The organism is Massilia sp. ZL223, from assembly GCF_018119395.1.
Taxonomy (GTDB): domain Bacteria; phylum Pseudomonadota; class Gammaproteobacteria; order Burkholderiales; family Burkholderiaceae_D; genus Telluria.
This window is the reverse complement of record NZ_JAGPWD010000046.1, coordinates 1-43529: the sequence shown is the minus strand read 5'-3', so window position 1 is coordinate 43529 and position 43529 is coordinate 1. Positions and strand designations below refer to the sequence as shown.

General features: G+C 65.9%; 45 protein-coding genes and 1 pseudogene. 26 read left to right on the top strand and 20 right to left on the bottom strand.

The window, feature by feature from the left end; genetic code table 11:
- Positions 1-245: 245 nt before the first annotated feature.
- From KBW95_RS21910 to KBW95_RS21895, 4 genes are all read right to left on the bottom strand, one after another.
- Positions 246-584 (bottom strand): DUF1840 domain-containing protein, encoded by a 339-nt coding sequence (locus tag KBW95_RS21910; protein ID WP_211527047.1) that lies wholly within the window; start codon positions 582-584, stop codon positions 246-248.
- 69 nt (positions 585-653) lie between these two features.
- Positions 654-2216: a hypothetical protein gene (locus KBW95_RS21905; protein ID WP_211529336.1), complete on the bottom strand. Its 1563-nt coding sequence runs from the start codon at positions 2214-2216 to the stop codon at positions 654-656.
- Positions 2213-2950, bottom strand: a complete 738-nt coding sequence (locus KBW95_RS21900) for an ABC transporter ATP-binding protein (protein ID WP_229429940.1) — start codon at positions 2948-2950, stop codon at positions 2213-2215. Before KBW95_RS21900 ends, KBW95_RS21905 begins: the two co-directional genes overlap by 4 nt.
- Positions 2947-3459 (bottom strand): hypothetical protein, encoded by a 513-nt coding sequence (locus KBW95_RS21895; RefSeq protein WP_211529335.1) that lies wholly within the window; start codon positions 3457-3459, stop codon positions 2947-2949. The genes KBW95_RS21900 and KBW95_RS21895 overlap by 4 nt, the downstream gene beginning before the upstream one ends.
- 130 nt (positions 3460-3589) lie before the next feature.
- Here KBW95_RS21895 and KBW95_RS21890 point away from each other — a divergent pair, with 130 nt between their 5' ends.
- The 3 genes from KBW95_RS21890 to KBW95_RS21880 all read left to right on the top strand — a co-directional run bounded on the left by KBW95_RS21890 (position 3590) and on the right by KBW95_RS21880 (position 5450).
- Complete coding sequence (locus tag KBW95_RS21890) at positions 3590-4552, top strand: GlxA family transcriptional regulator (protein WP_211529334.1); 963 nt, start codon at positions 3590-3592, stop codon at positions 4550-4552.
- A gap of 15 nt (positions 4553-4567) precedes the next feature.
- Positions 4568-4936 carry a DUF4844 domain-containing protein gene (locus tag KBW95_RS21885; protein ID WP_211529333.1) on the top strand — a complete coding sequence of 123 codons (369 nt, stop codon included), beginning with the start codon at positions 4568-4570 and terminating at the stop codon, positions 4934-4936.
- A 106-nt stretch (positions 4937-5042) separates the two neighbouring features.
- The gene (locus KBW95_RS21880; protein ID WP_211529332.1) at positions 5043-5450 is read left to right on the top strand and encodes a GNAT family N-acetyltransferase; all 408 of its coding nucleotides are present in this window, start codon (positions 5043-5045) and stop codon (positions 5448-5450) included.
- Positions 5451-5466: 16 nt separating this feature from the next.
- On the opposite strand, the gene KBW95_RS21875 is transcribed toward KBW95_RS21880, so the two are convergent.
- Positions 5467-6984, bottom strand: a complete 1518-nt coding sequence (locus KBW95_RS21875; protein WP_211529331.1) for a YifB family Mg chelatase-like AAA ATPase — start codon at positions 6982-6984, stop codon at positions 5467-5469.
- A gap of 164 nt (positions 6985-7148) precedes the next feature.
- Between KBW95_RS21875 and KBW95_RS21870 the strand changes: the two genes are divergently transcribed.
- Positions 7149-7391, top strand: a complete 243-nt coding sequence (locus KBW95_RS21870; RefSeq protein WP_211527041.1) for a hypothetical protein — start codon at positions 7149-7151, stop codon at positions 7389-7391.
- An 85-nt stretch (positions 7392-7476) separates the two neighbouring features.
- Here the strand turns inward: KBW95_RS21870 and KBW95_RS21865 are convergent, their stop codons facing one another.
- Positions 7477-7989 carry an adenine phosphoribosyltransferase gene (locus tag KBW95_RS21865; RefSeq protein ID WP_211529330.1) on the bottom strand — a complete coding sequence of 171 codons (513 nt, stop codon included), beginning with the start codon at positions 7987-7989 and terminating at the stop codon, positions 7477-7479.
- Positions 7990-8101: 112 nt separating this feature from the next.
- Positions 8102-8518 carry a DUF1801 domain-containing protein gene (locus KBW95_RS21860; RefSeq protein WP_211529329.1) on the bottom strand — a complete coding sequence of 139 codons (417 nt, stop codon included), beginning with the start codon at positions 8516-8518 and terminating at the stop codon, positions 8102-8104.
- 221 nt (positions 8519-8739) lie between these two features.
- Between KBW95_RS21860 and KBW95_RS21855 the strand changes: the two genes are divergently transcribed.
- Positions 8740-9735: a lipopolysaccharide assembly protein LapB gene (locus tag KBW95_RS21855; protein ID WP_211529328.1), complete on the top strand. Its 996-nt coding sequence runs from the start codon at positions 8740-8742 to the stop codon at positions 9733-9735.
- Positions 9736-9767: 32 nt separating this feature from the next.
- Positions 9768-10913, top strand: a complete 1146-nt coding sequence (locus KBW95_RS21850; RefSeq protein WP_211529327.1) for an acyltransferase — start codon at positions 9768-9770, stop codon at positions 10911-10913.
- Here the strand turns inward: KBW95_RS21850 and KBW95_RS21845 are convergent.
- The 3 genes and pseudogenes from KBW95_RS21845 to KBW95_RS21835 all read right to left on the bottom strand — a co-directional run.
- The gene (locus tag KBW95_RS21845; RefSeq protein ID WP_211527036.1) at positions 10903-11283 is read right to left on the bottom strand and encodes a SirB2 family protein; all 381 of its coding nucleotides are present in this window, start codon (positions 11281-11283) and stop codon (positions 10903-10905) included. The genes KBW95_RS21850 and KBW95_RS21845 overlap by 11 nt on opposite strands.
- 31 nt (positions 11284-11314) lie before the next feature.
- Positions 11315-13789 (bottom strand): adenosylcobalamin-dependent ribonucleoside-diphosphate reductase, encoded by a 2475-nt coding sequence (locus KBW95_RS21840; protein ID WP_211529326.1) that lies wholly within the window; start codon positions 13787-13789, stop codon positions 11315-11317.
- 129 nt (positions 13790-13918) lie between these two features.
- Positions 13919-14140: pseudogene (locus tag KBW95_RS21835) on the bottom strand (accessory factor UbiK family protein); the annotation flags it as partial.
- Positions 14141-14415: 275 nt separating this feature from the next.
- Between KBW95_RS21835 and KBW95_RS21830 the strand changes: the two are divergent.
- From KBW95_RS21830 to gshA, 4 genes are all read left to right on the top strand, one after another.
- On the top strand, positions 14416-15156 hold the full coding sequence (locus KBW95_RS21830) for a TorF family putative porin (RefSeq protein WP_211526410.1): 741 nt from the start codon (positions 14416-14418) through the stop codon (positions 15154-15156).
- 19 nt (positions 15157-15175) lie between these two features.
- Positions 15176-15514: a P-II family nitrogen regulator gene (gene glnK, locus KBW95_RS21825; RefSeq protein ID WP_211526409.1), complete on the top strand. Its 339-nt coding sequence runs from the start codon at positions 15176-15178 to the stop codon at positions 15512-15514.
- Between the two features lie 12 nt (positions 15515-15526).
- A complete protein-coding gene (locus tag KBW95_RS21820; RefSeq protein ID WP_211526408.1) occupies positions 15527-16930 on the top strand; it encodes an ammonium transporter in 1404 nt (467 codons plus the stop codon).
- A gap of 138 nt (positions 16931-17068) precedes the next feature.
- Positions 17069-18370 (top strand): glutamate--cysteine ligase, encoded by a 1302-nt coding sequence (gshA, locus tag KBW95_RS21815; protein ID WP_211526407.1) that lies wholly within the window; start codon positions 17069-17071, stop codon positions 18368-18370.
- Here the strand turns inward: gshA and KBW95_RS21810 are convergent.
- Positions 18364-19212, bottom strand: coding sequence for an alpha/beta fold hydrolase (locus KBW95_RS21810; RefSeq protein WP_211529325.1), 849 nt, complete (start codon positions 19210-19212; stop codon positions 18364-18366). The two genes, gshA and KBW95_RS21810, sit on opposite strands and share 7 nt — an antisense overlap.
- Before the next feature lie 8 nt (positions 19213-19220).
- Positions 19221-19673, bottom strand: coding sequence for a redox-sensitive transcriptional activator SoxR (gene soxR / locus KBW95_RS21805; protein ID WP_211529324.1), 453 nt, complete (start codon positions 19671-19673; stop codon positions 19221-19223).
- Between the two features lie 76 nt (positions 19674-19749).
- Here soxR and KBW95_RS21800 point away from each other — a divergent pair, with 76 nt between their 5' ends.
- The 4 genes from KBW95_RS21800 to KBW95_RS21785 all read left to right on the top strand — a co-directional run bounded on the left by KBW95_RS21800 (position 19750) and on the right by KBW95_RS21785 (position 21870).
- Complete coding sequence (locus KBW95_RS21800) at positions 19750-20202, top strand: ester cyclase (RefSeq protein WP_211526404.1); 453 nt, start codon at positions 19750-19752, stop codon at positions 20200-20202.
- A 62-nt stretch (positions 20203-20264) separates the two neighbouring features.
- Entirely contained in the window at positions 20265-20951 is a 687-nt protein-coding gene (locus tag KBW95_RS21795; RefSeq protein WP_211526403.1) for an RNA polymerase sigma factor, read from the top strand.
- An 80-nt stretch (positions 20952-21031) separates the two neighbouring features.
- Entirely contained in the window at positions 21032-21550 is a 519-nt protein-coding gene (locus KBW95_RS21790; RefSeq protein ID WP_211526402.1) for a DUF4142 domain-containing protein, read from the top strand.
- Entirely contained in the window at positions 21547-21870 is a 324-nt protein-coding gene (locus tag KBW95_RS21785; protein ID WP_211526401.1) for a plastocyanin/azurin family copper-binding protein, read from the top strand. Before KBW95_RS21790 ends, KBW95_RS21785 begins: the two co-directional genes overlap by 4 nt.
- 1 nt (position 21871) lies before the next feature.
- Here KBW95_RS21785 and KBW95_RS21780 read toward each other — a convergent pair whose 3' ends face one another.
- Positions 21872-22255, bottom strand: a complete 384-nt coding sequence (locus KBW95_RS21780; RefSeq protein WP_211526400.1) for a VOC family protein — start codon at positions 22253-22255, stop codon at positions 21872-21874.
- A 140-nt stretch (positions 22256-22395) separates the two neighbouring features.
- Between KBW95_RS21780 and KBW95_RS24660 the strand changes: the two genes are divergently transcribed.
- On the top strand, positions 22396-23079 hold the full coding sequence (locus KBW95_RS24660; RefSeq protein WP_229429939.1) for a YcxB family protein: 684 nt from the start codon (positions 22396-22398) through the stop codon (positions 23077-23079).
- On the opposite strand, the gene KBW95_RS21770 is transcribed toward KBW95_RS24660, so the two are convergent.
- Entirely contained in the window at positions 23049-24971 is a 1923-nt protein-coding gene (locus KBW95_RS21770) for an ATP-binding protein (RefSeq protein WP_211529323.1), read from the bottom strand. The two genes, KBW95_RS24660 and KBW95_RS21770, sit on opposite strands and share 31 nt — an antisense overlap.
- Positions 24972-25056: 85 nt before the next feature.
- Complete coding sequence (locus tag KBW95_RS21765) at positions 25057-25704, bottom strand: DUF4272 domain-containing protein (RefSeq protein WP_211529322.1); 648 nt, start codon at positions 25702-25704, stop codon at positions 25057-25059.
- A 225-nt stretch (positions 25705-25929) separates the two neighbouring features.
- On the opposite strand from KBW95_RS21765, the gene gshB reads away from it, so the two are divergent.
- From gshB to KBW95_RS21725, 8 genes are all read left to right on the top strand, one after another.
- The gene (gshB, locus tag KBW95_RS21760) at positions 25930-26886 is read left to right on the top strand and encodes a glutathione synthase (protein ID WP_211526398.1); all 957 of its coding nucleotides are present in this window, start codon (positions 25930-25932) and stop codon (positions 26884-26886) included.
- Position 26887: 1 nt separating this feature from the next.
- Positions 26888-27295: a PTS sugar transporter subunit IIA gene (locus tag KBW95_RS21755; RefSeq protein WP_211521436.1), complete on the top strand. Its 408-nt coding sequence runs from the start codon at positions 26888-26890 to the stop codon at positions 27293-27295.
- 67 nt (positions 27296-27362) lie between these two features.
- Positions 27363-27632, top strand: a complete 270-nt coding sequence (locus KBW95_RS21750; protein WP_211521435.1) for an HPr family phosphocarrier protein — start codon at positions 27363-27365, stop codon at positions 27630-27632.
- A gap of 41 nt (positions 27633-27673) precedes the next feature.
- Entirely contained in the window at positions 27674-29443 is a 1770-nt protein-coding gene (ptsP, locus tag KBW95_RS21745; protein ID WP_211529337.1) for a phosphoenolpyruvate--protein phosphotransferase, read from the top strand.
- A gap of 40 nt (positions 29444-29483) precedes the next feature.
- Positions 29484-30635 carry a homoserine O-acetyltransferase gene (locus tag KBW95_RS21740; protein WP_211526397.1) on the top strand — a complete coding sequence of 384 codons (1152 nt, stop codon included), beginning with the start codon at positions 29484-29486 and terminating at the stop codon, positions 30633-30635.
- Positions 30632-31255, top strand: a complete 624-nt coding sequence (gene metW, locus KBW95_RS21735; protein WP_211526396.1) for a methionine biosynthesis protein MetW — start codon at positions 30632-30634, stop codon at positions 31253-31255. Before KBW95_RS21740 ends, metW begins: the two co-directional genes overlap by 4 nt.
- A gap of 142 nt (positions 31256-31397) precedes the next feature.
- The gene (locus tag KBW95_RS21730) at positions 31398-32306 is read left to right on the top strand and encodes a M48 family metallopeptidase (protein WP_211529321.1); all 909 of its coding nucleotides are present in this window, start codon (positions 31398-31400) and stop codon (positions 32304-32306) included.
- A gap of 13 nt (positions 32307-32319) precedes the next feature.
- A complete protein-coding gene (locus KBW95_RS21725; RefSeq protein ID WP_211526394.1) occupies positions 32320-33258 on the top strand; it encodes a pseudouridine synthase in 939 nt (312 codons plus the stop codon).
- A 6-nt stretch (positions 33259-33264) separates the two neighbouring features.
- Here the strand turns inward: KBW95_RS21725 and KBW95_RS21720 are convergent, their stop codons facing one another.
- Both KBW95_RS21720 and KBW95_RS21715 read right to left on the bottom strand, forming a co-directional pair.
- The gene (locus KBW95_RS21720; protein ID WP_211529320.1) at positions 33265-35547 is read right to left on the bottom strand and encodes an Ig-like domain-containing protein; all 2283 of its coding nucleotides are present in this window, start codon (positions 35545-35547) and stop codon (positions 33265-33267) included.
- Positions 35548-35731: 184 nt separating this feature from the next.
- Complete coding sequence (locus tag KBW95_RS21715; RefSeq protein ID WP_211526391.1) at positions 35732-36502, bottom strand: exodeoxyribonuclease III; 771 nt, start codon at positions 36500-36502, stop codon at positions 35732-35734.
- Positions 36503-36597: 95 nt separating this feature from the next.
- On the opposite strand from KBW95_RS21715, the gene pyrE reads away from it, so the two are divergent.
- The gene (pyrE, locus tag KBW95_RS21710) at positions 36598-37260 is read left to right on the top strand and encodes an orotate phosphoribosyltransferase (RefSeq protein ID WP_211526390.1); all 663 of its coding nucleotides are present in this window, start codon (positions 36598-36600) and stop codon (positions 37258-37260) included.
- A gap of 470 nt (positions 37261-37730) precedes the next feature.
- Here the strand turns inward: pyrE and gatB are convergent, their stop codons facing one another.
- The 3 genes from gatB to gatC are packed head-to-tail and all read right to left on the bottom strand — an operon-like array spanning position 37731 to position 41008.
- Positions 37731-39191: an Asp-tRNA(Asn)/Glu-tRNA(Gln) amidotransferase subunit GatB gene (gene gatB, locus KBW95_RS21705; RefSeq protein ID WP_211529319.1), complete on the bottom strand. Its 1461-nt coding sequence runs from the start codon at positions 39189-39191 to the stop codon at positions 37731-37733.
- 22 nt (positions 39192-39213) lie between these two features.
- Positions 39214-40683 (bottom strand): Asp-tRNA(Asn)/Glu-tRNA(Gln) amidotransferase subunit GatA, encoded by a 1470-nt coding sequence (gene gatA / locus KBW95_RS21700; protein ID WP_211529318.1) that lies wholly within the window; start codon positions 40681-40683, stop codon positions 39214-39216.
- Positions 40684-40708: 25 nt separating this feature from the next.
- On the bottom strand, positions 40709-41008 hold the full coding sequence (gatC, locus tag KBW95_RS21695; RefSeq protein ID WP_211526387.1) for an Asp-tRNA(Asn)/Glu-tRNA(Gln) amidotransferase subunit GatC: 300 nt from the start codon (positions 41006-41008) through the stop codon (positions 40709-40711).
- A 324-nt stretch (positions 41009-41332) separates the two neighbouring features.
- Between gatC and KBW95_RS21690 the strand changes: the two genes are divergently transcribed.
- Together KBW95_RS21690 and mreC are read left to right on the top strand one after the other, a co-directional pair.
- On the top strand, positions 41333-42376 hold the full coding sequence (locus KBW95_RS21690) for a rod shape-determining protein (RefSeq protein WP_159696538.1): 1044 nt from the start codon (positions 41333-41335) through the stop codon (positions 42374-42376).
- A 97-nt stretch (positions 42377-42473) separates the two neighbouring features.
- The coding region (gene mreC / locus KBW95_RS21685; protein ID WP_211529317.1) for a rod shape-determining protein MreC at positions 42474-43529 on the top strand (1056 nt) is incomplete at its 3' end.

The window sequence follows — 43529 nt, the reverse complement described above, 5'->3', positions numbered from 1 at the left end:
AGTGGCATTGTTCCGGCCTACGACTTCCGGGACTCGGCGTCCCCCTTGGCCGGAACCCAAGTTCACAGAGCGTGCAGACCGAATAGCTTCGTCGGCCACCACGACGCACACCGCCACCCCACAAAAACAAACAGCCCCGTGGCTAACGCCACGGGGCTGTCTGCTCTCGCACCCGGCACAAACAAAGCCCGTCCTTCACCCAAACGGGCTTTCTCTACGCCGCTGACGGAATCCTTCAGAGGTGTTCAAACACCCCACAGCACATCGGTTCGGTTATCCCTTGCCGAGCGCAGCATCTCCAGCAGTGGATAAATGCGCGTCGGGAAGCTGACCACCTCGATCGGCTCATGCTCCTTGTCCTCTTCTTCCCCATGGGCTAGGACGTCCTGGGCCACCTGGTCGGTGACCTGATGCTTGCGGCTTTCCTCGACTTCGCCCTCGATCAGCTGGACGGCGCGCGGCGCCTCCTCGGCGGTGATCACGCCGCGCTCGGGGTCTTTGTGCAGCAAATCGAGGATGCGCTTGGCATGTTCCTGGTACATCAGGACCTCTGGGTACGATTTGCATTTAAATTTGATCAACATGGCTATCCCGTGATTCAGTTAGTGCCTAAACGATAACACGTCTTCAAATCGGGGTCATCCCGCGCACGCTCATAGCGCACGCCGATGCCGGTCCTGCAGCAGCCAGGCCGCCAGCAGCACGATCAGACCGCCCAATAAGGCCGCGCCAGCGCCTGCCAGGATAGCGCCCGAGGCCAACCCAGCACCCAGCGCCGCCAGTAGTCCGCCCAGGCCGGCCCAGCATAAACTGCCTATCATCTCGAGAAAATTGCTCAGGAAGTTGGCTTTGCCTCGTCCCTTGAAGCTGCTCCGCACACCGGGGCGCCCGCACCACAGCACAACGAGGGCCGCGCTCCACACTGCAGCGACGACGGAGAAACAGGCAAACAACCCGGGCACGGGTGCGCGGTAAATTAGCCACAGCAAAGGCAGCGCCACGACTGCCAGCGGCGGCACGACGGCTGCCGACAGCTTGGCCAGCCGCACCGTCCGTAGCGCCGCCGGTGCGCTGCGCAGCAAGTCCGGCGCATCTTCGGCCGCGATAACGATCCAGGCCAGCGAACCCGCCAGCGAGCCGCACAGCAGGGTCAAGCCGGCGGCAATTGCAGGCAGCTGGATGGCCGACTTTGAAAAGATGACGAAGAACAGCGGCAGCAGGTAGAGCAACTGCAACAGCACTTGCGAAATTAGGTGAGGATCGCGCAGGATCAGCCGCCATTCCTTGATGACGATGGTGTCGAACAAGCTGCGCCGGAAACGATAAGACGTCCCCCGTGCCGGCGGTCGCTGCGTCTCCGGCTGGGACGCCGTCTGCTGCAGGCCACGCACGAAGAAGCGGTGCGTATAGCCTGCCGTGCCGGCAAAGGCCACGACGGCAATCGCCACCAGTCCCAGGGCGGGGAGGGGATCTCCCAGCATGGCCCGCGCGGGAAGCCACGCTGTGCTGTCGGGCCCCAGGCGGCCGTCGCCCGACAGCATCGCATACAAGGTCGCCCCGATATCCCGCTGTCTCACCTGGGAGGTCTGCAGGTACAACTGCGACAAAATGAATACGGAAGCGCCAGCCACGGCCCCGAGCAGCTGGCCCGCCACGCGCGTGCGGCGCGCGCCGATCGTGCGCACCAGACCCAAGGTCATCAGCATGCCGCAACACGCGCACAGCACCGCCAGTCCGAGCACAGCCGGGTACAGGCTCAGCCAGGCGTACTGCCCGAGCAGCAGCCCCACATGCGCGAACGGCGCCAGCAAGAAGTAATAGATGGACGCCGTCGCTGCCGCGATCGCGGCCAGGCGCACTGTGAAAATGCTGCGCGACGGCAGCGGCGACGACAGCAGCAGGTCGAGATCGCTGCGCTCGAACAGGGTCACCACGCTCGCCTTCAGGCTCGACGACAGCATGGCGGTCGCGCAGACGATCAGGGCCGCGGTTACTCCGGCCAGCAGCGGCCGCGCCATGCGGTCGAGCCCTTCCAGTCCACGCAATGTGAACCACGCGCCGGCATGCAGCGCGATCCAGATTGCACCCAGGACGAGAATGGTGGAGGTCCCTGGACGCCGCCGGCTCGCCGAAGCGGAGGAAGACCCCGCGTTGAACCAGGCCAGCCGCAACTCGTGCATCAGCAGCCAGCGCACGCTGCCCGGTGCGGCGCTCATGGCTGTCCGGTCAGCTCGAGGAACACGTCTTCGAGGCTGCCGCCTTGGGTGCGTGCCTGCAGTTCGTCGAGCGTGCCTTCGGCGATCAGGCGGCCTTGGCGGATGATGCCGATGCGTTGCGCCAGCCGCTCGGCCACCTCGAGGATGTGCGTGGTCAGGATCACGGTACCGCCCTCGGCCACGTGGGACAGCAGCAGGTCCTTGACCTGGCGCGCCGCCGCGGCGTCGAGCCCGGTGAGCGGCTCGTCAAGGATCAGCAGTTCCGGTTCGTGGATCAGGGCGCCGGCCAGCGCGAGCTTCTGCTTCATCCCGCGCGAGAAACCTTCCGTCAGTTCATGCGCATGCCTTGCCAGGTCGAGCCAGTCGAGCAGTGCGCGGGCTCGCGGCTCCGCCTGCTCGGGATGCACGCCCCAGAGACCGGCTACGAACTCCAGGTATTCGGGCGGCTTGAGCTTCCCATACAACATCGGATCGTCCGGCAGATAGGCCATCTTCATCTTGGCGGCGGCGGGCGCCTCGGCCAGGTCGATGCCGAGCACCTCGATGCTGCCGGCATCAGGCGCCAGCAAGCCAGTCACCATGCGCAGGGTCGTGGTCTTGCCGGCGCCGTTGGGGCCGAGCAGCGCATAGAGTTCGCCGCGCCGCACCTCCAGGTCGAGCCCGTCCACGGCAGGACGGCCGAACTGCTTGTGCAGGCCAGCCAGGCGCAGGGCGGGGACGGCGCTGCCCATCATTGCGGCTTGAACGAGGTGAGGAATTGCTCCGTCTGTTCCTGCGTCACGGTGCTGCGCTTGCCCAGCACGATCACCTGGTAGAAGCGCGTTCCCCGCGCTTCGAAGCGGCCAACCAGCTTGACCGGCTGCCCATTGCCGGTGCCGCCGGCGTCGACCGCAAGGCGGCCTTTCTCGTCACGCGCCGCGCCGCTGTCTGCCGCTCCGATATTGCGCAGCAGCGCCTGGCGCATGGCGGGCAGGGCCGCCTGGGCCGCGGCGGCGTCCGGCGCCGCGCCCGAGCCGACGGCGAAGGTCGTGCCTTCCACCTCGGCGGCGGTCATGGTCAGGTCGACCCGCATTCCGTTCAAGTCGATGGAGCGCGTGAACGACGAGGGTTTGGCAGGGAACAGCACCGTATAGGCGCCGTCCTGGCTGGTGTATTCGCGCCAGTTGTAGGTCGGACTGCAGCTGGCGACCAGGGCCGCCATGGCCAGGAGGCGGCCGGTCCGGAAAAAAGTATGTGCTCGCATGCCAGGATGGTAACAGCAGTGAAGCCGCCGGGCGATCCCCGCCGCCGCCTCTCCAAAACGGAGGAGGGGCGTCATGGCGATTCGCGACTTGTCGTATGATCGATATGGCAACCATTCATCAAGGCTCCTCATGAAACGCAGAATCGGCTTCCTGTTCCCGCCGGGCTTCCAAGCGCTCGATCTCATGGCGACGACCGTTTTCGAGGTCGCCAACAATATGGATTCGGGACCGCATTACGAGATGACGATGCTGTCCGAGAAGGGCGGTGTCCTGCCCAGCTCCTCGGGCGTGGGCGTGTTCACCGAAGCCGCCGGGCGCCACGACTTCGACACCCTGATCGTCGCCGGCGTCATGCAGCCGCTGGGCTTCCGCTCCACGGCGCCCTTCCTGGCTTACCTGCGCGAGGCAAGCCAGCAATCGCGGCGCACGGCCAGCATCTGTACCGGCGCATTCATCCTGGCCGAAGCGGGCCTGCTCGACGGCCGCCGCGCCACCACCCACTGGGCCATGGCGCGCGACCTGCAGCGCGCCTATCCAAAGGCGCGGGTCGAGGAGGACCGCATCTTCATCAACGACGGCCGCATCTGGACCTCGGCCGGCATGACCGCCTGCGTCGACCTGTGCCTGGCGATGGTCGAGAGCGACCTTGGACGGGATGCCTCGAAACACATCGCGCGCCAGATGGTCGTCTACCACCGGCGCAGTGGCGGCCAGTCGCAGTTCTCCGCCTTGCTGGAGCTCGAGCCGAAGTCGGACCGGATCCAGCAGGCGCTCTCCTACGCCAAGCGTCACCTGCGCAAACCCTTGTCGGTGGACGAGCTGGCGGAAGCGGCCAACCTGAGCACGCGCCAGTTCAGCCGCAGCTTCCGGCTCGAGACCGGCCAGTCGCCGGCACGCGCGGTCGAGGTGCTGCGGGTGGAAGCCGCGCGCGCCATGATCGAGAGCAGCAATCACCCGATCGACGTGGTCGCACGCGAAACCGGCTTCTCCGATCCCGAGCGCATGCGCCGCGCTTTCTTGCGCGCCTTCGGCCAGCCGCCGCAAGCCATCAAGCGCGCCGCGCGTGAGCAGGCGGCCTTCGGGTCTGCCTAAGCCTTTTTGATACCTATGAGCGATGATCCCTTGGCTGAAGTTGTGGATGAGCAGCTAGCTATCACTGAGCGCGTCCTTGAGGAACTCGCCGCATTCCGTCGTCGCGAGCCCAAGCTGCCCATGCTACCCGGGACAGGCGTTTTCGAAGAGCGTCTGAGGCTCTCGAATGTGCTGAACGATCTGGCCGATCGATTGATCCGAGGGATTGCACGCGATCCGACAAAGCTTTGGGTGTTGACCGAATTCCAGCGCTCACTCGAACTGGTCGAGCAGGAAGACACGGAGGGGAGGGAGCACTTCGGGATGGAGTTGGAGCGGATCATGGACATTCTCGATATCGAGAGTTCGGATGGCCTGCTCGCTTGTTATCTTGGTGGTGTTTAGCTGATGCGGGCGCAAATGGACCTTCTGTCCGTGCAGAGGGGGATAGACTATTTGTGGGACGAACATTGAGCGTCATGCTGTCCACATCAACCATCATGAGGAATCCATGAGCATCGAAGTCTCGCTCTCCGATAAGATCGACAGGGGTGAAGTCATCCACTTGTATCGCGCCAACGGCTGGTCCTCGGCGGACAAGCCGGATCAGTTGATGGCCGGCCTGCGTAATTCCCATGCGCTGGTCACGGTCCGCATCGGAGACCAGCTGATTGGACTGGGCAACGCCATCTCCGACGGCCATTTGCTCGTCTACTTCCCTCACATGCTGGTCGATCCGGTCCATCAGGGCGCCGGTGTCGGCAGGAAGATGATGGAGGCCCTGCTCGACAGGTACGCCGGCTTTCATCAGATGATGCTGACCGCCGACGGTGAAGCGATCGAATTCTATAAACGGCTGGGCTTCGAGCGGGCAGGGAAGACCGAGCCGATGTGGATCTACGCCGGTACCGAGCATTGAGCGCTAACGCTCCGGCTTAGTGCTCGCGCAGCGCGCGCCGGTACTGGATCGCTTCGGCCACATGCGGCGCCTCCACATGCTCGGCGCCGGCCAGGTCGGCGATCGTGCGCGCCACCTTGAGCACGCGGTGGTAGGCGCGCGCCGACCAGTGCAGGTGGCGCGCCGCCGTGTGCAACAACTGCTTGCCGGCCGCATCGGGCTGGCACAAGCTGTCGATCTGCCCCGGCCGCAGCTGGCTGTTGGAGCTATCCTGCCGCGCCAGCTGGCGCGCATGCGCCCGTTCGACGCGCCGTGCTATTTCGCTGCTCGGCTCGCCGTCGGCTTGTGCCCCCATGCTGTCCGGCGGCAGCGCGGCGACTTGCAGCTGGATGTCGATGCGGTCGAGCAGGGGACCCGAGATCCGGTCCTGGTAGCGTTGCACCGCCTCCTGGCTGCAGCGGCACTTGCCCGACGGGTGGCCGAGCCAGCCGCAAGGACAAGGGTTCATGGCTGCGATCAGCTGGAAGCGCGCCGGAAAATCGGCCTGGTGCGCCGCGCGCGAGATCGTGATGTGACCCGACTCCAGCGGCTCGCGCAGCACTTCCAGCACACGTCGGTCGAACTCCGGCAGCTCGTCCAGGAAAAGCACCCCATGATGGGCCAGCGACACCTCTCCGGGACGCGGCAGGTTGCCGCCGCCGACCAGCGCGACGCCCGAGGTGGTGTGATGGGGACTGCGAAACGGCCGCTGCCGCCAGCGATCCTGCGAAAAGCTGCCGGCCAGCGATTGCACGGCGGCCGACTCCAAGGCCTCGCCATCGCTCATCCGCGGAAGCAGGCCGGGAAAGCGCGCCGCCAGCATGGTCTTGCCGGCGCCCGGCGGGCCGACCAGCAGTACCGAGTGGCAGCCGGCCGCCGCCACCTCCAGCGCGCGCTTGGCCTGCGGCTGTCCTTTGACCTCGGCGAAGTCCGGATACGCGGGATTGGCCGCTAGGTGTTCGCGCCGATAGCGGGCAAGCCTGGGCGCTTCCGGCAAGTGCGAGAAATGCGCACACACTTCCAGCAAGGTGCGGGCAGGATAGATCGCGGCATCCTCGACCAGCGCGGCCTCGTCGGCATTGGCCTGCGGCAGGATGAAGGCGCCGGCTTTGCCTTCGCGCTGGCGATGCATGGCGAAGGTCATGGCCAGCGCACCACGCACAGGCCGCAACTCGCCCGACAGCGACAATTCGCCCGCGAATTCGAAGCGATCCAGCTGTTCGCCGCGGATCTGGCGCGAGGCGGCCAAAATGCCGAGCGCGATCGGAAGGTCGAAGCGGCCCGATTCCTTGGGCAATTCAGCCGGCGCCAGGTTGACCGTGATGCGCCGCGCCGGCACGTCGAAGCCGGAATTCTGCAAGGCAGCGCGCACACGGTCTTTGGCTTCGCGCACTTCCGCATCGGGCAAGCCGACGATGGTCATGCCCGGCAAGCCGTTTGCGAGATGCACTTCGACGCTGACGGCCGGCGCTTGCATGCCGGCCAGTGCGCGGCTCCTGAGGACTGCTAGACTCATCTCGCTCCTTGCATGACGTCATTGCGGTCGTCACATGGTAGAAGCACCGGGAAGCGGCGGTTTGAGGGCGAGCAGTCGCGTGCAGTTCAGCCGCGGCAGGAATCACTGCCTAGCTGTGCGACAGGATGTCAGCGTAAGCAACGAAATCGAATACAAAGAGAGCTATGAAAGAAATTCTTCCACATATCTCGGTGGGCCTCGATGACAGTGGCAGGCTCGTTGTCATCGTTGACGACTACGAGCTGTTTGATTTCATCGATGATTACCTCGGAGACGAGTGCGACCTTCCACAAGAGTGTCATACATCGGCCGAGCGGCCCGGAGGAGAGGTAATCACCATGTACTTTTCACCTTCGGTGACGCTGGAGCAGCTTGAGCAAAGCCTCCAGCAATGCCGCCTGAATTAGTCGAAGAAATCTATCGCCTGAACAATTAGCGAAGCGCTAGCGCCATGCATGAAGTACGCCGCGCATCCGGGTTGAACATGGATACTTACACGTCGCGCAAGGTCACGACCGGCATCGTGAGCGCACGCTTGTCCTTGAAGAAAGCGATATCGAAGAGCGCAGCCGCGCCGGCCACTTCCTTGCCGATCTGGCGCAGCAGGGCCGCCGCCGCTTCGATGGTCCCCCCGGTCGCCAGCACGTCGTCGACGATCAGCACGCGTTGCCCTTTGATGCGCTCCGGCTGGATCTCGATCGTGGCGCTGCCGTACTCGCGCTGGTAATCGACGCTGATGGCCTTGCCCGGCAATTTGCCTGCCTTGCGCGCCATCGCGAATCCGACCTTGCGCTCATAGGCCAGCGCGCCGGCCAGCATGAAGCCGCGCGCGTCCATGGCCAGGATGAAGTCGAAGTGCAGGTCTTCGGTCTTCGCGTGCAGCGTGTCGATGGCGAGGCGCCAGTGCTCGGGGTTATCGAAAATGCAGCCGACGTCAATGAAATTGACGCCCGGTTCCGGGTAATCCTGGAAAAACTCCAGCGGAACGCTGTCGAAGTCGGTCATGTGATGGTCCAGTGTGATGCAAATAAGGGGCAATCATCATTATCGCCGGTATCCGGGAAGGCGGCAGCGTCCGCCTTCCGTTTGCCGCACCATCACGAAAGTGCATGCTTGCTCAAGCCTTGCTGCGCGCCCGCTTGGGGGGCGCCGACAGATTCAGTGCGATGGCCGCGCGGATCAGCGCCTTGAACGCTTCCTCGTCGACGCTCGCGCCTTCCGGGATATCGATGGCGCGGCGCACATTGCCTTCCAGGCTGGAGTTGAACAGGCCCGAGGGATCATCGAGCGACGCGCCCTTGGGGAAGGTCAGTTTCACCGCCTTCTTGTAGACTTCGCCCGTGCACAGGATGCCGCCGTGCGACCACACGGGCACACTCCACTTCCACTCCTCGACTACTTCAGGATCGGCCTGATGGATCAGGTCCCTGACCCGTGCCAAGCTTGCGCCCCGCCAGTCGTTCAGCTCGCCAATCCTGGCGTCGATCAATTGGGCGGCTGAGGCTTGTCCTTGCGATTCCGTGCTTGTTTTCATCGTTCTTCCCAGGTCTCGTAGTGTGCCGAACGCCCATTGTCCAGTGTTGCAGAGGGACTGGCAATGCCGGGCCACCTGTTAACTTCGCATATGTATTGTTGACGAACAGATACTTTCATGTGAGGATTTGCTTTCTCTCAAATCATCACGGCCGATTATCCGACATGGGTAAGGCCGCCGCCGGACCGCCAAACGACGTTCCTGCGCGGGAAAGGACATCGATGCTGGCGAAACTCAGGCCCTGGTGGGCAGCGGCATTGTTGGCATGCGGCCCGCTGTGGGACGTCTGCGCCGCGCCCGTGCATCCGATCGCCCAGCTGGTCCACCAGAAACGCTTTGCCGACGCTTCCCGCGCCATTGCCGAACGGCTGGCCGGCGATCCGAACGATGCATTTGCCCTGGCCGGCACGGTCGACCTGATCCTGGCTCAGGACCCGGCCGGCCGCCTGCCCGAAGCCGAGGCCGCCGCCGAACGCTGTGTCGCTGCGCATTCCGGCAACAGCGTGTGCGCGGAAGCGCTGGGCAAGGTGCTGGAAGCGCAGGGCAGCGGCTGGATGGTCGCCGCGCTCGGCAATACGCGCGCCCAGCGCGAGGCCTATGAGCGTGCCGTGCTGCTCGATCCCACCAATTACCGCGCGCGCGTGTCGCTGCTGCGCTTTTACCTGCGCGCGCCGTTCTTCCTTGGCGGGAGCACCGTCCGGGCGCGCGACCTGGCGATGGAAGTCCATCGCACCGACCCCGAACTCACGCGCCTGATGCTGGCGCTGTGCGCCCAGAGCGAAGACCGGCTCGCCGATGCGGAAGAGTATGTGCTGGCCGCGAACCTGGCCAGGTACGAGCTGGTGGAGAGCGTCCACCGCGACCTGCTCGCCGGGCTGGCGCAAGCCTATCTGGATGCCGGGCGTTTCGCGAACAGCAGCCGCCTGTACGCCGAGCTGCAGCGCCGCATTCCATCGAGCGAAGCCGGCAGCTATGGACTGGCGCTCGTGTCCCGCGCGCAGGGCAGGCTGGCGGAGGCCGCGTCCTTCCTCGAGCGGGCGGCGCTCATCGGGCCCAAGCCCTACGTGTACAAGGCCCTGGGCGAGGTCTACCAGGAACTGCGCAACGAGCCGCGCGCGATCGCGGCCTACCAGTCGGCCCTGGGCGCCAAGCCCGCCTTCGGGCGCCGCGAGCGCGACCAGGTCGCGGCGCGGCTCGCGCGGTTGCGGGAGCACTGATTCTCCAACGCGTCTTCTCCGTATCGTCATCCATGCATCACCAGCGTCTTCCCGGACTCGATCTCCTGCGCGCCTTCGCCATCGTCTGGGTCATGGCCTATCACCTCGTCAGCTACGGACCGCAGTTCGGTCCCGTCCTGGGCCCCATCGCCGACCTGGGCTGGATGGGCGTCGACCTGTTCTTCGTGCTGAGCGGCTTCCTGGTCGGCGGCCAGGTATGTGCGGCCAGCGCGGCGCCCGAAGGGCCGCGCTGGGGCGACTACCTGCTGCGCCGCGCCCTGCGCGTGCTGCCGGCCTACCTGGCCGTGCTGGCGCTCTACCTGTGGCTCCCGGGCTGGCGCGAGAGTCCCGGCATGCAGCCGGCCTGGCAATTCCTGAGCTTTACGGCGAACCTGTTCCCCGACTACTTCCGCAACCGCGCGTTCTCCCACGCCTGGTCGCTGTGCGTGGAAGAGCATTTCTACCTGTTGCTGCCGCTGGCCGTGGCGCTGCTGTCGCGCCGGCCCAGCTTGCGCAAGTCGGCGCTGTTCGTGCTGGCGGTGCTGCTCGGCGGGATCGCGCTGCGCGCCTGGGCCTGGCATGCGCAGGTCGCGCCTTATCTACACGTGAAGGAAGGCGAGGACTGGTTCGTCCTGCGCTACATCGAGCATGTCTACAATCCGACCTGGGCCCGGCTGGACGGCTTGCTGATCGGAGCGGCCCTGGCGGCCGTCCGCCTCCACCGGCCGGCATGGTGGCGCTGGATGACGGCGCGCGGCTGGGCCTTCCTGGCCGCGGGCCTGCTGCTGGTGATTGCGGCGGCGCCGCTGTTCGAAGGGCTCGTCACCGAAGCCGGCGCGGTGGTCGGCTTTCCGCTGCTGTCGCTCGGACTGGGTTGCGTGCTGGTCGGCATGGCAAGCCCGGCGATCCTGCCCGGCCGCATCGAGCTGCCCGGCGCACGCCTGGTGGCGACGCTCGCCTTCAGCCTCTACCTGACCCACAAGTCCATGTTCCGCCTGGTGAGCGAGCACGCGGGCGCGTATCTCGAAGGATCGAACCTGCTTGTGCTGGGCTGCTATGGCGGCGCGGCGCTGGCGGCGGGAGCGCTGCTCTACCTGGCGGTAGAGCGCCCGGGCTTGCGGCTACGCGAGAGGCTGGCGCGCCGGCATGTCCGGCCGGCGCTCGCCCTCATGCGATGACGAGCGGGTTCTTGGTGACGGCGACCGCAACGATGTAGAAGAAGCAGGCCAGCGCCGCGATGAAGGCGGCCAGGCGCACCTGCGGCGTGCGCCCGCGCTTGAGGGCGATCGTGCCAAGCACGATGTAGGCCACCAGCGCCAGCACCTTGGCCGTGAGCCAGGGCGCCACGAAAGGATACTGGCGGCTCCAGGCGGCCAGGCCGATGGCGCTGGCGAGTAGCAGCGTGTCGACGATGTGCGGGGCGATCTTCACCCAGCGCTGCTGCAGGCGCGCCGAGCCGGCCAGCATCCACAGGCCGCGAATCAGGAAGAAGCTGCCGCTCAGGACGGCAAAGCTCATGTGCAGGTGTTTAAGGGCGAGATAGCTCATCCGCCCAGTATGCCTGAGCCGCCGGCTGCAGTCAGCCGCATTCGCCGACGTAATGGCACTCGTCGCAGCGCGTGCAGCCGTCCACCTTGCGCAAGGCGCGCGCCCCGCACTCCGGACATTTGGCGCCGGTGGCGACGGGCAGGGCGCCGCTGGACGTGGGCGGCTGCGGCGCGGCCTCCGGCATCGGCGCGCCGCCGCGTTCGGAGAAGGCGCGCGCCAGGTCCCCGACCGGCGCCTGGTTGCCGAGGGCGTCGAGGAAGCCGCGCCGGATCAGGATCCGCTGCAGCATGAAGGCGATCGCCGCCACTTCCGAGTCGTGGTAGACCGGCACCTGCACGCCATCCTCGCGCGTCAGGTGGCCGCAGCGCACCGGGCCCTTTTCCCAGACCACCTCGCGCATGTCGGCCAGGGCCTTGGCGATCGGCCCGCCGGCGCGCGCCACCATCGACAGCAGGCGCATCGAGGCCGTGATCCACTGGTGGCCGCCGGTGCGCTGGTTGCCGGGCATGAAGAACTCGAAAGGACGCTCGATGGTCACCGGCTGGCCTTCCCAATGGCCCTCGGTGCGGATGAAGCTCACCGTCAGGTAGGCGCTCTTGCGGCCTTCCTGGGTCGAATACTCGATCTTGGAGGTAACCGATTCCAGCTCGCCCAAAGGCCGGCGCTCGAAGCGCTTGAGCAGCGGGTCGTCGTCCGGCGCCGGATGCGCTGCCGGCGCCGGCGCGGGTGTCGTCGACAGCACGCTGCCCAGTACCGTGTTCGGGCGATAGGTGGCCAGTCCCTTCAGTCCCGCATGCCAGGCCTGGCTGTACAGGTCGCGGAAGTCGTCGTAGGGATAATCCTCCGGCACGTTGACGGTCTTCGAGATCGCCGTGTCGACGAAGGGCTGCACCGCCTCCACCATGCGCAGGTGGTCGATGGCGCGCATCTCGAGCGCGGTCACGAACTGCGGCGGCAGGCCCACTTCGGGATCGTGTCCCAGCTGGCGATACAGCCGCCAGGCGTGGTCGAGCACCTCGTAGCTGCGCGTGCCGCCGTCGGCCGTGCGCTTCTTGCGCTGGTAGCGCCACGCATACGGAGGCTCGATGCCGTTCGAGGCATTGTCGGCAAAGGCCAGCGAGATGGTGCCGGTGGGTGCGATCGACAGCAGGTGCGAATTGCGGATGCCATGCACGCGGATCGCGTCGAGCAGCACCTGCGGCAGCCGGCTGACGAACTGCCCGCGCAGGTAGTGGTCGGCGTCGAACAGCGGGAAGGCGCCTTTCTCGCGCGCCAGCTCCACCGAGGCCGCGTAGGCGGCGTCGCGCATGGTCTCGGCGATGCGGGCGGCCATGGCGCGCCCTTGGTCTGAGTCGTAGCGCAGCCCCAGCATCACCAGGGCGCTGCCCAGGCCGAGGAAGCCGAGCCCGATGCGGCGCTTGGCGCGCGACTCGGCGGCCTGCTGGGGCAGGGGCCATTCGGTGGCGTCCAGCACCAGGTCGAGCATGCGCACGGCCACCGTGGCGACTTCGCGCAGGCGCGCGAAATCGAAGCCGGCGTCGTCGGAAAAGGGCCGCTCGACGAAGCAAGTGAGGTTGAGCGAGCCGAGGTCGCAGCAGCCGTAGGCGGGCAACGGCTGCTCGCCGCAGGGATTGGTGGCGTTCAGCTCTTCGCAGTACCAGAGGTTGTTCTCGGCGTTCATGCGGTCGACGAACAGCACGCCTGGCTCGGCATGGTCGTAGGTCGACAGCATCACCTGTTCCCACAACACGCGGGCGCGCACCTCGCGGTAGACCCACAGCCCGTCCTCGCGCCGGCGAGCGCCGGCCGCCTGGTCTTCGTCGCCCGGCTCGGCGCGGTGCACCAGTTCGAAGGTGGCGTCGTCTTCCACCGCACGCATGAAGGAATCAAGGACGCCGACCGAGATGTTGAAGTTGGTGAGCGCCCCCAGGTCCTTGGCGGCGATGAAGCGTTCGATGTCGGGATGGTCGATGCGCAGCACGCCCATCTGGGCGCCGCGCCGCGCGCCGGCCGATTCCACCGTGCGGCAGGAGGCGTCGAACACTTCCATGTAGGAGACCGGCCCGGAGGCACGCGAGGCGGTGCCGCGCACCTTGCTGCCCATGGGGCGGATGGCGCTGAAGTCATAGCCCACGCCGCCGCCGCGGCGCATGGTCTCGGCGGCCTCGGACAGGGCGGTATAGATGCCGGGCAGGCCGCCGTCGACCCCGGAGATGGAGTCGCCCACCGGCTGGACGAAGCAGTTGATCAGGGTGGCCTGCAACTGCAGGCCGGCGGCCGAGTTGATGCGGCCGGCGGGCACGAAGCCCTGTTCCTGGGCCCACAGAAAGCGCCGCTCGCATTCGGCGCGCTTGGGCGCCGGTTCGAGCAGGGCCAGCGCGCGCGCCACCCGGGCGCGCACGTCGGCGATGGTCCGCTCATCCCCCTTGGCGTATTTCTCGCGCAGCACGTCCAGCGACACCTCCTGGGGCGCCAGCGTACCGTTCACCTTGTCTTTCGCATTCATGACAAGCTCCCGCTGTTCCATGAATGCCGGAGGCACGTGTTACTGCTTGTCGAGATTCGGCGGCGTGATGATGTGCGGCGTCTCGGCCTGGGCCGCGGTGGCGGCGGAGGCCGTGGACTGGGTCGCCAGGCGTGCTTCCAGCTCAATCACGCGCTGCTCGAGCGCTTCGAGCTTGGCGCGGGTCTTGGCCAGCACCTGGGCCTGGATATCGAACTCCTCGCGGGTGACCAGGTCCAGCTTGGCGAAGCCCTGGGTCATCACCGCCTTGACGTTGCGCTCGATGTCCTTGGCCGGTCCGCTTTCCAGCGCCTGGTTGATCTTGCCCTGCAAGTCGTTGAAGAAGTTGTTCATATCCTGGGTTTCCTTGGTAAGGCCGGGCTGTGCGCACCACAACGGTGCGCGGCAGCCTGATTTGGTGCGCATGGGTTGCAACATCGCCGCGCCGCTCGCGCATGGTGCGGCCGATCTTGGTGTTTCACAGCAAATGTGGGGCAGCTGGCCCGAAAAACAAGCCTCTTTCCCATCGTTATGAGCTGGCACGCATCCTGCTAAACGTAGTGTGAATGCAGCAATAACAGAATTGTAAACCGCAACGGCAGCAACCGTTCAAACTGAGGGGGTTTGTCATGAAGTGCAATCTGAAGCAATGCGCAGCAGCAGTCGGCCTGGCGGTCCTGGGTCTCTCCAGCGTCCCGGCCCTGGCGCAGGAACAACCCGCCGAACATCAGGTGAGCTACAACGCGGCCATCACCAGCGACTACCGCTACCGCGGCCTGTCGCAGACCCGTCTCGACCCGGCCCTGCAGGGCGGCGTCGACTACGTGCACGGCCCGACCGGCCTGTACGTCGGCACCTGGCTGTCCACCATCAAGTGGACCAAGGACCTGGGCGGCGACGGCAACATCGAATGGGATATCTACGGCGGCAAGCGCGGCCAGCTGACCGAGGCTGTCAGCTACGACGTCGGCGGCCTGTATTACTACTACCCGGACAACGGCCTGAATCCGCGCGCCAACACCTTCGAGCTCTACGGCCGCCTGGGCTTCGGCCCGGCCTACGTCAAGTACTCGCACTCGACCACCAACCTGTTCGGCACCGCCGACAGCAAGCGCAGCGGCTACCTGGACGTCGGCGCCGATGTCGACGCCGGCAACGGCTTCATCGTCAACCTGCACGTCGGCCGCCAGCGCGTCGAGAACAACAGCGCCTTCTCGTACACCGACTACAAGGTCGGCGTGACCAAGGACTTCGGCGTGGCCACCCTGTCGCTGGCCTGGATCAAGGCCAACACCGAGGCCTACCTGAGCCCGGAAGGCAAGAACCTCGGCAAGTCGGCCGCCGTGCTGACCCTGTCGAAAACGTTTTGATCGCAAAAGAGGCTAAGCCATGAAAATGATTACTGCCATCATCAAGCCCTTCAAGCTCGACGAGGTGCGCGAAGCGCTGTCGGAAATCAACGTGCAGGGCATGACCGTGACCGAAGTGAAGGGCTTCGGCCGCCAGAAAGGCCATACCGAGCTGTACCGCGGCGCTGAGTACGTGGTCGATTTCCTGCCCAAGATCAAGATCGAGGCGGCCGTGGACGACGCCGTGGTCGACCAGGTGATCGACGCCATCCAGAGCGCGGCCCGCACCGGCAAGATCGGCGACGGCAAGATCTTCGTCGCCGACCTCAACCAGGTCATCCGTATCCGTACCGGCGAGACCGGCAACGAAGCACTGTAAGAGGACACTCCCATGAAGCGAATCCTGAGCACCATCCTGGCCGCCGCCCTCGGCCTCGGCGCAGCGCTGCCCGCCTGGGCCGCGCCCGCCGTCAACAAGGGCGACACCGCCTGGATGTTCGTCGCCACCTTGCTGGTCATCATGATGTCGATCCCGGGCCTGGCCCTGTTCTACGGCGGCCTGGTGCGCGCCAAGAACATGCTGTCGATCCTGATGCAGGTCTTCACCATCTTCGCGCTGGTCATCGTGCTGTGGTGCGTGTACGGCTACTCGCTGGCCTTCACCCAGGGCGGCACTCCCTTTGTCGGCGGCTTCGACCGCGCCATGCTGAACGGCATCTACGACGCCGCGGCCGGCACCTTCTCGATGGCCGCTACCTTCAGCAAGGAGACGATGATCCCAGAGTTCATCTTCGTCGCCTTCCAGGGCACCTTCGCCGCCATCACCTGCGCGCTGATCGTCGGCGCCTTCGCCGAGCGCGTGCGCTTCTCCGCCGTGATGCTGTTCGTCGTGCTGTTCTTCACCTTCGGCTACCTGCCGATCGCCCACATGGTCTGGTTCTGGGCCGGTCCGGATGCGATTCAGGACGCCGCCACCCTGGCCAGCGTCACCGACGCCGCCGGCTACCTGTGGCAGAAGGGCGCGCTCGACTTCGCGGGCGGGACCGTGGTGCACATCAACGCGGCGGTGGCCGGCCTGGTCGGCGCCTACGTGATCGGCAAGCGCATCGGCTATGGCCGCGAATCGATGGCCCCGCATTCCCTGGTCATGACCATGATCGGCGCCTCGCTGCTGTGGGTGGGCTGGTTCGGCTTCAATGCCGGCTCGGCCCTGGAAGCGGGCGACATCGCCGCACTGGCCTTCATCAACACCCTGCTGGCGACCGCCTGCGCCACCGTGTCCTGGGTGATCGGCGAATGGATCTTCAAGAAGCGCCCGTCGATGCTGGGCGCCGCTTCGGGCGCCGTGTCCGGCCTGGTGGCCATTACCCCGGCCTGCGGCTTCGTCGGTCCGATGGGCGCCTTGGTCATCGGCTTGCTGGCTGGTATCATCTGCCTGTGGGGCGTGACTGGCCTGAAGCGCCTGCTGGGCGCCGACGACTCGCTGGACGTGTTCGGCGTGCACGGCGTGGGCGGCATCCTGGGCGCACTGCTGACCGGCGTGTTCGCATCGCCGCAGCTGGGCGGCCAGGGCATCTGGGACTATGTTGCCAACAAGGCATCGCCGGATTTCTCGATCGCCAACCAGGTGTGGGTGCAGGCCCAGGCCGTGGGCATCACGATCTTCTGGTCGGCGCTGGTGTCCTTCGTGGCCTTCAAGCTGGTCGACGTCGTGATCGGACTGCGCGTGCCGGAAGACCAGGAACGCGAAGGTTTGGACATTACCAGCCACGGCGAATCGGCGTACCATTCCTGATATCCGCGCGGCGGTATCGAAAAGGCGCCTGCGGGCGCCTTTTTGCGTTATTGCAACGTGCGGCCTTGCAACTTGTCCGTCTGCCCCCACATCGGTAGCCACAATTCACTGCAGCGCATTGTAAGGACGTCCACTTTCATGGTTCCGCACCTCGTCACCGCCCAAACCGGCCCTCTGCTCGATCTGGAAAAGAAAATCCTCGAGGCCACGCCCGCCATCGAGCGCTGGTTCCGCCTCGAGTGGCAGGAGCATACGCCGCCGTTCTACTGCTCGGTGGACCTGCGCAATGCGGGCTACAAGCTGGCGCCGGTCGATACGAACCTGTTCCCGGGCGGTTTCAACAACCTGGCGACCGAGATGCTGCCGCTGACGGTGCAGGCCGCCATGGCCGCGATCGACAAGTACTGCCCGGATGCGCGCAACCTGCTCCTGATCCCGGAAACCAATACGCGCAACCCGCTCTACCTGCAGAACGTGGCGCGCCTGATGCAGATCTTCCGCCAGACCGGCCTGCACGTGCGCTTCGGTTCGCTGTCGCCGGAAATCACCGAGCCGACCCCGTTGGCGCTGCCGGACGGGAATATGCTGGTGATCGAGCCCCTGGTGCGCTCGCCCAACGGCCGCCGCCTGGGCCTGGCCGACTTCGATCCCTGCACCATCCTGCTCAACAACGATCTGTCGGCCGGCATCCCGCCGATCCTGGAAAACCTGCACGAGCAGTCGCTGCTGCCGCCGCTGCACGCCGGCTGGGCGCTGCGCCGCAAGAGCAACCACCTGAAGGCCTTCGACGAGGTGGCCAAGAAGTTCGGCAAGCTGATCGACATCGACCCGTGGATGGTGAACCCGCTGCACGCCAAGTGCGGCGAGGTCGACCTGCAGGAGAACGTCGGCACCGAGGAACTGGCCGACAACGTCTCGATGCTGCTGTCGAAAATCAAGAAGAAGTACAAGGAATACGGCATGAAGGAGCAGAAGCCCTTCGTGATCCTGAAACCCGACGCCGGCACCTACGGCATGGGCATCCTGACCGTGAAGGACGCCAGCGAGGTGCGCGACCTGACCCCGGCCCAGCGCAGCAAGATGTCGGTCATCAAGGATGGCGTGGCGGTCACCGACATGATCATCCAGGAAGGCGTGCCGACTTTCGAGAGCATCAACGACGCGGTGGCCGAGCCGGTGGTGATGATGATCGACCGCTACGTGGTGGGCGGCTTCTACCGCGTGCACGCCGAGCGTGGCATCGACCAGAACCTGAATGCGCCGGGCTCGCAGTATGTGCCGCTGGCCTTCGCCCAGCAGCATGCGGTGCCGGACCTCAAGGCCAAGCCGGGTACGGCGGCGCCGAACCGTTTCTACGTCTACGGCGTGGTGGCGCGCCTGGGCCTGCTGGCGGCCTCGCTGGAGCTGGAGCGTACCGATCCGAATCCGGAAGTCTACTGATTCATCCCTGCGCGCCTGAGGAAGGCGCGCATCAGGGCCGCGCACTCGGCGGCATGCGTCTCCAGCAGGAAATGCGGGCCGTCGAGGATGTGCGCTTCCATGCGCGGCAGCGCCCGCATCCAGCACAGGGTCTCGTCCAGGTCGAAAAAGATGTCGTGCCGGCCCCAGAGCATCAGCGCCGGCGGCTGGTGGCGCTCCAGGTAGGCGGCGATCTCGGGGAAGCGCGCGACATGGCTGCGGTAGTCGAGCACCAGCGCCCGCTGCAAGGCCAGGCGGCCCGGCAGCGACATGATCCGCCAGTCCTCTTCCCATCGCGCCGCATCGATGCGGCGCGCGATGTCCTCAGGTATCCCCCCAAGGTACTGGTCGCGCACGCCGTCGAAGTTCAGATGGGAGGTCGCCTCGGCTTCATGTTCGGATGTCGGATTTTTCCAATATGTTCGGGTTGCCGCCCATGACGGCCCCATGCCGCTCTGGTGGGCATTGGCGTTCTGGATGATCAGGCTGCGGATTCTGGCGGGGGAGCGCGTGGCGAGGTGAAGGCCGACCGGGGCGCCGTAATCGTGCAGGTAGAGGTGGAAGCTGTCGACGCCGAGCTCCTCCAGCAGACCATCGATGAGGTCCGCGAAACGGGAGAAAGTAGGGCGCTCGATCGGCTCGGACGCTCCATAGCCTGGCAGGTCCGGCGCGATGACGAAACAATCGTGCGCCAGCGGTCCGATCACGTCGCGAAAGGTCGCCGACGAGCTGGGAAAACCGTGGAGCAGGAGCAGGGCGGGCTTGCTCCGGTCGCCTGCCAGTCGCACCGCCAGTTCCGTCCCATCGACCTCGACCTTATCCATGCTTCCTCCTACAGGAGCTGCGGCCCGCTCCCTTGTTCCGACAATTCGTCCAGGGGATTGCGCAGCCTGCAGGCGTCGATCGACAGGCAGCCGCAGCCGATGCAGCCGTCCAGCTGGTCGCGCAGGCGCGTCAGCTGCATGATGCGCTCGCCCAGCTCCTTGCGCCACAGGCTGGACATGCGCGCCCAGTCGCCTGCCGTCGGCGAGCGTCCTTCCGGCAGCGAAGCGAAGGCCTCGCTGATCGAGGCCAGCGAGATGCCGATGCGCTGGGCCACCTTGATCACCGCCACCCGGCGCAGCACGTCGCGGCCGTAGCGGCGCTGCTGGCCGGCGCTGCGCACGCTGTGGATCAGGCCTTTGGTTTCGTAGAAGTGCAGGGCCGACACCGCCACGCCGCTGCGGCGCGCCACTTCGCCCACCGTCAGCGGACGCTTGATCTCGTCCGGATCGATTTTCGCCATGTTTTCCTCTTGACCTCAAGTTAAGTTGAGGTTCTACACTCGTCCGCATCGATAGTCAATCCACCTGGAGGAAACGATGCATACTGCGAAGACGACCGTCGAGCTCAACAAGGAACTGGTGCGCACGCTGTACGAGGAGTGCATCAACACGCGCGAGCTCGGCCGGCTGGAGGACCTGATCGCGCCCGACTTCACCGGGACGCGCGGCGAACGCGGACCGCGCGAGTTCCGCGCCACCATCGAAACCGTGCTGACCGGCTTTCCCGGCGTGCGCTTCGAACTCCACGACCTGATCGGCGAGGACGACAAGGTGGCAGCGCGCTGGACCTTCCGCGCCACCCACCGCGGCCGCTTTGTCGGGCTACCGCCCAGCCATGCCGACGTCACGCAGGAGGGCAATGTGATCTACCAGCTGCGCGAGGGCCGGATCGTCCGCGCCTGGCTGCAGGCCGACCGGCTCGGGGTGCTGCAGCAGATCGGCGCCATTCCGCGCGCGTTCGCGGAAAGCCGCGCGGACCGGCCGCTCTGAGGGAACGCGGAGCAGCTTGCGCGCATCTGATGGACAGGAACAGGCTTACCAGAGGAGACAACATGCAGCCGGCACCCTTGCAGACAACAGGAAACGATCCGGACAGCGCGCTCTTGCAGCGGATCGGCAATGGCGACAGCAGCGCCTTCGAGCAGCTGATGCGCCGCTATAACCGCCGGCTCTACCGCGTGGCGCGCAGCATCCTGCGCGACGACGCCGAGGCCGAAGACGCGCTCCAGGACGCTTATCTGCAGGCCTACCGCTCCCTGTCCAGCTTCCGCGCCGAGTCCTCGCTCGGCACATGGCTGACCCGCGTCGTCGTGAACGCCGCCCTGATGCGTCACCGCAAGGCCGGGAGAATGGCCGAGATCATTGAACTAAGCGCGGAGCCGGACATGGAAGAACGCATCGACACGCAATTCTCCCAGCAGGAAGAACAACCCGAGCGCGCCGCGCTGCGGGCCCAGACGCGGCAGCTGATCGAAGCCAGGATCGATGCGCTGCCGGAAGTCTTCCGGACCGTGTTCGTGCTGCGCGCCCTGGAGGAGCTCAGCGTCGAGGAAACGGCAGATACGCTCGGCATCCCGGAAGCCACCGTGCGCACCCGCTACTTCCGCGCGCGCGGCATGCTGCGCGACGCCTTGTCGCGCGAAATCGATTTTGCGCTGGAAGAGGCCTTCGCCTTCGACGGCGCACGCTGCGACCGCATCGTCAGCCATGTGCTGGGCCGCCTGAACGAAGCGGAGTGACGGGAAACGGGAACGTGGCGGCGGCGGGCCGCATCCAATGGGCAGCTCCACCGTTATTTACTCACACAAAGAGGCCTGTCATGAAAAAATCGATCCCGCTGCTCCTGTCCTTCCTGCTCAGCGCCGGCCTGGCGTCCGCCCACGCCGCCGCGCCCAACGATGCCGAGATCGCCGCCATCGTCGTCGCCGCCAACGCGGTCGACATCGACGCCGGCAAACTGGCCCAGTCCAAGACCAGCAGCAAGACCGTGCGCGCCTTCGCCGAGCGCATGGTGGCCGACCATACCTCGGTCAACCAGCAAGCCGCCGCCCTGGTGCAGAAGCTGAACGTGACCCCCAGCGAGAACGACACCAGCAAGGGCCTGAAAAAGGATGGCGGCGCCACGCTGGCCAAGCTGAAGGGCATGTCCGGCAAGGCCTTCGACAAGGCCTATGTCGACAACGAGGTGGCTTACCACCAGACCGTGCTCGATGCGCTCGATAAAACCCTGATCCCGAACGCCGCCAACGCCGAACTGAAGGCCCTGCTGGTGAAGGTGCGTCCGGCCTTCGTGGCCCACCTGGAGCACGCCAAACACCTACAGGGCGAACTCAAATGAAGCCCTGGCGCGCGGCCGTGCTCGCGTTGTGCTGGCCGGCGGCTGCCGGGGCGGCGGAGCATCGCGTGGTCATCGACGGCATGGCCTTCACGCCGCGCGTGGTCCAGGCGCGGCCGGGCGACACCATCCTCTGGACGAACAAGGATTTGTTCGTCCACAACGTCAGCGCCGACAAGGGGAGCATGCAGTCCGGCGAGCTGCAGACCGGGCAGACCTGGCGCTACACCGTGCGCGCCGGCCCGTCCATGGACTACCACTGCACCCTGCATCCGACGATGACGGCGAGGATCGAGGTCGCAGCAAGCCCGAAAGGGAAGTAGCTTATTGCCCCACAGGCGGCTGCCAGAGCTCGACCTTGTTCCCTTCCGGATCGATGACCCAGCCGAACTTGCCGTACTCGGAGTCGTCGGTCTGGTCGAGCACCTGGCAGCCTTCCTCGCGCAGGGCCTGGAGCAGGGCGGCCAGGTCGTCCACCCGGTAGTTGATCATGAAGGAGGCGCCGGGAGCGAAGTGGCTGTCGGTGTTGGGGCTGATCGACCAGATGGTGGTGCCGCCGGTCGGCTTGCCTTGCGCATCGGTCCAGGTGAAGGCCGCGCCGCCCCATTCGAGCACCTCGATGCCCAGGTGGCGCTGGTACCAGGCGCGCAGCGCCACTGGGTCTTTCGCGTGGAAGAAAATGCCGCCGATACCGGTAACCCGCTTCATGTGTTTCTCCATCTGGACAGTGGTTGTGAGAAGCCCAGTGTAAACACATGCTTGAGGCTGGAGCAAGCAAAAAGTTTGCACCATTGCAATGTGGGCATCCGGCCCCATGTCGGGGAGATCGAGATCAGCCGGAGCCACCCATGCCTGGTTTTATCCATCCGCGCCCGCCCAGCCGCAAGGAAGTGGCGATGCAGATCATGCGCCAGGAAAGGAAGACGATCGCCACCAATGAACTGACGGTCGATCCCCCCGGCGGCCCGGTGGCGGCCCCGCCGGACGCCATGCCGGTGCGCTTCTCCGGCGCCTGCACCCTGCGCGAATATTGCAGCCTGCTGCGCGACCATCTCGCCTTCCTGGCGCGCCACGACAGTCCCGCCGCCCGCCGCGCCAAGCTGCTGTGGCCGCTGGCGCTCGGCATGCTTGCCCTGGTCCTGGCCTGGGCCGTGGGTCCCGGCGGCTGGCGCACCGGCCTGCTGGCCGGCGCGGCCTGCGCGCTCGCCTGGCTGCCGTTCATGACGAATGTCTGGATCGCGCTGATCGCGCCACCGGTGTTCTATGCGAAGCGCTGGCGCGCGCCCGTCTGTGAATTCCACATCGATGCAAGCGGGATCGAACGCAGGGCCGGGCACAAGCGCTCGCTGCGCCGCTGGGACGAGGTCCGGGCGGTCCGGCGCTACCGCAGCGGTTACCTGCTGATGTTCGCACGCGGCGCGATCCCGATTCCCTTCCGCTGCCTGAGCCGGGAGGACGAGGTGCGCCTGCGCGCCTTCTGCGCGGCCGGACGCTTCGGCGATCAGCCGGCGGAGGCGGCGGCCAGCAGCTGATGCAGCGCGGCCATGTCGATCGGCTTGACGAAGTAGTGGTCGAAGCCCGAGGCCAGGGCATGGGCGCGCGTTTCCTCCTGCCCGTACCCGGTGACCGCGACCAGCAGCGCGTCGGCCGTCTCCGGCAGCTGGCGTAGGCGGCGCGCCAGCTCGTGCCCGTCCATGCCGGGCAGGCCGATGTCCAGCAGGCAGACTTGCGGCCTGGCCTCCCTGATCCGCTCCAGCGCATCCTCGGGCCGGTGTTCGACCGTCACCTGATGGCCGGCAGCCTCGAGCAAAATCGCGAGCATGGTCGCCGCATCGACGTTGTCGTCCACGACCATGATGCGCAGGGGAGCGGCGGCCACGCCGGCGCCGTGCTCCGCGGCTTGCGGCGCAAGGACTTGGTCACCGGCGTCCTGGCGCGGCAGGCCGACCGTGAATCGGCTTCCCTCGCCTGGGCCCGGGCTCTCGCAGGACACCGTTCCCCCATGCAGTTCGACCAGGCTCTTGACCAGCGCCAGTCCCAGTCCCAGTCCGCCCGAGGAGCGGTCCGAGGTGCGCTCGTCCTGGGTGAACAGGTCGAATACGCGGCCGGTCAGTTCCGGCGCCATGCCGATCCCGTTATCGGTGACGGTGATCAGGACTTGCGAGGGATGCACCTCTGTCCTGAGCTCGATGTTCCCGCGCGCCGGCGTGTATTTGGCGGCATTGCTGAGGATATTGGTCATGACCTGCACCAGCCGCTTCGCATCCCCGCTCACCACCGTGGAGCCGGGCGGCAGGTGGATCGCCAGGTGGTGCTGCCGCGACTGCATCAGCGGCGTCACCTGTTCCACCGCCTCCATCAGGACATGGCGGATGTTCAGCGGCGCCTTGTCCAAGGTGACCAGGCCGTTGGTGACGCGCGAGACGTCGAGCAGGTCGTTGATCAGGTTCGTCATGTGCATGACCTGGCGCGTGATGATCTGGCTGGTCTGGCGCACGCGCTGCGGGTCCTGGTGGGCCATCTGCAGCAGTTCGGCCGCGGCCCGGATCGGCGCGAGGGGATTGCGCAATTCATGGGCCAGCATCGCGACGAATTCGTCCTTGCGGCGGTCGGTGTCCCTGAGTTTCGCTTCCGCCTCCTTGCGCTCGGTGATGTCGCTGGCGGCGCCGATCCATTCGTAGATGGCGCCGTGGGCGTCGAGCATCGGCACCGCCCGCGAGAGCGTCCATCCGATGCTGCCGTCGATCCGCCTGACCCGGTGTTCCAGCTCGAAAGCCTGCTTGTTGCTCACTGCTTCGTCGATGGCCTGGTGCACCAGGTCGTGGTCTCCCTGCGGAATGTATTCGTCGAGCCACATTTCGTTCGGGTCGGCCGTATCCTTGATGAAGCCGCGCCCCTCGAGCTGGCGGACCTGGGTCCAGTCGGGACTCATGCGGTAGATGACGTCGGCCGTCGCGCTGGTCAGCGCGCGAAAGCGCTTCTCGCTCTCGCGCAGCGCGGCCGCGGCCCGGACCTGTTCAGTGACATCGCTGGTCGTGTGCGAGATGCAGACGATGCTGCCGTCCTCGCCGAAGATCGGGGTGCTGACCGCGCTCCAGAAGCGTTCCTCGAACACCACTTCGCCATTCGGCAGTTCGACCCGGATCGGGTAGCGGATGGCGGGCAGGCTGTCCGGCTTGGCGGTATCGACGGCGCAGGCCAGGGAGCGGCGCAAGTCGATTTCGCCCCGGTCCTCGGGATCGTCCGGATTGCGCGGGAAGGCCGCGAACAGGCTCATGCCGACCAATTCTTCCCGTGTCCGCGACGAAGCCTTGAGGAAGGTGTCGTTGACAGCAAGAATGATGGCGTCCGGCGTCGGCGACAGCAGGTAATTACCGATGGGCGAGCTATTGAACACCGATTCGAACAAGGACGGGTGATTCATCTGTCTTTCACCATGAGTACGCCTCTGAGGAGGCGCTCACTATAGCGTCCCGCGACAAGACATGGCAACGCGCATGGGCATGGATTCAGGTATCCGTGCCGATCTCGTCCCAGTCGTCCTCGCCGTCGTAGCGAGTCATCCAGTTGACCGCGTAATGCCATTCGAAGACCACGCCCGGCTCGATGCCGCCCGGGGTGGGGCGGCCGTTCAAGTGCGCGTCGCGCACTGCCCAGTGCAGGCGGTAGAGGCGGTCGGACCAGTCGAGGATCTCGCCCACCGGCCGCACCCGCACGGCCGCCGCCAGCGCCACCGGGTCGGCTTCGTCCTCGGGGAAGAAGTGCAGGAACTCGCGCGCGCTGGCTTCGCTGCGCGGCAGGCCGATGTGCTCGACCAGTCCGCCGCACCAGGCCAGGAAATACAGCGCCTCCAGGCGCCAGGAAAAGCGGATGTAGTCCTCTTCCACCGGTTCGTCGTCGAACAGGAAGCGCGCCTCGTCGTTCGACAGCCAGCTGCGCCTGTCGCCGATGGAAAAATAGTCCTCGAAAAAATCGTTCTCGCGCAACATCGCCGTGCCGACCACGCCCCACAGGGCCGCCAGGCGCCGGCACAGCTCGTCCGCCGAGCGCAGCCGCACCTCGTGTTCGTCCTCGATCCAGGGCAGTTGCGGATTGATGGGAATGCCGTGTTCGCGAAGCAGGGCTTCGCTGGCGGCCTGGCGTTGAGCGGGTGTCATGGTATGCCTTGTAGATAACTATGCAAGATCATAAACAAATCGGCGCGGCAACAGTTCATCCGTACGCAGGTAAATACGCGGGTTTGCGTGCGATCAGGCCGGTTTCTGAGGCGACGCAAGTTGCCAAAGTGCATTTCAACGTCGATTTCCGCCCTGAGCGGACCGGCGGCCGCGAGCTTCGGCGTTTCCGGCTAAAATCGATGCATTGTCCCTATTGGAAGCACCATGAAAATCGCTTTTCTTGCCGATCCGCTTTCCGGATTCAAGATTTACAAGGACTCGACCTTCGCCATGATGCGCGAGGCGGCCAAGCGAGGCCATGCCATCTACGCCTTCGAGCAGCGCGACATGGCGCTGCAGGAAGGCGTCGTGATCGCGAATGTGGCGCGCATCCACCTGACCGGCGATACGGATGCATGGTACCGCGCCGACCCGGCCGAGACGGTGGAGCTGTCCACCTTCGACGCCGTCATCGAGCGCAAGGATCCGCCTTTCGACATGGAATACGTGTACGGCACCTATCTGCTGGAACTGGCCGAGCGCCAGGGCGCGCGCGTGTTCAACCGTCCCTCGGCGATCCGCGACCACAACGAGAAGCTGTCGATCTGCCAGTTCAGCGAGTTCACCTCGCCGACCCTGGTCAGCTCGAACCTGGCCCAGCTGCGCACCTTCCACGCCAAGCATGGCGACGTCATCTACAAGCCGCTGGACGGCATGGGCGGCGCCGGCATCTTCCGGGTGCGCGAGGACGCCATGAACCTGGGCTCGATCATCGAGACCCTGACCGACAACGGCCGCCACACCATCATGGCCCAGAAATACATCCCGGCCATCGTCAAGGGCGACAAGCGGGTGCTGGTCATCAACGGCAAGCCGGTGCCCTTCGCGCTGGCGCGCATCCCCCAGGGCAGTGAGGTGCGCGGCAACCTGGCGGCCGGCGGCGTCGGCGTGGCCCAGCCCCTGACGGAGCGCGACCGCGAGATCGCCGAGACCCTCGGCCCCGTCCTGGCCGCGCGCGGGCTGTTGCTGGTAGGATTAGACGTGATCGGCGATTTCCTGACCGAGGTGAACGTCACCAGCCCCACCTGCTTCCAGGAGATCACCGACCAGACCGGATTCGACGTGGCCGCGATGTTCATCGACGCGGTCGAGCTGCAGGCGCAGCAGGCCAGGAACAACTGACATGGTAGGCATACTCTTGATGACCCACGCGCCGCTGGGCCAGGCATTCATCGCGGCGGTCGCGCATGTGTTTCGCGGCCCGACCGAGCGTTTCGAGGCGATCGACGTGACCGCCGACCAGGACCTGGGCGAGGTCAACTGCCTCGCCAAGGAAGCGATCGCACGCCTGGACGAGGGCGACGGCGTGCTGGTGATCACCGATATCAAGGGCGGCACCCCGTCCAACTGCTGCAATTCGCTGGCCGACGCCGGCCACGTGGAAATCATCGCCGGCATCAGCCTGCCCATGCTGCTGCGCGCGATCACCTACCGCCGCGACACGCTCGACGTGGTGGTGGAGATGGCCCTGGCCGGCGCCCAGAACGGCGCGGTACGGGTGGACAACCGCATCCGGGTAGGGTCGAGCTGAAGCGGCGCACCGGTGCGCGCCCTGGCGGACCGCGCGCACTCCTTACTAGAACAACGACATCGAGAATATGATTCAACAGGAACTTGAGATCATCAACAAGCTGGGGCTGCATGCCCGCGCTTCCGCCAAATTCACGCAGCTGGCCGCGAAGTTCCAGAGCGACGTCTGGCTGACCCGCAACGGCCGCCGCATCAACGCCAAGTCGATCATGGGCGTCATGATGCTGGCCGCCGGCAAGGGCGCCAAGGTGCTGCTGGAAGCGGATGGCCCGGACGAGCAGCAGTGCGTCACCGCGCTCGCCGGCCTGATCAACGACAAGTTCGGCGAAGGCGAGTAATGCCGCGCGAAGCGGCTGCCGCCCGCCATACGGGACCCTCGATGGCATCGTTCACGCTCCACGGCATTCCGGTATCGCGCGGGATCTCGATCGGGCGCGCCCACAAGCTTACCCCGGCCGCGCTCGACGTCAAGCACTACCTGGTGCCGGAAGAGCAGGTCGAGGCCGAGGTGCGCCGCCTGCAGGACGCCATCGCCGAGGTGCACCGCGACCTGCAGGAGCTGTGGACCGACCTGCCCAAGGACGCCCCCACCGAGCTGGGCGCCTTCATCGACGTCCACGCGCTGATCCTGTCCGACCCGATGATCTCGGAGGCGCCGCTCGACATCATCCGCTCGCGCCACTACAACGCCGAATGGGCGCTGGTGACCCAGATCGACGAGCTCTCGCGCCAGTTCGACGAGATCGAGGACGAGTACCTGCGCGAGCGCAAGCACGACATCCAGCAGGTGGCCGAGCGCGTGCTCAAGGTCCTGCTGGGCACCGCGCTGAGCGTGCCGCCGGTGTTCGCCGGCGAGGACCAGGCGCCGCCCCAGATGATCGTGGTGGCCCACGACATCTCGCCGGCCGACATGCTGGCCTTCCGCGACCGCGACGGTGGCCCGCGCTCCTTCATCGGCTTCGTCACCGACGTCGGCGGCCAGAACTCGCACACCGCGATCGTCGCGCGCTCGCTCGACATCCCGGCGGCGGTGGGCATGAGCCAGGCCTCGCGCCTGATCGAGCAGGACGACTGGGTCATCATCGACGGCGACGCCGGCGTGGTGATCTGCAATCCGAGCCAGCTGGTGCTGGAGCAGTACCGCGCGCGCCAGAACGCCCTGATCAAGGCGCGCAAGCGCCTGCTCAAGCTCAAGAAGACCCCGGCGGTGACCAAGGACGGCACCGCCATCACGCTGCTGGCCAACATCGAGCTGCCGGACGACTGCCCGGCCGCGCTGGAAGCCGGCGCCAACGGCGTGGGCCTGTTCCGTTCCGAATTCCTGTTCATGGGACGCGGCGCGCAAGGCCTGCAGATCCCGGGCGAGGACGAGCAGTTCGAGCAGTACCGCAAGGCGGTGCTGGCGATGAAGGGCCGCCCGGTGACCATCCGCACCCTGGACGTGGGCGCCGACAAGCCGCTCGACCCGACCGAGCACACCGCGCTCAACCCGGCCCTGGGCCTGCGCGCGATCCGCTACTGCCTGGCCGAGCCGCAGCTGTTCCTGACGCAGCTGCGCGCCATCCTCAGGGCCTCGGCTTTCGGACCGGTGCGCATCCTGATCCCGATGCTGGCGCACGCCTTCGAGATCGACCAGACCCTGAACCTGCTCGAGCAGGCCAAGGCGCGCCTGCGCGAAGACAAGCTCAAGTTCGACGAGGGGATCGAGGTCGGCGCCATGATCGAGATCCCGGCCGCCGCGCTGGCGCTGCCGATGTTCGTCAAGCGCATGGACTTCCTCTCGATCGGCACCAACGACCTGATCCAGTACACCCTGGCCATCGACCGGGTCGACTACGAGGTGGCGCACCTGTACAATCCGCTGCACCCGGCGGTGCTGCAGCTGATCGCCAACACCATCGCCACCGGCCACAAGGCCGGGCTGGACGTGGCGGTCTGCGGCGAGATGGCCGGCGACGTCAAGCTCACCCGCCTGCTGCTGGGCATGGGGCTGCGCGAATTCTCGATGCACCCGGCGCAGATCCTCTCGGTGAAGCAGGAAATCCTGAACTGCGACCTGAACGCCATCACCAGCCGCACCCGGCGCATCCTGCGCTCGGTGGAACCGGGCGAGATCGCCGCGGCCGTCGAGCAGCTGCAAGCGCTTTAACGCACTCTCCGCACCACATAAAAACACGCGAAACACCTTCATGGGATCTCTTGGAATAGTCACACCGCAGGCGATGCACTTCCCTGAGCCGCTGCGCCTGCAAAGCGGCGCACAGCTCGGCGACTACACGCTGATGTACGAAACCTACGGCACGCTGAATGCCGACAAGTCGAACGCCGTCCTGATCTGCCACGCGCTCAACGCCTCGCACCACGTGGCCGGCATGTACGCCAACAACCCGAAGAGCGCCGGCTGGTGGGACAACATGGTCGGCCCCGGCAAGCCGGTCGACACCAACCGCTTCTTCGTCATCGGCATCAACAACCTGGGTTCCTGCTTCGGCTCGACCGGCCCGATGCACACCAACCCGGCCACCGGCAAGCCTTACGGCGCCGCCTTCCCGGTGGTGACGGTGGAAGACTGGGTGGCGGCCCAGGCGCGCCTGGCCGACCGGCTCGGCATCGAGCAGTTCGCCGCCGTCATGGGCGGCTCGCTGGGCGGCATGCAGGCCCTGTCCTGGAGCATCCTGTTCCCGGAGCGCCTGCGCCACTGCATCGTGATCGCCTCCACGCCCAAGCTCTCGGCCCAGAACATCGCCTTCAACGACGTCGCGCGCCAGGCCATCCTGACCGACCCGGACTACCGCGGCGGCGACTTCTACGAGCACAACGTGGTGCCGAAGAACGGCCTCAAGGTGGCGCGCATGGTCGGCCACATCACCTACCTGTCGAACGACGACATGGCGGAGAAGTTCGGCCGCAAGCTGCGCAACGCCGCGGAGAGCGACGACTACAAGTTCGACTTCGGCATCGACTTCGAGATCGAATCCTACCTGCGCTACCAGGGCGACAAGTTCTCGGAATACTTCGACGCCAACACCTACCTGCTCATCACCAAGGCGCTCGACTACTTCGACCCGGCGCGCGAGCACGGCGGCGACCTGGCCAAAGCCCTGGCCGGCACCCGCGCCCAGTTCCTGCTCGCGTCCTTCACCACCGACTGGCGCTTCTCGCCCGAGCGCAGCCGCGAGATCGTCGAGGCGCTGGTATCGAACCGGCGCAAGGTCACCTATGCCGAGATCGACGCGCCGCACGGCCACGACGCCTTCCTGCTGGAAGATCCTCGCTACATGAACGTGGTGCGCGCCTACTACGACCGCATCGCCCAGGAATTCGCCGGGGAGGGCGCATGAACTTCAAGGAACTCAACGCCCTGCGTCCCGACCTGGCCTTCATCGCCCACTGGGTGAAGGAAGGCGCCCACGTGCTCGACGTCGGCTGCGGCGACGGCGCCATGCTGCGCTACCTGGAGCTGGACAAGCGCTGCACCGGCTACGGCATCGAGATCGCCGACGACAAGGTCCTGGAAAGCACCAGGCGCGGCATCAACGTGATCCAGCACGACATGGAAGAGGGCCTGGGCCTGTTCGGCGACAATGCCTTCGACACCGTGCTGTGCCTGTCCTCGCTGCAGATGATGCAGCACGTGGAAGCGCTGTTGCGCGATATCGTGCGCGTGGGCCACGAAGCCATCGTCTCCTTCCCGAATTTCGCCCACTGGCCGCATCGCCTGGCCCTGCTCAAGGGCCGCATGCCGGTCTCGCGTGCGCTGCCCTACCAGTGGTACGACACGCCCAACGTGCGCTGCGCCACCATCTATGACTTCCAGGAACTGGCGGAAGAGTGTGGCCTGGAAGTGCTGGAGTGCGTGGCGCTGGCCGAGGGCAAGCCGGTGACGGTGCTGCCCAACCTGCGCGGCAGCCTGGCGGTGTTCCGTCTGCGCAAGAAAGTAAAACCGGTACCGGCGAGCTGAAACAGCTTCTTACACTTTATGTGCGGTGGCGGCTTGTTCGTGCTCAGGCCGTGCGCGATGATGGGCACCGTTGAGCGTGTTGCTCGTCCCGTTTACTTTCTGAGAGGATAGAGCTGCCAAAAACAGCCTATCGATGATGAACATGAAGAAACTAAAACAACTCGTAATGTGCCTGTCGCTGGCGGGCGTCGTTGGCGCCATGCCCGTCGCTCCCGCGGCGGCGCAGGACTCCCGCCAGCAGACCGAGGTCCAGGACGGCATCCGCGTCAAGCCGCTGTCGCGCACCCGGGTCCTGATCCCGGAAGAGCAGCTGAACGAAGCCGCGGCCCAGCAGTACACCACCATGATGGGCGAAGCCCAGCAGAAGGGCGTGCTGCTGCCGGATTCGCATCCGGAAGTGAAGCGCCTGCGCGCCATCGCCCAGCGCATCATTCCGCATGCGCCGCGCTGGAACCAGAACGCCGCCCAGTGGCAGTGGCAGGTCAACCTGATCGACGCCAACCAGGTGAACGCCTTCTGCATGCCGGGCGGCCGGATCGGCTTCTTCACCGGCATCCTGAGCTCGCTCAAGCTGACCGACGACGAAGTGGCGGCCGTCATGGGCCACGAGATCGCGCACGCGCTGCGCGAGCACGGGCGCGAGCGCATGGCCAAGTCGAGCCTGACCGGCATCGGCGCGCGCGTCGGCGGCGCCCTGATCTCGGGCATCTTCGGGATCGACCCCAACATCACCGGCACGGTCGCCAACTACGCCGGCCAGATGCTGGTGCTGAAGTTCTCGCGCGACGAGGAACGCGAAGCCGACCTGGTGGGCCTGGACATCTCGGCGCGCGCGGGCTACGACCCGCGCGCCGGCATCGCCCTGTGGCGCAAGATGGCGGCCCTGGGCAAGCGCACCCCGCTCGAGATCCTGTCGACCCACCCGGGCGGCGAGACCCGCATCGCCGACATCGAGTCGCACATGAACGTGCTGCTGCCGCTGTACGCGCGCACCAAGGGCACCAGCGCGGCCAAGCTGCCGCCTTACCGCACCAACGTGGCCTTGCGCTGAACAGGAATGGGTAATGGGTAGTGGAAGGAAGGGGCGCCAGGCCGAAGCCAATGCCTACGTGCCCCTGCCGGTGCGCGACGGGGTCTCGCCCAGCTATCTGTGGCTGACTGAAACGCGCGCCGGCGGCATGCTGCGCTTCCTGGCGGAGCGCTATCCCGATGTGACGATTGATTCCTGGGCGGCGCGCCTGGCGCGCGGCGAGATCGTCGACGCCAGGGGCGAGCCGCTGCGCGCCGACACCCCGGTGCGCCAGGGCATGCGCATCTGGTATTACCGCGAGCTGGAGCAGCCCGAGACCCCGATTCCCTTCGAGGAGCGGGTGATCCACCTGGACGAGCACCTGCTGGTGGCCGACAAACCCCACTTCCTGCCGACCATCCCGACCGGGCGCTTCCTCAAGGAGACCCTGCTGGTGCGCCTCAAGCGCCGCTACGGCCTGCCGCACCTGGTGCCGATCCACCGCCTGGACCGCGAGACCGCGGGCGTGGTGATCTTCTCGCACAACCCGGACACGCGCGGGGCCTACCAGTCGATGTTCCAGAAGCGCGTGGTGAAGAAGACCTATGAAGCCCTGGCGGGCGTCATCGAGGGCAGGGACTTCCCCTTCACCTACCGCAGCCGCATGCGGGACGGCGCCGAGCAGTTTTTCATCAGCGAAGAGGTGGAAGGCGAGCCGAATTCGGAAACCCTGATCGAACTGATCGAGCGTCGCGGCATTGTTGCGCGCTACCGCCTGCACCCGCACACCGGGCGCAAGCACCAGCTGCGCCTGCACCTGGCCGCGCTCGGCGCGCCCATCCTGAACGACGCCTTCTATCCGGTGGCGCTGCCCTGCAAGGGCGACGACTTCAGCGCGCCGCTGCAGCTGCTGGCGCGCTCGATCAGCTTCCCCGACCCGCTGAGCGGGGAAGAGCGCAGCTTCGCCAGCGGACTCGCGCTCGACTGGCCCTGAGCCTTCCTATTGGCCGAAGCCGGGCTGGACCGAGCCGACGATCGTCACCTGGTCCAGCGGGTTGTCGATGGCCGTGGGCGTGACGCCGCCGTCGGTAGCGGGGCTGCTGGTCACGCTGGAGGCGGTGGATAGGGCAAGGCCGCCCGCGACCACCAGCAGCGGCGCCAGGATGCCTTCGATGGAGACGCCGAGCGCCGTCTTGGCGCCGGCCAGTCCGGCGTCGTCTTCCTGCCAGAACTTCAGCGTATGCGCACCGACCGCCAGGTCTAGGGAAGGCATCCAGCTCCACTTGCCGTCGTAGCCGGCGCGGACATAGCTCTCGACTTCCTGGCCGTCGATCTCGATGTGGATGCGGGCGTTGGCTTCGGCGCCCGTGCCCTGGATGAGCGGCCGGGCGATGCGCGTGATGGCGTCGCCGATGATGCCGCTGTCGCTGCCGGCCGCGATGACCGGCAGGGCCAGGGCGCCGGGCGCGGTCTGGTCGACGTGGAAGCTGCCGTAGCCGGACAGGTAGAGCGCGCCGAAGTCGATATAGGCGTCGGTCAGGACGTTGCCGTGCGCATCCTTCAGCTGCTTGGCCAGTCCGCCGAGGTCGCCGATGCCGAGATAGTTTTCGTCCGCATCGCCCGCCTGAACGGTGTAGCGGAAGCTCAGCTCCTGCCAATCCGCGCTGGCGCCTTCCAGGACGGCGCGGCCGCCGTTGCTCATGGTGACATAGCGTTCCTGGTCGCCGAACAGGGTGACGGATTCGTTGAAGCGGATGGTGAAGCGGACCGAGTCGCCGGTGCCCAGCGTGCCGGCGCTGTAGCCCTGGGCCCAGGCGTCCACGGCCACCGGCGCGGCCGTATCCAGGCCGACCGTGTTGAACGAGAGCCCCTCGCTGCGCAGGGAATTGCCGGCCATGTCGGCGACGTCGTATAGGAACAGCATCACGTTCGCGTTCGTCATCAGGCGATGCTGGTCCGCCGGGATCGTCAGGATCTTGCGGTCGGGAGACAGGTTCAGTTCGCTGATGGGAATATAGGTGGTGACCGGATAGGCTTCGCCCACGCGCGTGTGGACCTCGATGCGCGGCGATTCGTCGTTGAAGTACACGGCTTCGTCGAACTCGATCACCAGCGTGCCCGCGACGTCGAAGTCGGGCGGGAGCTGGTCCGGCGGGGCCGAGGCCGGCGAGACGGTCACGAGCGGACCGGTGCCGTCGACGGTGACCTGCTTGTTCATCACCAGGATCTCGCCGCCGGCCTTGGTGGCCCGGACGACGATGTCGTGGACGCCCTCGGTCCAGTATTCCTCGCCGTCGTACACCCAGTACAGGGCGCCGCCCAGCTGGTGGAACTGGATGTCGGCGTTGCCGATCGGGACGCCGCCGATGCTCAGTTCGAAGTTCTGTTCCGGATCCGCAAAATCGCCGAAGAAGACGCCGCCGACGGAACGCGAATTGGCGTCGCTGATCAGGCCGTCGGTTGGATCCTGGCCGTCGTCGTAGACATACAGGAAGGAGCTGGCCATGTTGACCGCGTAGGCCGGCAGCGGCTCGAAGCCGGCGCCGGCATTGCCGGCTAGGTCGCGCACATTGCCCATGTTGACGCCAAAGACGCCCAGGGCCGGCTCCTCGATCCCATCGGGCAGGCTCAGGGTGACGGTCCAGGTCTTGCCGCCGTCGCTGCTGGCCAGTCCGGACAGGTCGGCATCGCTGGCATAGATGGCGTCCAGCAGGCCGCTTTCGCGTACGGCTTCGGAAAAGCGGAGGGTCGCCACCAGGTCGTGGGCGGCGTCCAGGGTCGAACCATCGAAACTGATCCCCTCGAGCGCCGGGGCGGCCGTGTCCGCGCTGCGGTCGGGCGGCGCGAAGCTGACCGTACCCGGCACCGTGATGCCGGTGTAGGCGAGCAGCGCGGCGTCGAGCAGGACGCCGTCGGCCATGTACACGTGATAGGTGCGGCCGGCGCTCAGGCCGCTGGCTTCCAGGATGACGTGATTGCCCGACAACTGCAGCTGGCTCACCGGGACCGCGAGCGTTTCGGTGGCGCCGACGATGCGGATGGCCTGCTTGCCGGTCATCCGGTCGACCACGGTCTGGACCGCGCCGTCCGTGACGTAGACCACGCCCTGGCCCCGGGCCATCACGGTCGAGAATTCCATGTCGATCTGGAAGCCTGAATCGGTTTCGGTGCCTTTCGAGCTCAGCAGTTTCGCCGCCGACGCGACGCTGCTCAGGCTGGCGGTACGGACGTTGCTGGAGGAGAGGGAAGCGGTGCTCGTGGACGAGGTGGTGGTGGCGTTCATCTGGCTCTGCGCTGAAAGCTTTGGTGACCGGGCAAGGAAAAATGCTAGCCGGAAATTGACAGGCAGATAGTATCAACAAAACAGCATCGTGGATGGCATCAGGGGGTGGATGCCATGCTGTTTGCATCAAAAATGCCACACATCCCCCCGGGGTGGGGGGATTCGGGGGGAGGCCGGAGGAGCTTTAGAGCGCGTAATCGATGATCAGCGGCGCGTGGTCGGAGAAGCGTTCGTCCTTGTAGATCGAGACCGCCTTGGCGCTGGCTGCGATGCCCGGGGTGGCGACATGGTAGTCGATGCGCCAGCCCACGTTCTTGGCCCAGGCCTGGCCGCGGTTGCTCCACCAGGTGTAATCGGCGGCTTCCGGGGCGACCACGCGGTGGACGTCGACCAGGCCCAGCTCGTCGAAAATGCGGGTCATCCAGGCGCGTTCTTCCGGCAGGAAGCCCGAATTCTTCTGGTTGCTCTTCCAGTTCTTGAGGTCGATTTCCTTGTGCGCGATGTTCCAGTCGCCGCAGATGACGACCTCGCGGCCTTCCGCCTTCAATTCCTGCAGGTGTGGCAGGAACACTTCCATGAAGCGGAACTTGGCCAGCTGGCGCTCGGGCGAGGACGAGCCGGACGGGCAGTAGACCGAGATGACGGTCAGGTTGCCGAAGTCGCAGCGGGTATAGCGGCCTTCGGCGTCGAATTCGGCGCAGCCGAAGCCGATGCGCTTGTTGTCGGGGGCCAGGCGGCTGTAGACGCCGGTGCCCGAATAGCCCTTCTTTTCGGCGTAGTGGAAGTGGCCGTGGTAGCCGTGCGGGCGCAGGAATTCCTCGGTCATGTCGGCTTCCTGGGCCTTGAGTTCCTGGACGCAGACGAAGTCGGCCTCCTGGTTGGCGAGCCAGTTGAAGAAGCCTTTCTTGTGGGCGGAGCGGATACCGTTGAGGTTTGCGGAGATAATTCGTGGCATGTAAGGGACGGTGTTGGCTGGGCAGCAGGGGCGGCGATGACGCTGGCCGGGTCCGCGGTTTAAAATACTGCCACTTTTTTCTAGATGGGGTTACTGTGAACAATTTGCGCCAAGAGTTTATCGCTTTTTCGGTCTCGACGGGAGTGCTGCGGTTCGGCGAGTTCACCACGAAGGCGGGACGCCAGTCGCCGTACTTCTTCAACGCCGGCCTGTTCCACGATGGCGCGACCCTGGGCCAGCTGGCGCAGTTCTACGCCCAGACCCTGCTTGACTCGGGCGTCGAGTTCGACATGCTGTTCGGCCCGGCCTACAAGGGCATCACCCTGGCCTCCGCGACCGCGGTGGCGCTGGCCGGCAAAGGCCGCAACACCTCCTACGCCTACAACCGCAAGGAAGCCAAGGACCACGGCGAAGGCGGCACCATCGTCGGCGCCAAGCTTGCCGGCAAGGTCGTGATCGTGGACGACGTGATCTCGGCCGGCACCTCGGTGCGCGAATCGGTTGACATGATCCGTGCCGCGGGCGCCGAGCCGGCTGCGGTGCTGATCGCGCTGGACCGCATGGAACGCTCGGGCAAGGACGGCGCGTTGTCGGAGAACTCCGCGGTGCAGGAAGTCGCGCGCGAATTCGGCATCCCGGTGATCTCCATCGCCAACCTGGACGACCTGTTCGGCTACCTGTCGGGCCAGGCCGCCGATCCGCAGCTGTCCCAATTCAAGGACGCCGTCGCCGCCTACCGCACCCGCTACGGCATCTGACAAATAGGGTCAGAGTCGAATTGCTGGAAATTCCCCAGAATTGCCAAACAAGTCGACTCCGACCCCCATTCCCCGTCACTTTCCCTGCCGACCCCACACTGGGGTCAGAGTCGATTTATTGGGAAATTCCCCAAAGTTGTCAAACAATTCGACTCTGACCCCAATTATCTGGGGCGAGCTGAGCGGCCGTTTTTGTTCCAGCTGAGAATGAAATGGCCTTCGTTTTGAGCTGGATCAAATCTGGCTTTGTCGACATTTCGCGCAGTAGCAGAAAACAATTGGGGTCAGAGTCGAATTGTTGGGCAATTACTCAAAGTTGCCAAAGAATTCGACTCCGACCCCGGTTGTCGAAGGTGGATTGCTGAGTAAACAAATTAGGGTCAGAGTCGAATTGCAGGAAATTCTGGAGAATTTCCCAACAATTCGACTCTGACCCTTTTGTGTTTGACCCTATTTGTGGAGCCTGTGGCTTAGCCGGCGAGTTTTTTCTTCAGCAGCTCGGTGACCTGGGCCGGGTTGGCCTTGCCTTTCGAGGCCTTCATCGTTTGGCCGATCAGGGCGTTGATCGCGGCTTCCTTGCCGGCGCGGTATTGTTCGACCGACTTGGCGTTGGCGGCCAGGACTTCGTCCACGATCGCTTCGAGCGCGCCCGTGTCGGAGATCTGCTTCAGGCCCTTCTGCTCGATCACGATGTCGGCCAGGTGCTCGTCGGTGCTCTTGGCTTCCCACATCGCGGCGAACACTTCCTTCGCGGCCTTGTTCGAGATGGTGCCGTCGGCGATGCGCTTGAGCAGCAGCGCCAGCTGCGAGGCTTCGACCGGCGAATGCGCGATCTCCACGCCTTCGCGGTTCAGGGTCGAGGACACGTCGCCCATCAGCCAGTTCGCGGCCGCCTTGGCGTTTTCCTTGCCGGCCTTGGCGACCACGGCTTCGAAATAGGTCGCCATCGCCTGCGAGGAGGTCAGCACCAGGCTGTCGTACTCCGGCAGGCCGTAGTCGCCGGTGAAGCGCGCGCGCATCGCGCCCGGCAGTTCCGGCATGTCGTTCTTCACGCGGTCGATCCACTCCTGCGAAATCACCAGCGGCGGCAGGTCCGGGTCCGGGAAGTAGCGGTAGTCCTGCGCGTCTTCCTTGGTGCGCATCGAGCGGGTTTCCTTGCGGTCCGGGTCCCACAGGCGGGTCGCCTGGATCACCTTGCCGCCGTCTTCGATCAGCTCGATCTGGCGCCGCACTTCGTAGTGGATCGCTTCTTCCATGAAACGGAAGGAGTTCAGGTTCTTGATCTCGCAGCGGGTGCCGAATTCCTTCTGGCCGACCGGGCGCACCGAGACGTTGACGTCGCAGCGGAACGAACCTTCCTGCATGTTGCCGTCGCAGACGCCCAGCCACACCACCAGCGAGTGCAGCGCCTTGGCATAGGCCACGGCTTCGGCGGCGCTACGCATCTCCGGCTCGGACACGATCTCGAGCAGCGGCGTGCCGGCGCGGTTCAGGTCGATGCCGCTCATGCCGGCATAGTCCTCGTGCAGCGACTTGCCCGCGTCTTCCTCGAGGTGGGCGCGAGTCAGGTTGACGGTCTTGGTCTCCAGCTTGCCGTCCTTCTCGTAGGCGAAGCTGACCGTGCCGCCCTGGACCACCGGATCCTCGAACTGGCTGATCTGGTAGCCCTTCGGCAGGTCGGGGTAGAAGTAGTTCTTGCGTGCGAAGACCGAGTGCGGCGCGATCTTCGCGCCCACGGCCAGGCCGAAGCGGATCGCGCGCTCGACGGCGCCGCGGTTCAGCACCGGCAGCACGCCAGGCAGCGCCAGGTCGACCGGGCTGGCCTGGGTGTTCGGCTCGGCGCCGAACTTGATCGAGCTGCCGCTGAAGATTTTCGAGTTGGTCGTGAGCTGCACGTGGTTCTCAAGACCGATGACGACTTCCCATTGCATAGTTGTTCTCTCTTTCCTGTCCTCAGACGCCTTCCGGCGCGCGCTGGTGCCAGTCGGTCGCTTGCTGGTACATGTGCGCGATGTTCAGCAGCTTGGCTTCGCCGAAGTAGTTGCCGATGATTTGCAGGCCGACCGGGCGCTTGCCGCCGGCGCCGCCGAAGCCGCAGGGGATCGACATGCCCGGCAAACCGGCCAGGCTGGTCGACAGGGTGTAGATGTCGGCCAGGTAGTTCGCCACCGGGTCGTTCGCCTTCGAGCCCAGGTCCCAGGCCACGGTCGGGGCCACCGGGCCCATGATCACGTCGCACTGGTCGCGGAACACGGACTGGAAGTCGTCGGCGATCAGGCGGCGGATCTTCTGCGCCTGCACGTAGTAGGCGTCGTAGTAGCCATGGCACAGCACATAGGTGCCGACCATGATGCGGCGCTGCACCTCGCGGCCGAAACCTTCGGCGCGGGTTTTGCGGTACATGTCCTGCAGATCCTTGTAGTCCGCGGCGCGGTGGCCGTAGCGCACGCCGTCGAAGCGCGACAGGTTGGACGAGGCTTCCGCCGGGGCGATGATGTAGTAGGTCGGGATCGACAGCGCCGTCTTCGGCAGCGAGATCTCGACCAGGGTGGCGCCCAGCTTGACGAATTCATCCAGCGCCGCGCGCACCGCCTGCTCGACATCCGCGGCCAGGCCTTCGCCGAAGTATTCCTTCGGCACGCCGATCCGCAGGCCGTTCAGGGGCTTGTTCAGGTCGCGGGTATAGTCCTCGCCGATATTGCCCTGGTCCGGGGTCAGGCTGGTCGAATCGCGCTCGTCGAAGCCGCTCATCTCGTTCAGCAGCAGGGCGCAGTCCTCGGCGGTCTGGGCGATCGGGCCGCCCTGGTCCAGCGAGGAGGCGAAGGCGATCATGCCGAAGCGCGACACGCGGCCGTAGGTCGGCTTGATGCCGGTGACGCCGCAGAAGGCGGCCGGCTGGCGGATCGAGCCGCCGGTGTCGGTGGCGGTGGCGGCCGGCGCCAGGCGCGCGGCGATGGCCGCGGCCGAGCCGCCCGAGGAACCGCCCGGCACGGCCAGCGCATCCCAGGGGTTCTTCACCGCGCCATAGGCCGAGTTCTCGTTGGCCGAGCCCATCGCGAATTCGTCCAGGTTGACCTTGCCCAGCGTGACCATGCCGGCCGCCTTGAAGCGGTCCACCACGGTGGCGTCGAAGGGGCTGACATAGCCTTCCAGGATCTTCGAGCCGGCGGTGGTGCGCCAGCCCTGGGTGACGAAGATATCCTTGTGCGCGATCGGCACGCCGGTCAGCGGGCCGGCGGTGCCTTGCGCGAGGCGCGCGTCGGCGGCGGCCGCCTGCGCCAGCGTCAGTTCCGGGTCCACGTGCAGGAAGGCGTTATGGCCGCTGGCCTCGATGCGGCCCAGGTAGTGGCGCGCCAGTTCGGTGCTTGAGACCTGCTTGCTGTGCAGGGCTGCGGACAGCTCTTTGATGGTCTTGGTGTGCATGTGCGTGTCGATTCGTAAAAGCGGTTTACTCGATGACCTTCGGCACCAGGTACAGGCCGTCCTGGGCCTTCGGCGCCGGCGCCTGGTAGTCTTCGCGGCGGTTGGCCTCGGTGACCACGTCGTCGCGCAGGCGCAGCGGCAGCGCCAGGATGGCGGCCAGCGGCTGTGCCAACGGCGCAACGCCGCTGGTGTCGACCGCCTGCATCTGCTCGGCCAGCGCGAAAATACCGTTCAGCTCGCCCAGCATGGTCTCGGCATGGGCCTCGTCCATATCGAGCTGGGCCAGGTTGGCGATGCGTTTTACGTCTGAAAGGGTCAGGGACATGATGTCGGGCGCGGCGCGAAAGCGCGCGCAAAATGTGGTTGAGCGAATAATGAATGTTGGCAACTTACCAGCCAACGGCATGCTACGGCCGATAAAAGCTTGGAAACAGCGCCGATCTCGCACTCGAATTAGGGGGTAAAAGCCCTTGTATTCGGCATGTAAACATCAAATTATAAGGTAGAATGGCGGGCTAATGCGTTGTCGTGCCGAAAGCTGCCGCAGCGTATGACAAGACCGCGAGGCCCAGTGAAACCTAAGAGGGCGGGCGCGGCAAGGACATCCCGATCAATGTTTAGGCGCACATTGATGCGCATCAGGACACTCATGTTTGGTTTTTTACGCAGCTACTTCTCGAACGACCTGGCGATTGACCTCGGCACCGCCAATACGCTGATCTACGTCCGCGGCCTGGGCATCGTCCTGGACGAACCGTCCGTCGTGGCGATTCGCCAGGAAGGCGGCCCCAACGGCAAGAAGACGATCCAGGCGGTCGGCAAGGAAGCGAAACAGATGCTGGGCAAGGTGCCGGGCAATATCGAAGCCATCCGCCCGATGAAAGACGGCGTGATCGCCGACTTCACCGTCACCGAGCAGATGCTCAAGCAGTTCATCCGCATGGTCCACGACTCCAAGTTCTTCCGCCCGTCGCCGCGCATCATCATCTGCGTGCCTTGCGGTTCGACCCAGGTCGAGCGCCGTGCGATCCGCGAATCGGCGCTTGGCGCCGGCGCTTCGCAGGTCTACCTGATCGAAGAGCCGATGGCGGCCGCGATCGGCGCCGGCCTGCCGGTGTCGGATGCGACCGGCTCGATGGTGGTCGACATCGGCGGCGGCACCACCGAGGTGGGCATCATCTCGCTGGGCGGCATGGTCTACAAGGGTTCGGTGCGCGTGGGCGGCGACAAGTTCGACGAAGCCATCGTCAACTACATCCGCCGCAACTACGGCATGCTGATCGGCGAGCAGACCGCCGAGGCGATCAAGAAGGCCATCGGTTCGGCCTTCCCGGGTTCCGAAGTCAAGGAGATGGAAGTCAAGGGCCGCAACCTGTCCGAAGGCATCCCGCGCTCCTTCACCATCTCGTCCAACGAGATCCTGGAAGCCCTGACCGACCCGCTGAACCAGATCGTGTCGGCCGTGAAGAACGCGCTGGAACAGGCGCCGCCGGAACTGGGCGCCGACATCGCCGAGAAGGGCATGATGCTGACCGGCGGCGGCGCGCTGCTGCGCGACCTCGACCGCCTGCTGATGGAAGAGACCGGCCTGCCGGTGCTGGCGGCCGAAGATCCGCTGACCTGCGTGGTGCGCGGTTCGGGCATGGCCCTCGAGCGCATGGACAAGCTGGGCTCGATCTTCTCGTACGAATAAGACAGGTGTCAGGCCAGGGCGGGCAGGGCGTGCGGTTACACCGTGCGCATCCTGCCCGCCTTGACATTCGTAGGCCGCATTTCCTTTACTAAGCGTCATGCAATACAGTCCTCCGCCGCTCTTCAAACAAGGCGCCCCGGCGCGCGTCAAGGTGATCGTGTTCGCGCTCATCTCGCTCGTGCTGCTGGTGGTCGACGCCCGCATGAACCTGCTCTCCGGGGTGCGCCAGGTCGCGGCCACCGTCCTCTATCCGGTGCAGATGGCGGCCCTGATGCCGCGCGAGGCGCTGGGCTCCATGGGCGGCTATTTCTCCTCGCTGTCTTCGCTGCAGAAGGAAGTGCGCGAGCTGAAGAACCAGCAGCTGCTGCAGGCGCGCCAGCTCCAGCAGGCCCAGTTCCAGACCGCCGAGAACGCCCACCTGCGCCGCCTGATGGAAGCGCGCGAGCAGCTGCCGGTCAAGACCCTGATGAGCGAAGTCCTGTACGACGCGCGCGATCCCTCGACCCGCCGCATCGTGCTCGACCGCGGCGCGCGCGCCGGCGTGGTGCTGGGCCTGCCGATCGTCGACCATGCCGGCGTGATCGGCCAGGTCACCCGCGTCTTCCCCTTTACTTCCGAAGTCACGCTCCTGACCGACAAGGAACAGGCGATTCCGGTGCAGGTATTGCGCTCGGGCCTGCGCAGCATCGCCTACGGCCGCGGCCAGTCCGGCCTGCTCGACCTGCGCTTCGTGGCCCAGGACGCCGACATCCAGGTCGGCGACGTGCTGGTCACCTCGGGCCTCGACGGGATGTACCCGGCCGGCCTGGCGGTGGCGCGCGTGATCCAGGTCGAGAAGGCCGCTGGCTCCTTCGGCCGCGTGGTCGCCCAGCCGCTGGGCGGCATCGACCGCAACCGCCAGGTGCTGGTGATCATGTCGCAGATGCCGCTGCCGCCGCGCCCGGCGCCGGAAACCGCCAAGGCGGGTGGACGCAAGCTGCCCAAGATGGAACCGGTACCGCTGCCGCCGCTGCCGGCTTCGCCGCTGCCGCCGCAGGCGCCCCCCGGCGCCCAGGCCCAGACGCAAACCGCGCCGGTGAGCGGCGCGGTCACGGGCGGCGCTCCCGCCCAGCCCGCGCCGGCAACGACCGCGTCTCCCGCCACCCGTCCGGCA

What these genes read in the sequence shown, in the direction of transcription:
- KBW95_RS21890 (WP_211529334.1), top strand. Translation starts at nt 3,590, where the DNA reads ATGAAACGCAGAATCGGCTTCCTGTTCCCGCCGGGCTTCCAAGCGCTC.
- KBW95_RS21715 (WP_211526391.1), bottom strand. Translation starts at nt 36,502, where the DNA reads ATGCCACGAATTATCTCCGCAAACCTCAACGGTATCCGCTCCGCCCAC.
- KBW95_RS21865 (WP_211529330.1), bottom strand. Translation starts at nt 7,989, where the DNA reads ATGACCGACTTCGACAGCGTTCCGCTGGAGTTTTTCCAGGATTACCCG.
- KBW95_RS21855 (WP_211529328.1), top strand. Translation starts at nt 8,740, where the DNA reads ATGCTGGCGAAACTCAGGCCCTGGTGGGCAGCGGCATTGTTGGCATGC.
- gatC (WP_211526387.1), bottom strand. Translation starts at nt 41,008, where the DNA reads ATGTCCCTGACCCTTTCAGACGTAAAACGCATCGCCAACCTGGCCCAG.
- KBW95_RS21820 (WP_211526408.1), top strand. Translation starts at nt 15,527, where the DNA reads ATGAAGCGAATCCTGAGCACCATCCTGGCCGCCGCCCTCGGCCTCGGC.
- ptsP (WP_211529337.1), top strand. Translation starts at nt 27,674, where the DNA reads ATGGCATCGTTCACGCTCCACGGCATTCCGGTATCGCGCGGGATCTCG.
- KBW95_RS21810 (WP_211529325.1), bottom strand. Translation starts at nt 19,212, where the DNA reads ATGGATAAGGTCGAGGTCGATGGGACGGAACTGGCGGTGCGACTGGCA.
- KBW95_RS24660 (WP_229429939.1), top strand. Translation starts at nt 22,396, where the DNA reads ATGCCTGGTTTTATCCATCCGCGCCCGCCCAGCCGCAAGGAAGTGGCG.
- KBW95_RS21720 (WP_211529320.1), bottom strand. Translation starts at nt 35,547, where the DNA reads ATGAACGCCACCACCACCTCGTCCACGAGCACCGCTTCCCTCTCCTCC.
- KBW95_RS21895 (WP_211529335.1), bottom strand. Translation starts at nt 3,459, where the DNA reads ATGCGAGCACATACTTTTTTCCGGACCGGCCGCCTCCTGGCCATGGCG.
- KBW95_RS21885 (WP_211529333.1), top strand. Translation starts at nt 4,568, where the DNA reads ATGAGCGATGATCCCTTGGCTGAAGTTGTGGATGAGCAGCTAGCTATC.
- soxR (WP_211529324.1), bottom strand. Translation starts at nt 19,673, where the DNA reads ATGGCGAAAATCGATCCGGACGAGATCAAGCGTCCGCTGACGGTGGGC.
- KBW95_RS21875 (WP_211529331.1), bottom strand. Translation starts at nt 6,984, where the DNA reads ATGAGTCTAGCAGTCCTCAGGAGCCGCGCACTGGCCGGCATGCAAGCG.
- KBW95_RS21900 (WP_229429940.1), bottom strand. Translation starts at nt 2,950, where the DNA reads ATGATGGGCAGCGCCGTCCCCGCCCTGCGCCTGGCTGGCCTGCACAAG.
- KBW95_RS21880 (WP_211529332.1), top strand. Translation starts at nt 5,043, where the DNA reads ATGAGCATCGAAGTCTCGCTCTCCGATAAGATCGACAGGGGTGAAGTC.
- gshA (WP_211526407.1), top strand. Translation starts at nt 17,069, where the DNA reads ATGGTTCCGCACCTCGTCACCGCCCAAACCGGCCCTCTGCTCGATCTG.
- glnK (WP_211526409.1), top strand. Translation starts at nt 15,176, where the DNA reads ATGAAAATGATTACTGCCATCATCAAGCCCTTCAAGCTCGACGAGGTG.
- KBW95_RS21780 (WP_211526400.1), bottom strand. Translation starts at nt 22,255, where the DNA reads ATGAAGCGGGTTACCGGTATCGGCGGCATTTTCTTCCACGCGAAAGAC.
- KBW95_RS21755 (WP_211521436.1), top strand. Translation starts at nt 26,888, where the DNA reads ATGGTAGGCATACTCTTGATGACCCACGCGCCGCTGGGCCAGGCATTC.
- KBW95_RS21730 (WP_211529321.1), top strand. Translation starts at nt 31,398, where the DNA reads ATGAAGAAACTAAAACAACTCGTAATGTGCCTGTCGCTGGCGGGCGTC.
- KBW95_RS21690 (WP_159696538.1), top strand. Translation starts at nt 41,333, where the DNA reads ATGTTTGGTTTTTTACGCAGCTACTTCTCGAACGACCTGGCGATTGAC.
- KBW95_RS21800 (WP_211526404.1), top strand. Translation starts at nt 19,750, where the DNA reads ATGCATACTGCGAAGACGACCGTCGAGCTCAACAAGGAACTGGTGCGC.
- KBW95_RS21845 (WP_211527036.1), bottom strand. Translation starts at nt 11,283, where the DNA reads ATGAGCTATCTCGCCCTTAAACACCTGCACATGAGCTTTGCCGTCCTG.
- gatA (WP_211529318.1), bottom strand. Translation starts at nt 40,683, where the DNA reads ATGCACACCAAGACCATCAAAGAGCTGTCCGCAGCCCTGCACAGCAAG.
- KBW95_RS21770 (WP_211529323.1), bottom strand. Translation starts at nt 24,971, where the DNA reads ATGAATCACCCGTCCTTGTTCGAATCGGTGTTCAATAGCTCGCCCATC.
- KBW95_RS21740 (WP_211526397.1), top strand. Translation starts at nt 29,484, where the DNA reads ATGGGATCTCTTGGAATAGTCACACCGCAGGCGATGCACTTCCCTGAG.
- KBW95_RS21830 (WP_211526410.1), top strand. Translation starts at nt 14,416, where the DNA reads ATGAAGTGCAATCTGAAGCAATGCGCAGCAGCAGTCGGCCTGGCGGTC.
- KBW95_RS21910 (WP_211527047.1), bottom strand. Translation starts at nt 584, where the DNA reads ATGTTGATCAAATTTAAATGCAAATCGTACCCAGAGGTCCTGATGTAC.
- KBW95_RS21795 (WP_211526403.1), top strand. Translation starts at nt 20,265, where the DNA reads ATGCAGCCGGCACCCTTGCAGACAACAGGAAACGATCCGGACAGCGCG.
- KBW95_RS21860 (WP_211529329.1), bottom strand. Translation starts at nt 8,518, where the DNA reads ATGAAAACAAGCACGGAATCGCAAGGACAAGCCTCAGCCGCCCAATTG.
- gshB (WP_211526398.1), top strand. Translation starts at nt 25,930, where the DNA reads ATGAAAATCGCTTTTCTTGCCGATCCGCTTTCCGGATTCAAGATTTAC.
- KBW95_RS21870 (WP_211527041.1), top strand. Translation starts at nt 7,149, where the DNA reads ATGAAAGAAATTCTTCCACATATCTCGGTGGGCCTCGATGACAGTGGC.
- KBW95_RS21905 (WP_211529336.1), bottom strand. Translation starts at nt 2,216, where the DNA reads ATGAGCGCCGCACCGGGCAGCGTGCGCTGGCTGCTGATGCACGAGTTG.
- KBW95_RS21850 (WP_211529327.1), top strand. Translation starts at nt 9,768, where the DNA reads ATGCATCACCAGCGTCTTCCCGGACTCGATCTCCTGCGCGCCTTCGCC.
- metW (WP_211526396.1), top strand. Translation starts at nt 30,632, where the DNA reads ATGAACTTCAAGGAACTCAACGCCCTGCGTCCCGACCTGGCCTTCATC.
- KBW95_RS21750 (WP_211521435.1), top strand. Translation starts at nt 27,363, where the DNA reads ATGATTCAACAGGAACTTGAGATCATCAACAAGCTGGGGCTGCATGCC.
- KBW95_RS21790 (WP_211526402.1), top strand. Translation starts at nt 21,032, where the DNA reads ATGAAAAAATCGATCCCGCTGCTCCTGTCCTTCCTGCTCAGCGCCGGC.
- KBW95_RS21725 (WP_211526394.1), top strand. Translation starts at nt 32,320, where the DNA reads ATGGGTAGTGGAAGGAAGGGGCGCCAGGCCGAAGCCAATGCCTACGTG.
- KBW95_RS21765 (WP_211529322.1), bottom strand. Translation starts at nt 25,704, where the DNA reads ATGACACCCGCTCAACGCCAGGCCGCCAGCGAAGCCCTGCTTCGCGAA.
- KBW95_RS21840 (WP_211529326.1), bottom strand. Translation starts at nt 13,789, where the DNA reads ATGAATGCGAAAGACAAGGTGAACGGTACGCTGGCGCCCCAGGAGGTG.
- KBW95_RS21785 (WP_211526401.1), top strand. Translation starts at nt 21,547, where the DNA reads ATGAAGCCCTGGCGCGCGGCCGTGCTCGCGTTGTGCTGGCCGGCGGCT.
- gatB (WP_211529319.1), bottom strand. Translation starts at nt 39,191, where the DNA reads ATGCAATGGGAAGTCGTCATCGGTCTTGAGAACCACGTGCAGCTCACG.